At 34.3% G+C, this 51,213-nt stretch carries 51 protein-coding genes; 34 read left to right on the top strand and 17 right to left on the bottom strand.

All coding sequences use genetic code 11. The annotated features are described in order from the left end of the window. Positions 1–220 precede the first annotated feature (220 nt). The 9 genes from tssD (AXA65_RS02470) to AXA65_RS02430 form a co-directional block, all read right to left on the bottom strand. The gene (tssD, locus tag AXA65_RS02470; protein ID WP_063968552.1) at positions 221–628 is read right to left on the bottom strand and encodes a type VI secretion system tube protein TssD; all 408 of its coding nucleotides are present in this window, start codon (positions 626–628) and stop codon (positions 221–223) included. Between the two features lie 142 nt (positions 629–770). Next, a complete protein-coding gene (locus AXA65_RS02465) occupies positions 771–1,226 on the bottom strand; it encodes a hypothetical protein (RefSeq protein WP_131797744.1) in 456 nt (151 codons plus the stop codon). 76 nt (positions 1,227–1,302) lie between these two features. Further along, the gene (locus AXA65_RS02460) at positions 1,303–2,667 is read right to left on the bottom strand and encodes a DUF5458 family protein (RefSeq protein ID WP_063968550.1); all 1,365 of its coding nucleotides are present in this window, start codon (positions 2,665–2,667) and stop codon (positions 1,303–1,305) included. Positions 2,668–2,682: 15 nt separating this feature from the next. Beyond that, positions 2,683–3,129: a type VI secretion system contractile sheath small subunit gene (locus tag AXA65_RS02455; protein WP_063968556.1), complete on the bottom strand. Its 447-nt coding sequence runs from the start codon at positions 3,127–3,129 to the stop codon at positions 2,683–2,685. Between the two features lie 71 nt (positions 3,130–3,200). Then, the gene (gene tssR, locus AXA65_RS02450; RefSeq protein ID WP_063968549.1) at positions 3,201–5,576 is read right to left on the bottom strand and encodes a type VI secretion system protein TssR domain-containing protein; all 2,376 of its coding nucleotides are present in this window, start codon (positions 5,574–5,576) and stop codon (positions 3,201–3,203) included. Between the two features lie 18 nt (positions 5,577–5,594). Beyond that, positions 5,595–6,515 (bottom strand): PKD domain-containing protein, encoded by a 921-nt coding sequence (locus AXA65_RS02445; RefSeq protein ID WP_063968548.1) that lies wholly within the window; start codon positions 6,513–6,515, stop codon positions 5,595–5,597. A gap of 13 nt (positions 6,516–6,528) precedes the next feature. Further along, positions 6,529–7,056 carry a type VI secretion system TssO gene (tssO, locus tag AXA65_RS02440; RefSeq protein ID WP_063968547.1) on the bottom strand — a complete coding sequence of 176 codons (528 nt, stop codon included), beginning with the start codon at positions 7,054–7,056 and terminating at the stop codon, positions 6,529–6,531. 1 nt (position 7,057) lies between these two features. Then, complete coding sequence (gene tssO, locus AXA65_RS02435; RefSeq protein ID WP_063968546.1) at positions 7,058–7,591, bottom strand: type VI secretion system TssO; 534 nt, start codon at positions 7,589–7,591, stop codon at positions 7,058–7,060. Between the two features lie 5 nt (positions 7,592–7,596). Further along, complete coding sequence (locus tag AXA65_RS02430) at positions 7,597–8,268, bottom strand: LuxR C-terminal-related transcriptional regulator (RefSeq protein ID WP_063968545.1); 672 nt, start codon at positions 8,266–8,268, stop codon at positions 7,597–7,599. A gap of 188 nt (positions 8,269–8,456) precedes the next feature. Between AXA65_RS02430 and AXA65_RS19805 the strand changes: the two genes are divergently transcribed. From AXA65_RS19805 to AXA65_RS02290, 29 genes are all read left to right on the top strand, one after another. Next, positions 8,457–8,612, top strand: a complete 156-nt coding sequence (locus AXA65_RS19805) for a hypothetical protein (protein WP_165596554.1) — start codon at positions 8,457–8,459, stop codon at positions 8,610–8,612. A gap of 469 nt (positions 8,613–9,081) precedes the next feature. Then, a complete protein-coding gene (locus AXA65_RS02425) occupies positions 9,082–11,565 on the top strand; it encodes an ATP-dependent Clp protease ATP-binding subunit (protein ID WP_063968544.1) in 2,484 nt (827 codons plus the stop codon). A gap of 52 nt (positions 11,566–11,617) precedes the next feature. After that, the gene (locus tag AXA65_RS02420) at positions 11,618–12,013 is read left to right on the top strand and encodes a hypothetical protein (RefSeq protein ID WP_063968543.1); all 396 of its coding nucleotides are present in this window, start codon (positions 11,618–11,620) and stop codon (positions 12,011–12,013) included. Continuing rightward, positions 12,010–13,080: a hypothetical protein gene (locus AXA65_RS02415; protein WP_131797743.1), complete on the top strand. Its 1,071-nt coding sequence runs from the start codon at positions 12,010–12,012 to the stop codon at positions 13,078–13,080. The genes AXA65_RS02420 and AXA65_RS02415 overlap by 4 nt, the downstream gene beginning before the upstream one ends. Then, complete coding sequence (locus tag AXA65_RS02410; RefSeq protein ID WP_131797742.1) at positions 13,077–13,811, top strand: hypothetical protein; 735 nt, start codon at positions 13,077–13,079, stop codon at positions 13,809–13,811. The genes AXA65_RS02415 and AXA65_RS02410 overlap by 4 nt, the downstream gene beginning before the upstream one ends. 61 nt (positions 13,812–13,872) lie before the next feature. Then, positions 13,873–14,718 (top strand): lytic transglycosylase domain-containing protein, encoded by an 846-nt coding sequence (locus AXA65_RS02405; RefSeq protein ID WP_063968540.1) that lies wholly within the window; start codon positions 13,873–13,875, stop codon positions 14,716–14,718. 15 nt (positions 14,719–14,733) lie between these two features. After that, complete coding sequence (locus tag AXA65_RS02400) at positions 14,734–15,174, top strand: GPW/gp25 family protein (RefSeq protein ID WP_063968539.1); 441 nt, start codon at positions 14,734–14,736, stop codon at positions 15,172–15,174. Positions 15,175–15,185: 11 nt separating this feature from the next. Continuing rightward, positions 15,186–17,063: a type VI secretion system baseplate subunit TssF gene (locus AXA65_RS02395; protein WP_063968538.1), complete on the top strand. Its 1,878-nt coding sequence runs from the start codon at positions 15,186–15,188 to the stop codon at positions 17,061–17,063. Between the two features lie 12 nt (positions 17,064–17,075). Next, on the top strand, positions 17,076–18,023 hold the full coding sequence (locus AXA65_RS02390; protein WP_228391605.1) for a hypothetical protein: 948 nt from the start codon (positions 17,076–17,078) through the stop codon (positions 18,021–18,023). 32 nt (positions 18,024–18,055) lie between these two features. After that, positions 18,056–18,973 carry a TssN family type VI secretion system protein gene (locus AXA65_RS02385; protein ID WP_063968537.1) on the top strand — a complete coding sequence of 306 codons (918 nt, stop codon included), beginning with the start codon at positions 18,056–18,058 and terminating at the stop codon, positions 18,971–18,973. Beyond that, entirely contained in the window at positions 18,970–20,115 is a 1,146-nt protein-coding gene (locus AXA65_RS02380; RefSeq protein ID WP_063968536.1) for a hypothetical protein, read from the top strand. Before AXA65_RS02385 ends, AXA65_RS02380 begins: the two co-directional genes overlap by 4 nt. 186 nt (positions 20,116–20,301) lie before the next feature. After that, positions 20,302–21,345, top strand: a complete 1,044-nt coding sequence (locus tag AXA65_RS02375; RefSeq protein ID WP_063968535.1) for a hypothetical protein — start codon at positions 20,302–20,304, stop codon at positions 21,343–21,345. Beyond that, complete coding sequence (locus AXA65_RS19395; RefSeq protein ID WP_086048042.1) at positions 21,329–22,045, top strand: DUF4280 domain-containing protein; 717 nt, start codon at positions 21,329–21,331, stop codon at positions 22,043–22,045. Before AXA65_RS02375 ends, AXA65_RS19395 begins: the two co-directional genes overlap by 17 nt. Before the next feature lie 13 nt (positions 22,046–22,058). After that, positions 22,059–24,467 (top strand): peptidoglycan DD-metalloendopeptidase family protein, encoded by a 2,409-nt coding sequence (locus AXA65_RS02365; RefSeq protein ID WP_063968534.1) that lies wholly within the window; start codon positions 22,059–22,061, stop codon positions 24,465–24,467. Continuing rightward, positions 24,415–25,095: a hypothetical protein gene (locus AXA65_RS02360; RefSeq protein ID WP_131797741.1), complete on the top strand. Its 681-nt coding sequence runs from the start codon at positions 24,415–24,417 to the stop codon at positions 25,093–25,095. Before AXA65_RS02365 ends, AXA65_RS02360 begins: the two co-directional genes overlap by 53 nt. Continuing rightward, entirely contained in the window at positions 25,096–25,680 is a 585-nt protein-coding gene (locus tag AXA65_RS02355; protein WP_063968532.1) for a hypothetical protein, read from the top strand. A 289-nt stretch (positions 25,681–25,969) separates the two neighbouring features. Continuing rightward, the gene (locus AXA65_RS02350; RefSeq protein WP_063968531.1) at positions 25,970–26,785 is read left to right on the top strand and encodes a hypothetical protein; all 816 of its coding nucleotides are present in this window, start codon (positions 25,970–25,972) and stop codon (positions 26,783–26,785) included. A 148-nt stretch (positions 26,786–26,933) separates the two neighbouring features. Further along, complete coding sequence (locus AXA65_RS02345; RefSeq protein ID WP_165596553.1) at positions 26,934–27,959, top strand: SH3 domain-containing protein; 1,026 nt, start codon at positions 26,934–26,936, stop codon at positions 27,957–27,959. An 88-nt stretch (positions 27,960–28,047) separates the two neighbouring features. Then, the gene (locus AXA65_RS02340) at positions 28,048–29,247 is read left to right on the top strand and encodes a hypothetical protein (protein WP_063968529.1); all 1,200 of its coding nucleotides are present in this window, start codon (positions 28,048–28,050) and stop codon (positions 29,245–29,247) included. 120 nt (positions 29,248–29,367) lie between these two features. Further along, positions 29,368–30,447 carry a hypothetical protein gene (locus tag AXA65_RS02335; protein WP_063968528.1) on the top strand — a complete coding sequence of 360 codons (1,080 nt, stop codon included), beginning with the start codon at positions 29,368–29,370 and terminating at the stop codon, positions 30,445–30,447. A gap of 84 nt (positions 30,448–30,531) precedes the next feature. Further along, positions 30,532–31,032 carry a hypothetical protein gene (locus AXA65_RS02330; RefSeq protein WP_063968527.1) on the top strand — a complete coding sequence of 167 codons (501 nt, stop codon included), beginning with the start codon at positions 30,532–30,534 and terminating at the stop codon, positions 31,030–31,032. Positions 31,033–31,181: 149 nt separating this feature from the next. Beyond that, a complete protein-coding gene (locus AXA65_RS02325; protein ID WP_063968526.1) occupies positions 31,182–31,628 on the top strand; it encodes a hypothetical protein in 447 nt (148 codons plus the stop codon). 15 nt (positions 31,629–31,643) lie between these two features. Then, entirely contained in the window at positions 31,644–32,612 is a 969-nt protein-coding gene (locus AXA65_RS02320) for a tetratricopeptide repeat protein (RefSeq protein ID WP_063968525.1), read from the top strand. Continuing rightward, positions 32,596–33,798 carry an SH3 domain-containing protein gene (locus tag AXA65_RS02315; RefSeq protein WP_063968524.1) on the top strand — a complete coding sequence of 401 codons (1,203 nt, stop codon included), beginning with the start codon at positions 32,596–32,598 and terminating at the stop codon, positions 33,796–33,798. Before AXA65_RS02320 ends, AXA65_RS02315 begins: the two co-directional genes overlap by 17 nt. 129 nt (positions 33,799–33,927) lie before the next feature. Beyond that, positions 33,928–34,569 (top strand): XAC2610-related protein, encoded by a 642-nt coding sequence (locus AXA65_RS02310; RefSeq protein ID WP_063968523.1) that lies wholly within the window; start codon positions 33,928–33,930, stop codon positions 34,567–34,569. A gap of 79 nt (positions 34,570–34,648) precedes the next feature. Beyond that, positions 34,649–35,683, top strand: coding sequence for a hypothetical protein (locus tag AXA65_RS02305; RefSeq protein ID WP_063968522.1), 1,035 nt, complete (start codon positions 34,649–34,651; stop codon positions 35,681–35,683). Between the two features lie 164 nt (positions 35,684–35,847). After that, positions 35,848–36,975, top strand: a complete 1,128-nt coding sequence (locus AXA65_RS02300) for a hypothetical protein (RefSeq protein ID WP_063968521.1) — start codon at positions 35,848–35,850, stop codon at positions 36,973–36,975. A 66-nt stretch (positions 36,976–37,041) separates the two neighbouring features. Then, positions 37,042–37,389: a hypothetical protein gene (locus AXA65_RS02295; protein ID WP_063968520.1), complete on the top strand. Its 348-nt coding sequence runs from the start codon at positions 37,042–37,044 to the stop codon at positions 37,387–37,389. 13 nt (positions 37,390–37,402) lie between these two features. Then, the gene (locus tag AXA65_RS02290) at positions 37,403–38,356 is read left to right on the top strand and encodes a hypothetical protein (protein WP_063968519.1); all 954 of its coding nucleotides are present in this window, start codon (positions 37,403–37,405) and stop codon (positions 38,354–38,356) included. Positions 38,357–38,575: 219 nt separating this feature from the next. Here AXA65_RS02290 and tssD (AXA65_RS02285) read toward each other — a convergent pair whose 3' ends face one another. Continuing rightward, positions 38,576–38,983 (bottom strand): type VI secretion system tube protein TssD, encoded by a 408-nt coding sequence (tssD, locus tag AXA65_RS02285; RefSeq protein ID WP_063968518.1) that lies wholly within the window; start codon positions 38,981–38,983, stop codon positions 38,576–38,578. A 398-nt stretch (positions 38,984–39,381) separates the two neighbouring features. Between tssD (AXA65_RS02285) and AXA65_RS02280 the strand changes: the two genes are divergently transcribed. Beyond that, on the top strand, positions 39,382–39,879 hold the full coding sequence (locus AXA65_RS02280) for a glycosyl hydrolase family 28-related protein (RefSeq protein ID WP_063968517.1): 498 nt from the start codon (positions 39,382–39,384) through the stop codon (positions 39,877–39,879). A gap of 157 nt (positions 39,880–40,036) precedes the next feature. Here the strand turns inward: AXA65_RS02280 and AXA65_RS02275 are convergent, their stop codons facing one another. From AXA65_RS02275 to AXA65_RS02260, 4 genes are all read right to left on the bottom strand, one after another. Further along, positions 40,037–40,948 (bottom strand): hypothetical protein, encoded by a 912-nt coding sequence (locus tag AXA65_RS02275; protein WP_063968516.1) that lies wholly within the window; start codon positions 40,946–40,948, stop codon positions 40,037–40,039. Between the two features lie 88 nt (positions 40,949–41,036). After that, complete coding sequence (locus AXA65_RS02270) at positions 41,037–41,576, bottom strand: helix-turn-helix domain-containing protein (protein ID WP_063968515.1); 540 nt, start codon at positions 41,574–41,576, stop codon at positions 41,037–41,039. Between the two features lie 10 nt (positions 41,577–41,586). Then, complete coding sequence (locus AXA65_RS02265) at positions 41,587–42,144, bottom strand: helix-turn-helix domain-containing protein (RefSeq protein WP_063968514.1); 558 nt, start codon at positions 42,142–42,144, stop codon at positions 41,587–41,589. Positions 42,145–42,225: 81 nt separating this feature from the next. After that, on the bottom strand, positions 42,226–43,674 hold the full coding sequence (locus AXA65_RS02260) for a T9SS type A sorting domain-containing protein (RefSeq protein ID WP_063968513.1): 1,449 nt from the start codon (positions 43,672–43,674) through the stop codon (positions 42,226–42,228). 77 nt (positions 43,675–43,751) lie between these two features. On the opposite strand from AXA65_RS02260, the gene AXA65_RS02255 reads away from it, so the two are divergent. Together AXA65_RS02255 and AXA65_RS02250 are read left to right on the top strand one after the other, a co-directional pair. Then, on the top strand, positions 43,752–44,612 hold the full coding sequence (locus AXA65_RS02255; protein WP_063968512.1) for an aldo/keto reductase family oxidoreductase: 861 nt from the start codon (positions 43,752–43,754) through the stop codon (positions 44,610–44,612). 156 nt (positions 44,613–44,768) lie between these two features. Next, on the top strand, positions 44,769–45,116 hold the full coding sequence (locus tag AXA65_RS02250; RefSeq protein WP_063968511.1) for an RNA recognition motif domain-containing protein: 348 nt from the start codon (positions 44,769–44,771) through the stop codon (positions 45,114–45,116). 135 nt (positions 45,117–45,251) lie between these two features. Here AXA65_RS02250 and AXA65_RS02245 read toward each other — a convergent pair whose 3' ends face one another. Genes AXA65_RS02245 through AXA65_RS02235 form a run of 3 tightly spaced genes read right to left on the bottom strand, consistent with a single transcriptional unit; the run spans position 45,252 to position 48,184 of the window. Beyond that, a complete protein-coding gene (locus AXA65_RS02245; protein ID WP_063968510.1) occupies positions 45,252–47,051 on the bottom strand; it encodes a DUF4153 domain-containing protein in 1,800 nt (599 codons plus the stop codon). A gap of 31 nt (positions 47,052–47,082) precedes the next feature. After that, on the bottom strand, positions 47,083–47,571 hold the full coding sequence (locus AXA65_RS02240; protein ID WP_063968509.1) for a BlaI/MecI/CopY family transcriptional regulator: 489 nt from the start codon (positions 47,569–47,571) through the stop codon (positions 47,083–47,085). 13 nt (positions 47,572–47,584) lie between these two features. Next, the gene (locus tag AXA65_RS02235; RefSeq protein WP_086048040.1) at positions 47,585–48,184 is read right to left on the bottom strand and encodes a phosphatase PAP2 family protein; all 600 of its coding nucleotides are present in this window, start codon (positions 48,182–48,184) and stop codon (positions 47,585–47,587) included. A 203-nt stretch (positions 48,185–48,387) separates the two neighbouring features. On the opposite strand from AXA65_RS02235, the gene pdhA reads away from it, so the two are divergent. Both pdhA and AXA65_RS02225 read left to right on the top strand, forming a co-directional pair. Then, on the top strand, positions 48,388–49,392 hold the full coding sequence (gene pdhA / locus AXA65_RS02230; RefSeq protein WP_063968508.1) for a pyruvate dehydrogenase (acetyl-transferring) E1 component subunit alpha: 1,005 nt from the start codon (positions 48,388–48,390) through the stop codon (positions 49,390–49,392). Positions 49,393–49,408: 16 nt separating this feature from the next. Beyond that, positions 49,409–51,040, top strand: a complete 1,632-nt coding sequence (locus tag AXA65_RS02225) for a pyruvate dehydrogenase complex dihydrolipoamide acetyltransferase (protein ID WP_063968507.1) — start codon at positions 49,409–49,411, stop codon at positions 51,038–51,040. Positions 51,041–51,213 lie beyond the last annotated feature (173 nt).

The raw sequence follows: 51,213 nt of genomic DNA, 5'->3' as shown, positions 1-51,213 counted from the left end.
TGTGGTGATTTTAGTAATTTTAAAAAAAGGCCATTGTAAGACCCATGAAAATGTTTACAATTAGATGTTCATTTTCTTAATTTAGAGATCCACATCAAGAATGATGCAATTGTTGTTCAAAATATGATCATTAAGTAAAAATCCTGATGAAAAACACCAAAAAAATGGATTTTCATCAGGATTGTTCTCAATGATATGGTGTAGAATTGATGATTAAACACTATTTTGCTCCTGGCCAGATCCCGTCGTATGCTGAGTTACCATAATCGATCTTCTCTGCGCTGATAACGAAGCTGATGAACATGTTGTCCTCGTTCAAAGCGTCATAATCAACCTCGTGCTGGATCACATAGCCATTTTCCCACTTCAAAGTGGTCAATGTACCTTCTTCGTGAGATTTGTTGAATGTCACTTCACCACTTGTCGGTTTGTATTTTCCATTGAGCAAGCTTTCCAAGATCCCGGAATCTTCTGTTGCTTCAACGGTGATCTTGATGAGTGCGTTAGAAGGGTCGGATGCTACTCTTCCAGAGACATCGGTGTTTCTTGATACACCATAATTTAGTTTTAGGATCTTTTGTTCTGATCCGCCGTTGAATTTCAGTACGGCCCTTGAATTGTTTGCCATGATTTCTAAATTTTAAATATTAATAAATGATCTGTTGTCTCGCTTTCAATATTCCAAAGATAGAACCATAACCTTATTTTTTCAATAGTAGAATTACTACAATTTTATAGAATATTTCTAGAACTGTGTCTAAATTCTCATTTCAATTTGAAAGAGGTGCGGACGGAAGTGCTTGATATTGTACCTGTAGCTCATTTACTAAAAGCTTATATGATTGCGGACGAATAAGATATATCGATGCAGAATCAGAGTTAGATTTGCTTATTTTCAAATCGTAATCCGAGATGAGCCTGATTGGAAACTGAATCGTATCATTACTCGATTTTATAGTTTCCCCTGACTTGATATGGTATATGAATAAAACTTTATTATTGATCTTGGACTTGCTTACCAATTCGGTACTATTACTTTTGATCACAATAAGGCTCTTCTCTGTGGCTTCTTCTGGTGAAAGCATTTTTTTCTGCTGTTCATTTCTTTCATTTTCAAATAAGTCTACCGAAAAATGGTCAGGTCGCTCGTACTCCTTTTTGCACGAAACTGGTAATGAGATAATGACAATGGCTGTGTAGATGATGTAAAGGCTTGATATTCTCATTTCTCTGGATTTTAATAAAAAAGGGAATCCACACATGAAGTTGTAAATTCCCTTTACTAATTTTTTTAAATTAATATTATTCTTGTTGGTATTCAGCATCCCATTCGTTTCCGTCGTCTCCTTTGTGTCCGTCTAATTTTATAACGAAACTTTTTGTTGGGAAGTAAGGTGTCATTCTAATGTCCAACCAAACGCGGTCTTTGTTGACTTTATCCTGCTCGAACCTCACGATCTTGAATTTCTCGATCAGTTTATCTGGACCTTTGATGCCATCAAGGAAGGTAACAATTTGTCTTCTCAGATCATCTTCATTTCTTGGATTCCAGTTTTCAAAAGCTCTTCTGTTTAGGAAGTCCAATAGAACTTTTGTCACATAATCGAAAACACGAACTACAGAATAGGTTTGTAGACCAATGTTATCGCCTGTGAAAAGCGTCTTAGCCGAAAAAGCCATGATCTTTCCATACTCATTGACCATTGGCACCAATCCCATTTTTTCGAGTTGGGAAATCTCACTTTTCTTCAGGTCAAACTTTACCGCATCCACTTCATTGATGTTACCATGTTTTTTACCAGCTGCAACCTGAGACATCAAGGTTTTGTAGATTTTACCGGCCATAGAAGTTGATGGTGGAAGGTCTACATTTTCCTCTTCGCCTACTTCTTCAGCTCTTCCTCTTCCTACAAGCCAATTTGTAGTCATGATGACATTACTTCTGTGTAGCTCACCGCCAGTCAGATTTGCAGAATGGAATAAGTCTACGACATCATCCGGTTTATCAAGGTTGGCAAAATCGGTTACGAGCATAACTTTGTTCTCGTTACAGATCTTCGCCCATTTCTCAACTACTTTATTAGATCCTAGATATCCTGGGATCGCAAGGATAGAGTAGTTGTCACGCAGATCCAATCTGTCATAGTTTTGCTTGAATTCATCTGCGATGGCATCAATAAATATTGGATTGTCCAGATCTTTCATCTGTTCCAGAGATGCATTCACGATGCTTACGTTGTCCACTTTATCAAGTTCTGTATTTTTGAAGAACTGGGCCATCGTACGGTAAGCGGTCTCAAGTTGACGGATTTCCGAAAGACTATTTTTGAGATTTGTCTTAAGGTTTTTCTCAGCCGAAATTGCTTTGTTCTTGCACGTTTCAGCCATTTCCTCTGCGGTTGCATTATTTTCCAATAATGAGATCCACAGATTCAGTTTCTGGGCAAGGTCTTTTCTTTCGGTCTGCTTGTTGGAATCGTTTAAAAAAATCTCTTTACGAGCCTTTCTTGTAGGATTCATATTGGCGATGCCATCTACAACAGTTTCAATGAAATTGAATCCTCCAACTTTGTTCAGGTCATTTATCGCTGATCCAGAACCTTGTCGGTGGTCTTGCTGTTGTTGTCCGGCTTGCTGGTTTTGCTGTGCTTGTGGTTTATTATCCATAGTTTATGTTTTTTTTTATTTTTCTAATTCTCCTGCAACTTCCTTCAACACTTCTATCAATGCATCTTTCGTCTGCGGATTTTCGAGGATGTTTTTAAGAATCTTATTATTTTTCAATTGTCTCAATATCTTATTATATTGCTCTTGCTCTATGCTCAAAGTTTTTAGATATTCTGAGTTTTGGGTCAGATTTTTCGGTGTGAAATCTCCCAATTGCTGAAACCTGAACTCCTCGTCCACATACGTTCCATCCTCTGTCTCATGTTGTACAGAGATTGATGGTTGAAAATGCTTGAAAACATCATCTACCGATTTGAGACCTTTTACAATTTCTGGAATGAAAGGTTCATCTGCCGTCAGTTGACCTACAATTAGAGATCGGTTCTCTTGGATTTCCTGGATCGCTTCGTTGGCGTCAACTTTTACTTCGTTTCCCCCAACACCATAATTAAACATTGCCATATTATCTATTTTTTGTGATTGATTAATTGATTTTTTACTAAAATATTTTAGAATCTTATTAAAAGAAAACATTACAGAGATTCTACAGGTTGCGTGGTTGGCATGAAGAATCTATTAAGCCAATAAAACTTTTCACCATTTTGATCGATGATCACTTTCGGGTTACTTTTGTTATTTAGCAATCTGTCTGCCAATGTTTTATATTGTTTGAAATAATTTTTAACATTATCGCTCGCAATGACCTTCGGTTTTTTCCATCCGTTGAGCTTGTATTTGGAAAGTGTATCTTCGGATGCATTGTCAAAACCGGTGCTTACTGCTACAGAATAGGCCATAGATTGGTTTTTAAGTTTTGATTTATCAAACTTTGCTTCTCCGGAATAATACTTTTTCAGCGCCTTAACATAGCTATTGATTGCTGAGCCTTGACTGAAGGTAGGACTGAAGCTTTTTGTTTCCTGATAGACTTCCTGATAGAAAGCGCGAAGTTTATCATATTCGGTCTCAGACAATAGGATTCCTTTTTCAACAGCCGGATAACTTTCTTTGAACTCATCAGAGTACGTTCCTTTTGTTACGAAAGGATTGTCATACGTGATCAGCTGTGTTGTAGTTTCTGTGGGTATAAGAGCTGGAGCATCTGCAAATTGGTTTCTGAAATCGGGCTTCAAAGTTGTTTTGGAACTTCCAACTGCCGACTTGAAATAGCTTTTCAAAGATGCATTCACATTGGTATTATAATCGGTGACCTGAACAATCAAGCTGTCCAATGATTTTACAAGAAGGTTGCTAGAGTTGATCTCTCCTTTTTTTGGATAAACTACGAAACCCTGGGACATACTGGCTTTAGGATAATCCAAAGAATAAACGCCGCCTTCTCCCATGACAAGATTGTAATTATTCTTATCAAGGATCATCTTCTGGTCCACAATTCTTGATTTGTCCAATTCGGCTATATTTCTTGCTGTACTAGTCAAAATATTTTCTGATAACAGAACGAAATTGTTATAAAAATCAGACGAGCCAGATGCTGACTGGAAAAATAACATTTTTGCTCTTCCAAGTGTTAGATTGCGCATTGCAGAACTGAGACCTCCATAATTAGAAGCCGTCGATCCAACGACCACCACAATATTGGTCTCATCCGGAACTTTGCTGATCATCTCGCCAGTGATTTCAAGTGCTTCCTGCAATGGTTGAGCGCCGTTGCTACTGCAATTCTGATTGGCACTTTGAACATCTATGAAAGAGTTGATCTCTTCAAAATTGTTGCTTAATGATGATGGAAGGATATCTTCACCACAAGTATTATTCTTGTACAAGACCACGCCATATTTTATATTTCTAAAATATTTCAATTGGTCCAATTTCAACTGGATATCCTGAAAAACAGATTTTGCAAGTGCTGCATTTTGGGTATTGTTCCTGCTGATGTCAACAGTGAAGATAATATTCAGGTTTTTGCTGCGGTTCGTAATTTCCTTGAATCTATCATAATAAACAGGCTGACCCAAAACATTGTAAACGAAATTCTTGCTGTAGTCCAAAGCGTTGGTAAAGAATCTCGCTTTTCTAGTGCTGTCTATAGTTGCGGGAGAAACGGAAACCAGATTTTCTACAGCCGATCTATTGACAGCATCTGTGATTTCAAATTTTGTTTCGGAAACCGAGCCGTCAGGAGATTGTTTTGTAATTGCCTGGCTATTGTCACCTGCATAATTGAAATTGGATGCCACTTTCAGTGCAGTTCTGTCGCCCCAATTTGCAATCATGTTTGAGCTAACCCAACCGTAGATATCCTTAGAGATGCTGTCTATTTTCAGGGAGGGTGATTTTCCAATAAGAAATCTGTGATTGGATTCCGACTGCTTGTATATGTAAACCAATTGACCAACAGGTAATTTTTTATTGATTGGTTTCGTAAGGTCTGGTGAAGAGAAGATAAGAACAGAATCATTTTTAAGATATTTGGATCCGTTCTTCAAAACGTCAGAATTGTTGGGAGACAAAACTGCTTTTACATTAAAACCATTATCACTTCTTTTCAGAGAATTTGACCATAATAATAACTGATCTTTTGGAATCCAACCATATGTTTTGACAGATCTGGAAGGTATTTTTTTCATCAAGGCATCCGGATTGTATTCTGCAACTTTTACCAGATTTTTTGATTCTTTCTGTTTAACAACCAAAAGCGGCTCCAGGAATTTGATCTCTTTTGGTGACTTCTCATCACCTTTGTCCATAAAAACACTATTATTAGCACGGTCGGAAATGACCACCCAAGGTTCAGCCTTCTTCGGAAATCCATCACTCACTCTTACTTGGTCCACGTAACCGTAAAACCGCGAATCCGGAGTTTCCTGAGATGGAATGCGGACTTGACATCCAGATAATATATATACAGCTCCTAAAACATAGATAGCATTAAAAAAGTTTCGTTTCATAATTTATTTTTTTAGTTTTTATTGCTTGCTTTGTTTTACTTCAACTTTGATCACACAGTTTTGGTTGGTATCCAAAGTTGTTTTCACTTCCTGTATAGAATTTTTTTTATCAAATTGCAAACCGGTGCAGTAGTAGTAAAAAGAGTTGTTTTTATCATTTACATTGACGGAGATATTGTCTTTATTACACAGATAAGTACTTAGCAAATAATTATAATGGCTGTTGAAACTATTTCCGTCAGCTATTTGTTGCAGATGGTATTTGAAGTCATCATTGATTTTGCTGTAGATATCTGTCACTGTAGGTGTTGTAACGGCTTCATCATCCAATTCTTCGTAAGCCGGCAGGATCTTGATCATATGTTGGATTGGTTCTTGGTCCACATCGGTATATAAAGTGACAATGTAGTTTCCAGGATTTTTGAAGGCGTAGGTTGCCATTTTTTCTTTCGCATCGATATTGCCTGTTTCACCAAATTTCCATGTGAAGTTCTTAGCATCCGGAGAATCTGCGCGGAAGAATACATTTTCCAGCTGCATCGCCTGTGTAGGAGCATCTATTTTGCTTGGCACTTTTGCAGTATCAACCATTTTGGCAACACCTGCAGAGACCAAAACCGGGAAAGACTTGGTGTATTTGTTATCGATGATGATAGAAACTTGATAATAGCCTGGTTTTTTGAAAAAGTGTGCACCTTTGTTCTTTTCGGAGTTAAATCCATCTCCGAAATCCCATTTTCTACTTTTCCCGAAGTTGGTTTTATCTTCAAAGGTGAGTGTGTCCCCAACATTAAGAGAGTTGGGATAGACAGCCGCTACAATATCGTCGGAACTATGGATGACCTTCCTTTGTAACCACAGAATAATTACTGCTGCTAAAAGCAAAAGACTTATGACTGCAATGATAATGTTCTTCTTGTTTTTTTGGATATAATTCATGAGTGATCAGTTGTTAGTTATTTTTCATAAGTAATGCGTTGTCTTTTTGTAATTTTTGGTTTTTCCGTTCCTTGAAACCGATTGTACAGTCTTCAAATTGCTTGTTGAAGGTCTTGATGTTTTCATTTTTTTTGCCTGCAATGTTCTTGTCCTCTATATACATTTTGTAGAATTGAGCGATCTGCTTGTAAGACTCTTTTCTCGGGTCGGAGATGTTCACGGTTTCGAAGATATTGGCAATATCGTTGATGCTGTATTTGATCTCATTTTCCTGCAGTGGATCATTATTGTCGACCGATATTTTTTCGATCTTGTTGAAGGTGCTGTCTATCAACGGCTGCGCCACTTTTTGTCTCTCATCAAATTTTGCTTTCTCCTGCAAGGTCTGGATGGCCAGAATATCAGAATTGTTGAACGGCGATTCTGTTCTGTACAAAGTGATCACTGAAATAAGCAATACACCAAAGAATAACAACCCCAATAGGTAGAGGAAGTAATATCTTTTTTCTTTGTTGGAAAGCGTAATGTTTACCTGCATCATTTTATTTTAATTTTTTGGCGATTTTACCTCCTGGTTCACTGTTTTTCATTTTTACAGTCATTTTTCCGACTTTTTCCATGCATTCGTTCAAGCTTCGAAGCGCATTCTGTTCTTTTGCGGTAATATTGATAAGCTCATTTTTGAAGACTGTCATTTTTCCGATATTCTTTGTCAATGTTGCGTATTGTTTGAATGATCTTGCGCTGTCTTCGCCCATGATATTTTTGGTGTCCCGCAGATCTTCCAAGATGGAGTTCCGAAGGAAAATGTCGTTTTCAACTTTATTGGAGTTCAGTAGAGACATTTTGTAGTAGATCGTATCCATCTTTATCTTTAGGAGTTCATTTCTGCTGAGAACACTTTTATAATCATTGAGTTCCTTGTGTATCTGTTCTTTCTGTATCTTGGCGCTTTTGAAAAATAAGAATACGGTCAGGAAGCTGAACGTTAGTAAAATACAGAACGAAAAAACGAAGCGTAAGATCCCATTTCTTACGTCATCGTTATTAAGTTTTTTTTGTCCGTGTGAAGCCATTTCTTTTAAATACTAGAGTTATAATATCCGTTTTCCACACAAAATCTCGCTAGGTCCAGTTTACTTTTAAGTCCCAGTTTTTCGGTAAGCCTATTGACATATGTGTCAATTGTTCTGGTGCTGAGATTGATCCTGTCGCCAATTTCCTTATTGCTAAAACCTTCGTAACAAAGTTTGATGATCTGGATCTCCGTCACGTTCAGTTCTTCCTGCTGTTTCTTTTGGCGGTCCATATAATTTTTCACAACATCTTCCTGCGAGGCCCATTCTTTTTTATATTCTTCGTAATCTGAGTTTTTACTGAGAATGCAATTTCTTAGGATATCTTTTATAATGATGCTGTTCTTTTGGCAGTAAAAGGTGTTGGGGATGTCGCTGATCGTTGCAGCCATATCTTCCTGGTAAGTAGTAGAGTAGGTGAGTATCGGGATGTCCTTGTTACTTTGGCGGATATATTTGATAGCTTCGATACCACTCAATATGGGCATGAATAGATTGATGATAAAGATGTCTTCCTGTTTTCTATACAACCTGTTGATTAGCTCGTTTCCATTGTTGCAATCATTGACAATAGAGAACAAGGGATTTTCCAAAAGCATTTTTACGAGAAACTGCTTGAAGTAGAAATCATTTTCCGCAATCGAAAATCTTGTTGCTTTTGTAGAGTTACTGTACATATTAGATATTTGTCAATGTTTGGTCTTATGAAAAATATGTTCGCTGAAATAAAGAATAATTGTAATCAGATACAATCGGATTGACCTTCAAGTTTCAATTTGAGAGATATTTGCAATGCAATATTTTATCAGTATCTGTCTGGACTGAAATTAATGAAAGGTGTAATATCTACTAAAAACGGTGGGACTTGAATCTCGCAAGTTCGCCAGATGAGGCCATAGACCTTGCGTACGAAAAATGGAGTGGAGGTGCCTTTGCTCTGATGCGAGCACAAAGGGTAGTGAAGAAATGGTATAGTAGGTTATTAGATAAAATCATTGAACAGGTTTTAAGAGATTATTAATTTTTCTTTAAATATGATAATTTTATAACTGAAATGATATCGAAAAAATAAAAAGCAAAAATTTTGCCAATAAAAAATGTTTTTTTAAAAATTGTAGGTTTGACCATCAATCACAACTTTATATTTCAATAGCATTAATATTCAATTCACATTATCGCTGGTTGTCTCATTTGGGTTTAAGTATTTGTAATTCAGTGATGTGAATTTATTTTTAATCAGTGAAACTTCGTTGTGGTTCGAGGTTTTTTTATGTTTTTCAAAAGGTTAAATTTTTGTTTAAATATTTTTTTTAACAATTGTTAATTTTAGGAATAATAAGTGTGGCATCATTTTTATTGAGATTTAGGGAACTGAATCGTGTTTCTATTGGTTATCTATCTTTTATTTAGGTAAAACATTAGAAATTTCAAAGGGTATCTGTATTTTATAAGACTAGAACTAATTGACAACACAGAATAAATTCTATTATATGAGTGTATTAATAACCAATGAAACCATTAAAGAAGTCTTTCATATTGCACAATCCTTGGCAAGAGAAAATCACAATTCACAATATGGAGCTTCCCATCTTTTACAAGCACTTTTACACAACGATTTCGGACTGAAGGATTTTCTCATCAATTTAGATAAAGATCCAGGCTACATTCATGAATGGGCAGAAGTTCGAATCGAAGAGATTCCCAAGACAGCTCATCGTACAGATGATGTTTCAAAAGATGATAATATCAATCTTATCTTAGACGAGGCAGATGACATTAGGCTGAAACTTGGTTTGGATGAGATCACGCCGCTTTGTCTACTAGCAGCCATCGCAAAACCGAACATCGCCTACACTGTTCAGGAACTGAAATCTTTCCCACTTCGGGAACACGAGATCCTGAATGTTTTTCGAGGAGAAGACAAGAAAGTTAGTTTTCAGGAGAGTCAATTGACAGGAAATTCCACTCCAAATAAAAATTCATTTCCAGCGATCAAAAGCTATTGTGTAGACAAAACTGCTCAAGCCCGAGACGGAAAGCTTGATGATATCGTTGGCCGCGATAAAGAACTGAGGATGTTGGTCGAGATTCTTTGCCGCCGCACAAAACCCAATGTGATCATCGTAGGAGAACCAGGTGTTGGTAAAACAGCATTGTTGGAAGGTTTTGCTATCGAGATCAACAGAGGGAATGTTCCGGAGATGCTTAAGGAAGCCACTTTGTTGGAATTGGATACAGGCTCATTACTTGCAGGAACATCTTACAAAGGCGAGATTGAAGACCGATTGAAGAAGGTGATCAACGAATGTAAGAATATTAATAAAGCTGTTCTTTTTATAGACGAGATCCATTCTTTACTTGACAGCAAGGGAAGTGCGGGAAATGTAGCCAACCTTCTGAAGCCTGAATTGGCAAGAGGTGAGATCACTGTCATTGGTGCGACCACTCAGGAGGAATATCGCAAGATCATTGAACCAGAACGCGCCTTCGATAGAAGATTTGAAGTTTTGAATGTAGAAGAACCTGATGATATCACCTGCGTCAAAATGATCGATGTTCTTTTGGACGGTTACAAAAATCATCATAAGGTTGAAGTAGACAGAAGTGCTCTTGCGGACTGTGTCAGCCTTGCAAAGCGTTATTCCAAAGGAAAAAAACTACCAGATTCTGCCATCGATTTATTAGACAGGACGATGGCTTCCATCAAAATGCTGGACGAACTTTCCGAAACAGAACTGAAGACATGGAAAGACAATTACGACCAGATCATTGCTGAGAGTGATGAGAATGATCCGCTTTTGGTAGATGAGTTGATCTGGAATTTCAATCTGCTTCAAAATAAATTAAGTCCAATTTTATGGGGTTCTCTTTCTGAGCAACACACTTTGGAAACGTCCATGGAAATTGGTCAGATAAAAAAAATAATCGATTCTACATTTGAAGAATTGATTCAATTGGCATCCATCAAACGAGAAAAAGTTGGTAAATTGGAATTAGCCGCAGTAATGGCCGCTAAAACTGGAATTCCGATTGGAAAAATTCAGGCTAAAGAAAAAGAAAAACTCCTAAATATGGAGGAAATGCTCATCAAAAGAGTAGTAGGACAGGACCACGCTTTGAAAATTCTTTCCGACGCCATTGTAGAAAACCGAAGCGGACTCAACAAACCGGGACAACCAATTGGATCATTTTTCTTATTAGGACCAACGGGAACAGGAAAAACCGAATTAGCAAAATCTATTGCTGAATTATTATTTAATGATGAATCTGCAATGATTCGTTTCGATATGTCAGAGTTTAAAGAAGAACATTCGGCTGCACTACTTTATGGTGCGCCTCCGGGATATGTCGGTTATGAGGAAGGTGGAATGTTGGTTAATAAAATCCGCCAGCAACCTTACTCAGTTGTTCTCTTTGATGAAATAGAGAAAGCACATACTTCCGTGTTCGACGTTTTCTTACAGATTATGGACGAGGGAAAAGTGCACGATAAACTGGGAAAAGAAGGCGATTTCAGCAATTCATTAATATTATTCACTTCAAATATCGGAAGTGAGGAAATCGTGAAACATTTTGAGAAAAATGAAATCCCTACTTCAAAAAATTTAATGAAAATAATGACAGAATCGGGAAGATTCAGACCTGAGTTTTTGGCGAGAATAACTGAGATCATTCCGTTTGCGCCAATCAACGAAAATATGGCGGAAAAGATCTTCAGTATTCAGTTGAAATCATTGAGAAAAGCGTTAACAAGACTTGGAATTGATTTTAATATCAGTGATGAAGCGATAAAAAATCTGGCACTGAATGGCTTCAGCAGCAAATATGGTGCACGTCAGATTTCCGGCGTTATCAGAGCACAATTAGCCAGACCAATATCTAAAAAAATCGTTCGCGAGGAAGTAAAATCGGGACAAACCATCAATGTAGGCTGGAATAGCGAAAATCAGGAACCGTCTTGGGAAATTAAATAAAATTTATTTTTTTTCTGAGATATATTTTAGTAGCGAATAAAAACACAATAATATGAGCAGAACTATAATCATAAAAGGCACTTATACTAAAATTTCCCGGGGTGGTCATAGTATGTATTCTAATGAGAGTATTATTACAACTGCGGGAAAAGAAGTTACTGAAACCGGTGTTGGAAAAGGAGTAAGTTACGGAGAACCTAAAGACCCTCCAATTGCTGAAATAGATATTTTTGCAGATGCAATAGTACATTTCCGTCCCATGAAAGACTGGAAAGGAAAAGACTATGGTTTTGACTGGATGAGAATAGGTGACAGCGGACTGCCCGGAGAAGTAAATATAGAGATATTGTGGGTACATACGACACATACCCCTCTGGAAACAATACAGGAGAATCCAATGCCACACTTTCTACGTTTACAAAATCTGTTTCTATGTATGACAAATTGAAAAAAGAATACTCCAATCCTGTTTATAAAGTTCCGTGGCTGCTGAAAGATAAGAAACCTACAGATTATTTTGCAAGCTGGCTTTGTGTGGAAAAAGACAAAGAAGTTACATTGTCATTACGGGTACAGCTAAAGGACAAGAAAAACCTTCCTAAGGAATTGGTAATTGCTTATGATAAAACATTATGCGAAATATCTACAAAACAGGGCAAAGGAACAGAAAACGAGAAAGCAGACCCTGCAAAAAATACCCATTATGCCAAAATAACAATTGATAAAGATGATGACTACAAGCTGGAAGATGAAGTAAAAATAAAAGTAATCAAAGATATTAATACAGCACAAACCATAAAGGTGCTTTGTGATGATAAAGAAGCAGGGTTTTTGAAATTGTATCCGAATATAGTTAAAAAATTGAATGTGGTTTGTGTAAAAGTTAATGCTAGTATAAGAAACAAAAACGAAAATACTGGAATTATTAAAGGTAAATCAAATTTAGAAATTTATCTTTTGGAATCTTTAATAAAGATTAACATTAGTGAAGAAATAACTTTAAAGATTACTTTAAATAGTGATAAAACACCCAATACAGATTTACGCTTACCGACTGTAACAGATGGAACAAGCATTAATATGTCCGGAAACATTCGCGGGACAAAATTTTCCGATTATATGGATTCAAAACTCAAACAAAAATTTCCAATGCCGGATGGCTCGGGAAAATATGATAAATATTTAAGATTGTATTTTTTCAAAGAAAAGGCTTTTATAGTCGATAAAGGAAACAATGTGCCTATTGCAAGGATCGGTACTCCCATAGGAGGAGAAAGGGGCTTTATGTTCGACGGGATTAGTGATATAGATGTCGCCCACGAAGCGATGCACGCCATTGCTTTGGGGCACGCTTTCGGTAAAAATGAAAACATCAATGCAACTACGCCTTACCTTTATGAATATATGCGTACTGAAAATGTCATGGACTATGCCAACCTGGATCATAAGGAAAAATATGCCACCTGGAAGTGGCAATGGGACAAACTTAGAAATTCTAAATTATTAACGGAATGAAAATAATAAAATTTCTTTTTCATATAATAATTTCATTAGGTTTTTTTCAATGTCAATCACAAAGTAATATAAAAAATAATAAAGTGTTAATAAATAATTCTTTTGAAACGCTCAACTTTTCTAAGCTTAAAAAGGCAGATATTCAACCTACTATGCCTAATAGTGAAATAGTTTATGAAATAGTTTATGAAACTATTTCTAATGGTGACAAAATTGAATTTTCAAACTCATATAACAGAATATATAAAAAGCGAGGCTGGTTCAATATATATAAAGAATATTACGCAAATGGGAATATTAAATCTAAGGGAGTTGAAAACAAAACCTATAATGGTGATTATGGATTACTATACGAATTCAATGAGCAGGGACAACTCACAAAAACCACAGATTTCGAAAAAGACTGGCATACATCTTTTGAAAGTATTACCGAGATAGCCACCAGATACAAGAAAAAATACGATTACAAAGCAGAAACAGCGATAGATGGTGTAATAAATGACAACACCAATTGGGAGCAGGATTATGTTATTATCCGCAGAAAAGAAGAGATTGGAAAACGGTATTGGTATATAGAATTTAATCGGCCACAATACGAAAATCCTTTGAACAAAAAAGTAGAAAGAGTGGTCGTTGTTGTGGATGATGCCACAGGAAAAGAACTTGAAAAGCTGCATTATTTTGATTTTTACAATACTTTTTTCAAAGATCCTTTGAAAGAAACAATTTAAAAACATTGTACATAAGTAAATAAAACCGCAGAAATAAAATTAAAACATATACCAATAACCCATGAGAAAGAAATTTTTGGCAGTTACGTTCTTTGTCATTTCCTGTTCGTTAACTTGTGCGCAAGGTTTAACGGCTTCCGACACTTCCAAAGAGAGCGTAAAAAGGTACCAAAACATTATAAAAAGCAACAAACAATTGGTAGATTTCATTGAATATACTTTTGTGCAGAAAGGAATTCCGAGGCATCTAAAAAATCTTGCAGTCATAGAATCGGGATTGGACCACAACCAGGTTTCTCATGCGGGAGCAAAAGGTTTGTGGCAGTTTATGAGTGGCCATGCCAATGATTATGGTTTGACAGATGCGAACAGAAGTGATATGTACAAAAGCACCAAGACCGCTGCCATTTCCCTGAAAAATCTATACAAGAAATATGGAAATTGGGTGACGGTGGTCGCTGCGTATAATTGTGGTGAAGGTAACATTCAAAAGGCGATGAATAAGGCAGGTTCTAGAGCGTACACAGATTTTGCACCTTATCTGCCTTCAGAAACGCAAAATCATGTCAAAAAATATCTGAATGCCAGCTACGCCACCGGAGAACTGGAGCAGGTGCTGAATGATTACAGGAATTTTGCAGCCAACCGAAAGGCTTTCGTTCCTTTTAAATCTGATTTTTCCGCCTCACAGGAAAATCTGGCTGAGACAAAGCTAAATGGCGCTTTCAGTATCGATGCAATTGCCAGTTGGCTGGAGATCGATAAAGAACAGATCTTGACCTGGAATCCTAAGTTGGAACAAGAACTTAATGAAAAGGGAGAAAGCGATTTTTACTTACCCAAGGATCTAATGGTCAATTTTTTGATGAACAAAAATAAAATACTGACCAGCTCTCTGAAAAACTAATAGTAAACCGCAAACATGGAAAATCAAAACTACAAGATCCCTTTCAATCCTTCCAGTATGATGACCAGCAATGGCCAGATAGAAACCTGCGACATTGCCGAGAGTATCGCACAAAATATCATGCTTCTTATTATCACAAAAAAAGGTGAGAACAGATATGATGAAAACTACGGCAACGATGTCTGGAATGTAGAATTTGACAATGGTGTCACACCCGCAATGTGGGAAAATCTATTTGTCAGCAGTTTACAAAGACAGATTGCAGAACATGAGCCCAGACTTGTGAATGCTATTGTACAGGCACATATCAACTACGTAGAACACAGTTACGAGACCAAAGGCTTCAGCGAGGTGAAGAAAAAGGTGAAAGTTGGCATCAACGCCAAATTGGAATCTACAGGAGAGCGATTCAACTTTTCTACAGAGTTATTTCTAAGTCCAATGTCCATCGATTAAAACAAAAAACCATGAATTTTGATCAACAACAGACTTTTTCCAAAGAAGTCATAAAAGCACGTATGCTTCAAAATGCCACCAAACTTTGGGGACTGAAGAATATTCAATCTCTCGATCCATTTGTGAAGCTTTTGATAGATGCCTTTAGTACAGAAGTTTTTAAAGCTAATAACGAGATACAGACCGTCAATGGCAGGATACTCGAACGTTTGGCAAAGTTGCTGACGCCGACCAATTATACACATCCTACGCCTTCGCATGCCATCGCATTCTGTACGCCTGAAGAAGACACGGAGATTCTGATGGAACACTCTGAATTTTTCTTTAAAAAGCATCTTAATTCTTTTCGCAAGACGCAGTCAGACAAACAGGTGGAGATTCCATTTACGCCGGTAGATAATATCAATCTTGTGAGGGCACAAAATATTTTGATGGTTGCAGGAAGTACGGTCTATCATATCGATGAACAACTTAACAAAATTCCTATACAGCGCATCTCACAGGATGTTTCTGAGTATAGGAATATTACTATTGGTATAGATGTCAGCCATTACAGTTCGGAAATGTTTCCCGAGAAAATAAGTCTTTTTTGTTCCAATCCAACTTATGAAAAAGTAGATTTTGTGTATCGACTTCTGCCTCACATCAAGGTTTTTCACAATAATATTCCATTGCAGGTCTCATCTGGTATTAGTTATAATGAAGCTGCTGAATCGGAAGGTTATGAAGGTATTTTTGAAGAGCAATCGATCCGGCACAAGATCAAGCAGGATGTCAAAAATCTGTATCACCATAAATTCATAGAGGTCAGTGGGATCTACCCATCTCTTTTCAAAAAATTGTCTTCTGGTCTTCCAGAAAATATAGATGATGGAAGTTCGGCATTTGATCAATTCAGAAATAAAAAAATACTTTGGCTCAAGATGGAATTTCCGCCACAGTTTACCTCGGAGATCCTCGAGAATTTCTCTTTTGTGCTAAATGCTTTTCCTGTCTACAATCGTGGCTGGAAAAAAACAGAATACAATCTGGATATCATGGGAAATAACATTCCTATGGAAACCAATGAAGAAGAATTTTTCCTGTATGTCGAAGAAGTGGTAGATGGTTTAGGAAAAAGATATACAGAAATACCATTCACTCCAAATGATGAGATTGAAAAGGGCCTTTTCACAGTGAGAAAAGGTGGTATGGAGCGTTTTACCCAACGTAATGCAACAGACCTGATGTCACATGTCATGGAGCTGTTGAGAGATGAAGTTGCGGCTTTTGCCATCATCAATAGGGACAAAGTGAAAGATGTCTTGGGCGAGATCTCGGATAAAATGAAAGGCCTGATGAAAAAAGTAGACCAGGCAAACAAGGAACTGAAGGAAGACGTCAACTATGTTATCATTGAACCTTTGGAGAATTCGGTCCATACGTATGCTTCATTCTGGATCTCGCATGCTTCATTGGCAAATAGCCTTCGACCTGGCACAGATCTCAATTCTCAGAAGAAACTTCAGGTCATTACCTTAATTACGGAAACTACAGGTGGTGCGGAAGAGAAAAAACAGTCCGATACCATCCTTGCTTACAAATATGCTCTCACCAGCAGAGATAAGATCATTTCCGCAGAAGATGTGAAAAACTATTGCAAAATGATGCTGAACAGTGAACTGAAAAAAATTACGGTCAGACGTGGTACTATGATCAGTGATAAGCCTAGAGAAGGTTTTATCAGAACTGTCGATGTAGAGATCACACCACAGAATTACACTTTCTACGGAAGAAAATATTGGGATAATCTATCCGATGTTCTAAAGAATAATATCAAAGCAAAAGCAATCGATGGCGTAGAATATCGGGTAATGATAGTGGAAGATGCAATGCATTTGGAAGTTTAAATCAATAATGGAATGATAAAAGAAAATCCGCATATCTCAGAACTGAAATACAATAAGCTAGGCACCGATTTTAAAATAGAATCTGTTGCAGCCAACCTGTTGAAATATTACAACAACAGTTCCAGCATCTACGTGAAGAGAATTGGTATCAATGACAGACCTTACCTCAAGGATATCAAGAATATCTATTCCACTTATTATGGGTTGGACAACGAGACCATTATCATGGAGACCTATCGGGAGAGCATCTATGATTATCTGCCAGAGGGATTATTTCATCCGCCATCTTTGGGCGCTGCTTCTAGTAGAGGTGTAGAAAGTGTGGTGAAGGAGATCAGGAAGCAAAAAGAAGTAGAGGAGAACGCTAGAAATTTTTTCCAACCTTTTGAACAAGAGTTTTTTTATACGGAAGTTTCTGCGTTGCTGAAAGAAATGGAGTTTGATATCGCTGATCAGTCCGATACACTTGTCAATACCTTTGCCGAACTTTGGCCACTCCTGAAAAAAGTGGACTCGGAAACCGCAAAGACTTTTTTTTATATCCTGCCTTTCCTGCATGAGGTGAGAGGGAACAAACGCTGGATAGAAAGATTTTTAACCGCCTTTTTGAATGTAAAAGTACAGATAGATTTCGTGCCAAATACAATCGATGAACACGATGATGAATCTGGCATTTGTTCTTTGGGAAATGCAAAGTTGGGCATTACACTCATCCCAAGTGGTAATCATATGGATGGAGAAAGAAATTGGCAGGTCAGCATTGGGGCGATCCCCTATGGTCAGATACACAAATATGTTCCGGGGACGCCGTTCCGTGATCTGCTTCAAAGTATCTATGATTATCTCATCCCGATCACGGTGAAGATCGAGGAAAAATTTATTACAAAAAAGAGCGACAATTCTTTTATTATAAATGCATCAGAAAATACAAATCGCTTGGGATATTCGACATATATTTAATATATTTAACAAAACAAAACTAAAAACGAAATATGGAAATAGGTTCTGTAAAAGGAATTTTCTTGAGATATCTTCTGATGCCAATCATTGCAGGGATTTTAGTATTTATTCTGGCACTCATTCGCAAAAGTAAACCTGCTATCAAGATAAAGCACATCATTTTCTATGTTCTGATATCAGGCTTTTGTCTCTGTTTACCGGGATTTCTAGGCTTCTCTGGTAATCTTTTCAATCCATATTGGTATCTTTTCGCACAGTTGGTGTACCTCGGATTAGGCATAGCGCATGTCAATCTGCTGCATTATTATTTCAGAAAGCATATCGATAAGCTATGGATGAGCATTCTTTTTGAGGCGATCTTAAGTCTCACATGCATTCTCATTGGTGGTTTCCTGTTTACTTTGATCTTCAAATGGATGAGTAAAGATCTGGGGAATCCGTATATGGCTGCGACTAGCATCGTTATTTTCGTCGTTCCGTTGATTTTCTATTATTGCTATGTTCAATTCATTAGTATTCCTTTTGATATCTACAAAACCTGGAAGTTCGATCCGGACCAGAAACCGCACAATTTCCAAGGAGTCGATTTTGATAAATTGATGGTGCTAAATGTAGAACTGAGCAAGAATTCTGAAGACCAACAGAGATTTATCGTGAAAGCAAAGACACTTCCGACAGGTATTACTTTTGGAGATTGGTTCTACAGAGTGGTGGACGACTACAACCACAAAAACCCGAATGCAACTATCAAACTGATGGATTCTGGAAACGAACCATATTATTGGATCTTCTATATCAAGAGGTCATTCTTTAGCATTAGAAAATACATTGATTTTGAACAAGACATAATAACCAATAAAATCACCGAGAACCAGATCGTGATCTGTAAAAGGGTCATCAGACATCAGGAGGAAGGTAATATTGCTAACCAAATAAGCTCAACATTATGATACAGCCAATAAAACATTACGCCGTAAATTGGGTAGACGGCATGAAGATATCCAAGGATCATCTTGTACAACAGGAGGACTTTATGATAGATTCTATAAGGGATTCCAATTCTATACAGATCAATTCCTTTAATTTCGGACTGCTTCCCATCACAGAAAAATTTGGCGATAAAACCATCTATGAGTTACAAAGCACAGCGACAAATGATGCCCAACTCATTATCAAAAAATGTACAGCCGTTACTCTTGCAGGCTACCGAATTGAATTATTTGATTACAAGGTCAATATCAGGAATCTTGCGAAAAATATGTCTCAGAATCAGGAAGAAGTAGATGGGGAATTCTATATCCTGGCGTCGGTCAATCCTTTTGACCACGTTTCTTTTGGTGATATAGATGCCGATGAGATTCCGCCAAGACATCCGTTTACAAAACCAAATTACCGCATCGAGCTGGTAGATGTTTCTGTTCTCAATAGCAGCTATTCAGGCGGAAATTATCTGGTGCTTGGAAAAGTAGCGATGAAATCCGGAATGGCGCAGATAGATGCCAACTTTATCCCGCCCTGCAGCTCCGTAGAAAGTCATCCAAAGCTGGTAGAGTATTACAATAGCTATTCCAATTCTTTGAGTAATCTGAGACAATACGCATTCAAGATCATTCAAAAAACGGCGCATAAAAATCAAAATACGACACTTGCGGAAAATGTGAAAACACTCTGCAAGACCATTGTGAAAAATATTGGAGAAAACTATTTTCAGTTCAAAAATATTGTGACAGAGCAACCACCAATTTTTCTTATCAATATTTTCTCAAAACTGGCACTTCAACTATACAATGATACCCAACTTATGGTTCAGGCTGAACTAGAGGAGATGCTGAACTACAGTTTGGAATGGAGCGAGATCACGCCACATTCTCTACTCAATCAGTTGACGCTTTCTGCCGAGATCACCTACGATCATCACAATACGGGAGAATATTTTTTCAATATCAATCAGATGTTGAAAAGTCTGGAATTGATCTTCGGTAAATTGAGTGAACTGGATTACATTGGTCAAAGAAAAGAGAATATCATCGTCAATGAACAGGAAGTAAGATCCAACAACGACCCGAAAAAAGGTTGGAGTGTCATTGACTAACGCTCACTATTTTCACTTTATAAAAATCATGATCCCAAGACATTACGTCTTTGGGATTTTTTGTTTAATAGACCCATATCGTAGAATTACTACACTTTTTGAAATAGTCTTTTAGAACAATAGATCATCATGATTAATTTTTTAAATTTATAAAGCACAATTTTATTTTTTCAAAAATACAAGACCATGGATGAAAATATTCTGATATATGAGGTGAAGCCTGGAGAAACTCTCGACCTTATCGGAGCAAAGATTGGAATGACAGGCGACCAGTTGAAGGATTTCCATAACAGCCATTGCGAAAAGATGGAAAAGTTATGGTTCAACAATCTCGTTGGCGTGAAGCAGATCATCATCCCAAAAGCATATCAAAGTCCCGAACAACTAAGTCTTGCAAGGAAAATAGAACTTCCATCATCAAGTGTCACACGGGATTTCTATTCAAATTCCTATGCTGTGAAGGAGACATTTGTCAATACGTCGCAGGATGATCTGGAACTGGATTATAAAGTTGAGGTCAATTTCAGGTCAAAAAAGGAAACCAATATTGCTGATGAGATCATAGATGTAAGTTGTACAGATTTCAAAAAGAATGGAACAAAACCTGATGACAAAATGAGTTTGATCTCACTTGCATGCATCGAGGCAATCTATCCAATGTCTTTCATCGTTCCTTTTCAGGGCAAGATCTCCGGTATTTTTGAATTTGAAAAGCTTAAAGATAAGTTCCGAAATGAAAGACCAGATCTGGAAGAGTTCTTTATCGGCGAGGTCTATCGATCATATCTTGATAAATTCCAAGAAAGTTTGGAGAATCGAGATCATATTCTGAAACAGTTTTCGTCCTCCTTACTTTATCAAGTCCTTTTCCCAAAAATGGAGTGGTTTCACAAGTTTGATAGTTGGACAGAAGGATTTTATTTCCTACAAAATTCGTTTTTGCTAAAGTGTTCTATGCGTGCAGAGTACAATCATGAAGGAACTGAAGTTGTAGAGACTTTGCTTACTGGAAATATCAAAGATGCTTTCAGCCTTCAGGAAATTCTACGCGGAATATCGTTTGATCAGGAATCTGAGGAATTAGCAGATGGCGAAATCGAAATACGATATTTAACGGACAAAAAGACAAAGAAAATGCTTGAGGCAGAGGCTTCCGTAACTTTCAGGAATGAGGATGAGCTTTACAGAAAACAAACTTTAAAAATAACACACGATGAAAAAATATCCTGACCACAATAATTTGTCTCAAGAAGAAGATGAATTTGTTCAACCTGATCTGGAAAGATTGGAAAATAATGACGAATCTGATCCTACGAATGACTTCGAAGATGAATCGATAGACGAAGGACAGGACACGATGGAAGAAGAGACTTCACAGCCGGAGGGAAATGAAGAATCAACTGACGAAAACGAAAGTGAAACAGAGCAAGATAAGCAAAGTGAGAGCAGCTCTAGCGAACATGATGGTAAATACTTCGTTGTTCAAAAAGGAATGGCGTGTTGTGACAAAGGCGCAAAGTTTCCGAACTTCAAAGTGACCAGCCATCAAAAACATTTTTGGAATGACGAAAAAGGTGAAGTTGATTATTTAGCTGTTACGGAAGATGATCTTATCTTCAATCCGCCTGCAATGCCTTTTGGGACGTGCAGTGTAAAAAACGGAAATCCCTGTGCTTACGCACCTGCCGGCAAATGGACAAAGACTTACGACAAGGTAAAAGTGATGGGCAAAAGTGCCGTGACAGAAATATCAGAATTGATGTGCGCAACAGGTGGGAAAATCACAGTCATGAAACACGGCCAGCAAAGCGAAGCTGGAAAAAGTAATGTGAATAATGCAAATTCTCAGGAACAGCAGGCATATAATCCTATTGTGGATTTTGAAGAGTTTCAGGAAGAAATGAATCCGGATAGTTTTGAGGTAGAATAAAAAAAGACAAATTATGAATGTAATAAAAGGAAATACAAGCCCAAAAGCAGAAGAAAAAAATTTCTATGAAATTAGTTCAATGTTTGAATTTGGAACTTCTCTATTTGCAAAACAGCCGGTAGAAAAATATATCTGGACATTATTTAAAAAAGATAAAACACTTGGCTGGAAACAAGTTTCAAATAATATAAAATATGGTGAAAAAGTACCTTATATTTTTGGCGAAAAAGTAGTAGGGATTCCATATAAAATCGAGGTGCACAAGGAAGGGAAAAACTTAATGAATGTGACTGAAAAAAAGTTAATTGCAAATTTAATAGTAACTCCTAGAAGTTTTAAAGAACCAGTAATTGGCAGGGTAATATTGTTGAATCGTGGAAACGCCAATATCAATAAAGCAAAATTCAATGAAAGCTTGAGTGCTGAAGCACGGACAGCCAATCTGTTTGGAAAAGAAATTACATTCTACCTTTGGGAAGAAGGAGCTTCAGAATCTGAAAAATATAAGAAACCAAAAACGGCAAGAGTTGATAAAAATGGAATAGCAAAAGTGCAGTTTAGTTTAATGGATTATGCTACGCAACCAACTCTTGTGAGCTTTTTCACAAGAAATTCAAATGCCACAAAGAAATTTTTTGTTACTGCTCAATATGAAAACAAAACTATTTCTAACAAGGAATCTGTAGAAGTAAGCAATTCATCAACACCAACAACTACTACTCCCAAAACCACAACACAACCTGAATCTACTGTTTATTCTATCATCCAAAATACTACTGATGTTGTCGCAGATGGGCTTGGTAAGATTGGTGATTTTATTGTGGACCAGGTGAAATCTACTACACAGGTAAATCCACAACCCAGCGGACAAAAACAAGAAGATAGAGAATGTCCTAGATGTAAAAAAGTAACTATTGAAGAACTTCAAAAAATATTTACAGCTGTTAAAAATCCTAGTGATTTGGAAGAGATTGTAAAACATTTCAACAATGGAGCAAAATATTTCGGAATTGACACTTGTTTAAAGAAAGCGCACTTTTTTGCGCAAGTACTAAAAGAAACGGGAAGTTCTTTAACAATTAAAAGCCCTGAAAGTATGAATTACTCCACCGATGCTCTTAAAAATGGCTATTGGTATAGTGAAGGCACGAATTGGGTAAAAGGTAATTTGAATACCAAAAAAGGTGGATATTTTGCAAATGGCAGCAAAAAGAAATCTTGTAATTTATCTTATTTTAGAAGTAATCCGGATGTTGCTGAAAAATATGGTCGAAAAGATTTAAATAGTTATCGAGATAAAGGAGTTCAAGCTGCAAATGAAGATATGCTTGCTAATTATGCTTATTCTAACAAATACGGCAATGGCAGTGTAGAATCTGGCGATGGAAGTAAATATAGAGGCAAAGGTCTAATTCAATTAACTTGGAAAGAGAATTATGAAAAAGTAAATAATGAAATTAAACATTTTGATCCAAGTGTAGATATTGTTTCGTCTCCTAAGGATATTCTTACCGACAAAAAATATGCTGTTTATTCTGCAATGGGATTTTGGAAATGGAAAAAGATCAGCGACGTCATTAAAAAAGATAAATCTCCTGAAATTGTAGATAAAGTCACTTATCTCATTAATAAAGAAGATGACGAAGAATCTAAGAAAAAAAGAAAATCTAATTTTCAGAATATTACAAGTAAGGTTTTCAGAATAGATGAATGTGAACCAGGTGTGGTTCAACCGAAAACAACAAAACCATCGGGAAAATGGCATAATCCTGTTGATAACCCACGGAGAACTAAATATAATTCATCAGGAAATATAAAACCTGTAAATGGAGCTTATGGAGATGTTAGAGACAGCTATACCAAATACCATTCTGGTCTAGATTTATTTGCATTACCATATATTAAAGATGAATTTGAAGGAACTCCAGTTTATGCTTGCCTGGATGGCGATGTTGTGGAATCAACCCCAGGAAATTCTGCGGGACAAACTATTAGAATCAAAATTGAAAATGTAAAAGACTTATTAGAACAAGAAAAAAAGGTTAATTATCAATTAGAATTTACAAAAGGCGAAGAAAAAGGGATTGACATAAAAGAAACTGATGATGTTTACCTTATTTATATGCACTTGAGTAAAAGAGTAGTACAAAGCGGAAAAGTTACAGCAGGCACACTTATCGGATACTCTGGAGTTTCTGGAAGTATTGCAAGCAATATTCCAAGTCCTCATCTACATTTAGAAATAGCGACTGTACAAAATGCTTATGGTACAAAAAAGGCAAAAAGAACTAACCCAGCTAGATTTATAAAATTAAATTCTTATGATACGAAAGATCAAGATGATGCTGTCAACTACAAATATAAACAAGATGGTACAAAAACAAAATGGAATCCTCAAAAAGCTGATCAACGAGGTTTATAAATTTAGATTTATTGTGATATTTTCGGTTTGCATTTTTTGTAAAGGACAAGAGATGGATATTATTAACAAACCTTTTTCATTAGAAAAATATTCTGAAAAGATTTGCAATGATGGTTCATTTACTGTTTTGCAGTCAAAAAAAATTAAGGAAATTTTTAATGAAAATTCTAAATATTTTATTCAAAAGGGATGGCAAAAAATTGGTCAAAGTGATTATATAGTTACTGAATTAATCGCAAGTAATGAAACTGATTTATCCAAAATAGAATCTAAAAGAAGCACAAAATATTTGTTTATCACTGGAAATAAAATATTAAAAGACACTTTGAAAATTAAAAAGAAATTTGACTATTCTATTTGTCAATTAGACAAGGAGAACAGAAAAATTGGTCTAGCAGTAGGCAAATATAAAATGAGTGCAGGTAATGAATTTTTTGAAATTCATCATTTGTATCAAATAGATACTGAAGGAAAAATTAAAAAAATTAAATTGAGTACTACTGTTTTTGACTGTCCGGCTCCCAGTGATTATGTAAAAGATGAAGAACCAGATTCGTATACATTTGGAGTTGTGGGAGGAAAAAAACTTAACAGATACTGGTATGAAAACTCTTTAAATAATCAATAAATGAAACACTTAATAACTATAATTTCTAGTGCACTTATTTTTTTTGGTTGTGAACAAAATTCAAATAATCATTTTAAAAATGAAAGTAAGAATTTGCAATCAAAAATAATAGTCAGTGATTTAGTAAAGCCGAACAAAACTAAAATTAATCCTGACACACTAAAAGTTCAAGAAAAATTTGCTGATAAATGGGCATTTAATAAAGAAACAATTTTTCTTTTTCTTTCAGAAGAATCAGATAACTTTTACAAATATGGAAAACTTAAAATTGGAACTATTGAATCCGGAAAATTTATCCGAATACCGAAGGAAGATTCACCTTATATGGGTTTCGAGAAAATGGTTATTAAATTCCCTTATTTTACCATTGAACAATCTTATAGAGAAGGAGAACACACCAACTATGAATATATTACATTTAAGAAAGAAGCCCAATCAATTTATTTGTACAAGTATGCGATTGATTACACCAATATCCATAATCTTGAAGAGGACGTTTTAGGTCTTCGTCTTGACCAAAAAACAATAGGAAAAGTTAAAATAGAAGATGTTACTTCCGAGTTTCTGGCTTCGCTAAGAGATTAAAGAATATTACAAACTTAATAATAACACCAATCAAAGCCAAAACAGAGATTTATCAGAATTTCCTAAGAGAGTTTAAGACCAGATTCAATAAGAGAAATGAGAACTTTTTAACAAAAATAGCAGAAGAAAATTTACCTGCCATATCAGATTCGTCTACGAAGACTTTAAAACAATCAATTTTGAAAACGCTAATTCGGATGATTTAAAAAAGCTGAATCATTAACTCAGACTATAAATAGCCAGTTTTGAATAGATAATGCTCTGCTTCCACTTTTATAATTATACTAAGATGAAAAAACTATTGATCATTCTATTTTTAATCGGTTTGATGACAACGTTTGGATTGACTGTAAATTCATGCTCAAAAACAGATAAACCAGATTATAAAAATCAGGTAGTTACTTCGAAAATTGATTCTTCATCAAATGAAAAAACGGTTTATTTTCACTTGCCTCCACTTCAAAAATTGGCAGATAGGTCGCCGATAATAAGGGCGGAATCTTTTGGAAATGAAAATGAAGAAATTAGATATCTTGTAGGAGATATCTTAATACTGTCTGTTGATACGAAAATAGCTTATTTGAGTCTTTTACCAAAAACTACCGAAGATGATAATTTTTATATAAACTTAGTTGTTCAAGACAAAAATGATAATGTTCCCACAGTTGCGAAAGAATGGTTGATCAATAATGACAATGGAAAGTCAATTGTCCTGGCAGAGTTTTATGAAAGTTTCAAAGATGAAATTTTAGTAATTTTAGAGAAAGAAAAAACGAAACCTTTAGATCAAAAGCTTTCTTTGCTACCATATGATCAAATAAAAGAAACGTCTTTAAAAAGAATTTTTGAAACCACTGAACATGATTTACAGGAACTAGTAGAAATTCAAATTGATCTTAATGATCACAAAACAATTTTTCTTGATCGAACTTCAAAAAACCAATTATGTTCGGAATGTAAATCCATAATAATCTATAATGGAGATCTTCTTGGAGAAATCTCTATGGATAAACAAAAAACAGGAATACTGATTTTAGGCTTTTTGGAGCGAATTGATCTCTCACCAAGCGCTTTGCATGTTAGACTTGTCTCATTGGAAAAATAAATTTGCTGCTACATTGTAGAAAGAAACCAAAAAAACTCAACCTCCTTTGATCAACATGACATTCTACAAAAAAATATCATTCTTAACGACCATCATATTATCTGTAATGGTGTTTCATTCCTGTCACTCGCAAGAAAAAGAAAATCCAATGGATAAAAAAGAAATAGAAATAACAGAAAATTATTTCAAAAAACATCATTTTAACAATAATGAAGAAAACTTCAATAATGTCAATGAAAATTTGTTGGGCATTCAACCAGACGTTTTACAAAAAGGTTACAATGATATAATAATTTTTAACGAGCCAACCAATTATCAAATTTCAAAAGAGGGCAAATACATCAAAATTGGTAACGATATCTTGCCTGACCTGGATAGTATTCAAAGTAATATAGAGGATAATATAAGGCAACCTTATTTTGATGAGCTTTTGTCATTAAATAAAATTATTTATCAAAATGACCTCACTTCAATTTTGAATATTGCTTCTAAACATCCGGATCTTGCAATCGACCTAGTAGTGATGTTTAACTATGAAAAAAATGAATCGTTATTACAAGCCGCTATCAGAAATATTCAAAACTGGGAAGATATCGAGCAAAGTAATAGATTATCATTTGTTTTCTTTAATAATAATTTTAAAATTAGAGAAAGACTCTTAAAAGGACTACAGCAAAAAAACGATTTTATTTATGCATTAACTTTTTATTTAGCCGATCATAAAGAAAAAATAACGAAAACAAACAGTGTTCCTTCCGATCTTATAGAAAAGGCTACTGCCTATATTTTGCAACTAGGTCTTGAAAACAAGAATCACATCGATATGCAAATAGATAAATCTTACACTTTACTTAACAACATATACGTTTCGCATCCCGAATTAAAAGAAATCTTTCTAAAAAACAAATATTATGGCTACGCAGATCTTGAAAAATATTCAATTAGCTACGAACTAATAAAAGAGGATAGTCAAGAAAAAAAATATTCTACTATTAAAGACGCAGATGGTTTTACGAACTTGAGAAAAGAAAAAAATTCGTTATCACAAATCTTACAAACAATAAGATCAGGAGAAAAAGTAGAAATTTTAGATAGTTCCGGAGATTGGTGGTTGGTTGTTACCAAACAAGATAGAAAAGGATATGTACATCAAAGCCGGATAAAATCAAATTAAAACAACATCAGACGAAAGGATATTTCATTACAAGAACTGACACTTTAGAAGATGTAGACTCCTCTTCAACAACTAGAAGTTAAATATTATGAAAAAAGCATTAATAATATCATTGATAGTATTTCAATTACTTTCTTGTCAAAAAAATGACAAAAAATCAGCAAAAATTGCATCCAACAATATAACTATGGAAGTACCTAATTGTTTGTATCCTCAACTTAAAGCAGGTTACTCTGCTGAAAAAAGTGAAACAGATTATCCTAATTATGAATATAAAATATCGGATTTAGACTGTTCAATTCCTCTATTAGATAGGGAATTACAAAAAAAATCGTTTAAATTTTTATCCCCAGAAGATTTTTCGACCAAGGTTTATGAAATTTTCCACAGGAAAATAGATTATGGTAAGACTACAAAATACCTCTATATTGATGGTAATAACGCATGTAATAAAGAAATTATCTATAATAAAAATTCTGATGATGAAATGGTTCCTCAATCTTATTATTTAGTAAAAAACAAAAGTTTTATTACCGAATTATTATCTATCCCTGAAATTATTGATTATCAAAAAGAATTTCCAGAATCCATAAAGTATGAAGAAGAACAGGTCAATAAAAATCAAGGTGATGTGAAAATCACAAAATGGAATGAAGATAAAAATCTTGCACAAATCAGGAATAATAATATAGAGAAACTTGTTAGTCGGAATTTGTTTTTATTTAATGATAAAAATGAGCAATTAACCTGGCTTTTATCTAATGATGAAAGTTTCCTAGAGATGCTTTGTAAAGTCTATGGTTATGATAATAATGATAAAATAAACCAACATTTCATAAAAAAAATTATAGTAAATAACAGTATTGATCAAAATATCAATTTCTTTGTCAACGAGAGTTGTGGTAAAAAGCTTGTTATTCATAAGAATTTTATTAATTCATTCAACAATACACTCAAGATCTCCAAAAAATCCAATGATGCTATAATATTAAAAAACATTGCTTCGCGGGTAATGAGTAGTCCTGAGTATGAAAAATTTTCGAGAGAAGATAAGGTGATGTTAGTTAGCTACTTAGCAAACGTTTTTGATCCTCTTTTTAAGACCTACCATAATGATAACACAGATTGGGGAACTCTTACAATCTTAGCAGATGCTAAAGAATTTTATGATGCAGAATGGAACGAAATCACTTCTATAATTGTTAAAAATAATTATTATAACCTTCCTAATCTTAAAATGTCATTAGACTATGCAAACCAATTTGACTCTGTGGGTGCTCCTGATTGATGCAAGTAGAATCTGAATTAATAAATTTTATAAAAAATTACATACATCCTTCTACTATTGTTTTTTATTAAGATGCGAATAAAAAACAGAGCAAATATTTTCTCCAACTGCAGAATAAAGATGAAGAATCAAAAAAAAACCATATTTACAAGTCTAAAAAGTAGTGTATTACTACTATTTTTAATAACTTTTATAAGTTGTAGTTCTCAAGATAAAAAATATATCGATTCTGAGACTATAATTGATAAAAGTCAAAATAATAGTTTGTATCCATCTAAAGTATTAGATGGATTATTCGAAATTAAAAATGGTACCTATAAAGACATCGGAGGTACTAATTATGAAAAATATTCATTACTGGAAATAGGTATTGTTAATAATAAAAAAAACAAATCTATTTTATCGAAAAATATGAGAAGATACCTTCTATTATTTGATAGAAATATACTAAAAGATACTCTCAAAATAGACGAAGGCTTTGATTATTCAATATACCATGACAACAAAAATGATAAAGACAGGATATATGTAGGGAAATATAGCTCACAAACTGAATATTTTCAAGTGTTACAAGTTTATAAAATCAGTCAAAATATCAAGATAGAAAAATACAACTTGAGTATTGATACTTTTTGTCCGATTCCGAACGACTACATAAGTGATGATGATTCAAATTATAAATTTGGTATTGCCAAACAAGCTGCCAAAATCGAAGCAAATGATTACTTATTATTCCAAAAAGAACTACTCTATCAATTCATACTTAATGATATCAACGAAAGGAATATTTTATCGGTCAATGCTAGAAGTAAAATTGAAACAGTAGTTCACAATTATTATAATGCTAAAGATTTCAATACAAAGGAATTTCATCAAAGAATGTTAAAAGGAGCTACAACCAATAAAAAATATGTTGAATTATTACCCATATGGTTAAATTCGATTCAAACTTTAGATTTGGATGATGTAATTCCTCATGATGATGTTCCAAATTGGAGGTATCCATATGACGAAATTAATTCCTTTAAACCCGTCCTTTTATTTTACACTGATTTAGCAGATACTGACAAAACCTATAGTATTCCTTTTTATCATATGGCATTATACACCTCTTTAGTTTCATGGAAAAAGCGAAAATCTTTTTTTGAAGAAATAAAGCAAGTCAAAATAAAAATAAAAAGTGAAGTTATTCAAGATTGATAAAATTAATATTTCCATTAAAAAATAATATTTAGAGTTCGAAAATTGACGCAGAAAACATAATGACAGAAAAATTTGATAAAAATGGAAATACAGTTAAATAAAATTTTTAAAATATTGTGGCTTTTGCTGTTTTTTATAACGTGTAAAGGACAAGATGATAAACCAACAAAACAACAGGAAAAAAAACATACCAAGGAAAACAAAATTGATTTTCTTGATAAAAAATATTTTTCTCTATATTCCTTAGATGCTAATAATAAAATACCAACGATGTCTTATTATGACAAAAAAATTGGACAATTTACATTATATTATTTAGGGAAAAATAAAGAATTACAACAGTTATGGGATAACTTTGATTCTAAAAACAATCTAACTTATGAAGAGGCCCCTGATGAAAATTATTATAATAATTTAAATAAATTAATACGCCAAAAACTGAATATAAGTAATTATGATATTTTTTCAGAATATATTACTCCTCAGTATTTGAAGATAGAGAAAGATGAATTATTGTATTCCTATCCCTTAATAAAAAAAATTATAAATATCAAAACGAAAATCATGAGTGCTTACTTATAAAAGAAGAAAAAATAGTTTCGAACACCAACATTATAACTTTAAATTATCTGAATAAATTAAATAATACACAAAATTTAATTGACCAGGACGACTATGAAACAACTGTTGATACAGATAAAAAATACCAAACAATCTTACTATATAAGTATTTGAAAAATGGAATTAATAAAAATAATATAAAAGACATTTCAACTGTAGAGAAGATTGAAACAGTAATTGGAAATTATATTCTTCAAAAAGATTTTTATAAGCCCTCTTTTTTTGAAAGAGAATCTAAAATAATAGATAATTCTATAAGCGAAGAACAATTAAAAATTTGGTTGACCTGTAATGAGAAAGTAAATTTTATTGATGTAGTGAACGAAAATATCTTGTTTGATGATTGGAACTATCCGTACAAAAAAATTACATCAATGAAAGATATAGTTGATCTTTACGAATATAAAAACGAGGAATATGGTCATACATACAAAGTTGATGCACTTCCACAGCAAATGGCTTTCTACATGTACTTTTTGCCATGGAAACAGAGAGAAAAAGTTTACAAAGAAATAGATGCTTTAAAAAAACAATTACAAAAAAATAAGAACGATTAATTTAATTTTAAGAGTATGAATAATTTTTTTGCATTAATACTAAGTTTAACTCTAATAAGCTGTTCTGGTAAAGATCAAAATAATGATGTTGCTTCACAACAAGTGGTAACTCAACAGAAAGGGTATAAAAAAATAAGTAACAAAAGCAGTATTAAAAGTAATGACGCTTCTATCGCACCGAATGAAAAAGATGAAATTAAAAAACTGCAAAAACAAACTCCTTACGAACACAGTACAATAACAACTCAAAACATCTTTATTGATTTAAATTTGGACGGTAATAAGGAGAACTTTGAAGTTAATTTTAATGACGGAACTATAAAGGGAAATAAAAATTGGGAGAGAGAAATTTTTCTTGATAAAAAGTCTCTAATTATTCAGAAACAATTGGAGGACAATAATCCTCACGATCTTATTAATTATAAATACTATTTCAATGAATTGAACAATTCTGTCATTTTGGAGAAAGTTGAATTTAAAAAAGAAACGTATGTTGAAAACTATGATATATGCAAATTAAACTACACCTATCTTCCTAAAGACAACATCTACTTTTCCCAAGTAGATTTTTTTAACCTGCAGTTTTTATATGCATTGGTGAGAGATATCAACCTCAAAGAAGCAACTGAAATTACAACGAGAACAAATCAAAAATATAATTGCACGTCACCGCTAAGCACGAAAGAATTAGATTTTCTTATAGAAAAAAGTGTATTGGACAATAATTCTGTTAATAGTTACAATAACCTTGCATATTATCTGGAACAAAATAAACAGTATCGGGAATCAGTTTTCTTGCTTAAAAATATTTTAGGAAAATATCCCATTCGCGTAGTAGCATGGATCAATTATGGTGATTCTTTATGGGGAATGAATAATAAAATAGCGGCTAAAGAGGCTTATAAGAAATACATATCTTTAATGAAAAGCCAAAACAAAGATTCATCAAAAATTCCTAAGAGAGTTTATGACCGGATTCAATAAGAGAAATGAGAACTTTTTAACAAAAATAGCAGTAGAAAATTTACCTGCATCTATTAAAATGAAGTATTTATTTATATTTAGACTTGCGACAACTTTATTTATTACATCTTGTAACGGACAGGATTCTTTAAAAACTGCACCCTACAACATATCAAAAGAAGGAGATGGAATAACGTTTAATTACGACACGCTCTCTGTCGAATATATTGCCCTAGCAAACAAAAGTTTAATAGATAGGTCATACAAATTCCCCACAGATAAAACCTTTGAAACTAGAATTAAGGACATATTTGAGTTTGACATTACTCAATATAAAAATAAAATTGTTGTATTGAAGCCTTCCATGTTTCCGAACATTGCCCTAAAAGAAAAAAAATTCATACTCATAGAAGATCCAGATTTTGATAACAAAGAGAAAATAAACGCAGATCTCCTATTTTATTATAACAATTATCTTTTCAATAATGATAGAATTGCATACAACTATTTAAAACTAAACCAATCCATATTACTAAAAGACCTGGTGCGATTATTCGGTTACAATAAGGATAAAGAATTAGTGAAATTTGCGTTTGACGGATTCGATTTTAATAATGAGATCTCCTTTCATGACTTGATTTTTTCTTACAATATTTCTGATAAAAAATTTTACATCAGAAAAGGGATTTTTGATGATATCGAAAACATCATTTTTGGAGGTGAAACAGAAGATTTCTCTTATGCAAAGGATGGTGTTGGTTACAATAGAGTAAGTAATATCATTGATAAAATATCCGAAAATAAAACGCAATACTTTCAACCAGAGGAAACAATCGCCTATCTGTATGATAAACAATTGAGAATTGGTGTAACTGGTAATATTGAGGAAACGCTTAATAAAAATAGCAGTTATAAAGATTTCTTAGAAAAGAATAATTTTTATGGGTTTGAAAGATTAAGAGACTATGCTGAAACAATTCACCAACCCTCATATGAAATCGTTAATAAAGTTATGAGTTTCAAAATTTACGATAGCGATGGATTTTCAAATTTACGAAAGGAAAAAGGCGCTACTTCAGAAATCGTACAAAAAATAAAATCTGGTGAGAGTGTCGATGTTTTAGATAATTCTGGAGATTGGTTCCTTGTGAAAACAAAAGAAGGAAAGGAAGGATATGTGCATAAAAGCCGGATAAAATCAAATTAAAATAACATCAGTCGAAAGGATATTATCATTACGGGAACTGACACTTTAGTAAAAGTAGGAACAACTGCTAGCAACAAATGGATTAAAACTTAACCAAATCAAAAGTTAGAATTATTTAAATCTACTCATATGAAAAAGAAATATATAATTGTAAGCGTAACTTTCGCTTGTTTGTTAAGTTGTCAGAAGGCTGAAAAGCTAGCTGTACCAAAACCAAAAATAAGTATTGAAAAAAAAATAATTTCAAATAAAAAACAGAATAGTCCAGCTTTTACTTTTAAAATTTTAAAAAAAGATGGCGATGATAGACCAATAGAAATTAAAATAGAAATTACCCGAAATAATAAAATTTCTCAGACCATAACTTACAAACCTAATTTTTGGCAAGTTGCCGAAGAACCTTTTGAAGTAAGTCAGATCAGCTACTTTCAAAACAATACACCAATAAAGGAAGGTGTTGAGAATTTTCATGACTTCATTATAGGTGACTACAATTTTGATGGTCTAGAGGATTTTGCCATACTCTATGATTCTGGAGGAAATGGAGGCCCATCTTATGCGTACTATTTTCAAAATAATAATGAAGAGTTTTATTTGGATCAAGATTTTCTATTAAATCAAGGAAGTTTTCCAAAAAAAATTGATCATATCAATCATACATTAACAACAATTGTACCTGTCGGTTGTTGCAAAACATCCACAACAATTTTTCAATTAGACAAAAATAATGGGTGGAATGTAATTTCCGAAAAAGAAGAAGATATGAAGTAAGAGCTTAAACTTTTGGTGATATCTGAAGTTGCTTAAATATTGGAAAATTTAGTATATCAAAAATTAAAATTATAAAAGAATGAAACATAAGGGTCACTTAATTAGTTTTATATGGATTTTTTTATTGATATCATCATGTAATAAAATATCACATATTGAGAAAGATAAGCTAACTAAAAAAACATTTTATTTTATGGAGATAGGACGGAAAGATATATCTGAAGTGCAATTTCCCGATTATTGGAATATTCAAGCTTATAATGATATCGAAGCTCCACCAATAACTAAAGAAGCTCATTATTTCGAAGAAAAACTAAATGATTTAGATTATTTTGATTCAGTTAAAGGTCGATTGATAAAGACTAAAATTTATAATAATTTATTAACTAAAAAAAACCAAAAAATTGATTCATTGTTTGTTTTGGATTCTATTTCAAATAAAGACATCACTTTTGTTTATATCAAATCCTATAAAACCGAGAATGGTAATTATGAAATTCCTCCTACATTCCAAGATATTGATCTGCTTATTTTTTCAAAATCAAAGTTTAAAGAGAAAGTCAATATATATTCTTACCTAAATTATCCATATGCTGTCGGAATGAGACTTGGTTATCTAAATAATCAAGGAGATTTATATGTAAAGGAATTTGAAACAGATGAAGAAAAGACAACATTTGTGAAAGAAGAGCATATACAAATTTCTGAGGATGGAAATGTTAAATTAGTTTCGTCTGTTAAAAAACCTAAAATAAAAAACCTTGAAGAAATAATAGAAAACACAAAATATTCAATCGATTGGAAAGGTCATTATACAATAACAACCAAGGCAATCAGCCGATATGATAATCTAGAAATTGATTTACTTTACTCAATCACTGTTAAGTCCAATGATACCGCTATTTTAAGTATTGGAGCTGATAGCGTTCAGGATTACGGATGTGAGGGAAGTTTTAAATTAACAAATGAGAATGATATTTTACATGCTAAAGGAGGTAAATGCGACCCAGTTTACGAATTTGACTTTTTTCTTAAAAAAGAAAATGGAAAATATTATATAAAAAGCAAACAATTCTTAAATCCTGATTGGCAGATACTTAACAAAGATTTATAATTTTAGGAGGAACAAAGCAAGAAAAACTTTTTCAAGATTTAAATAAAAAATTCTTCAAATTTTAAAGTTTTATGAATCAAATGCATCTGCAATGATAGGTGAAAAAAACATAATTTTTGAAAACAAGGTGCTGAGCTTTTAGTAACAGAAAAATTTTAAACGAAATGAAAATATATATTATAGCATTCTTTTTATTATTCATAGGATGTGATTCTTCTGGACAAAAAAAAATGGTACAGATTGATAATAGATCTAAACTTCAAATAGATTCTTTAAAAGATGATTACCAAAGAGTCAACAAAAGTGATACAAAAGAAAATGAAAAAAAATATATTGCGAATTTCCCCAATGATTTTTCTCAGTTTCAAGAAACATTTGGATATGATGACAAGCTTGGAAAAGGGAAACCGCTGTACAACGAATCTTACGATTACATTAAGATGTTTTTTCAATGCTTAAAAAATAATCCTAAATTCATTAAGAAAGCTCTAGATATTTCCATTAATGCAAAATGGGATGTTGATGCTGAAAATTTCTTTCAAATGGAACTAGAAACCATGATCTCCAAAAACCCCAGCTTAATATGTGAGCAATTAAACAATTACTCTGATGAACAACAAAAAAGTATTTGGCACTTTATTGCTAATGGGGTAAAGAAAAAAACTGAAATTCCGCAATATTTGTTTAAGATCAAAAATTGTAATCCTAAAGCCTATTCAATCGCTATTGCAAATTTTTCCTCTCAAAGACTTCGAGATTATGATTCGCAGAATCTAAATTTGGACTCCTTATTAAAAGAACTTGCAGATAACTCCTACAAATTGATCTTTGAAAAAAAATGCGACCTCAATGGAGACGGTTTGCAAGATATTATATTGGTCGTCAGTATCAAAAAAGAGTTCACCCAAAACGATATAATAACATTAGATTCTCCTATTTATGTTTTGCTAAATAATGGAGACAAAACATATAAATCGTTAAGGAATAGGGATTTAATCTACACGTTTATGCCTAATACTCCTGCAGAAGGATTCAAGGACGTAGTTGTAAAAAATAATTACTTCACTATTGAACAGCAAGAAGGTGCTGGCTGGTTGTTTATCGACACATACACTACTTTTAAGTACGACATAACTAAAAAAGAAATTATTCTAAGCAAATATGGCAGATCTTTCACAGATAGAAGAGATCCCGATAAATCGATTCGTGACGAAATCTATACCAGCAAAGACTTTAAAACAATCAATTTTGAAAACGCTAATTCGGATGATTTAAAAAAGCTGAATCATTAACTCAGACTATAAATAGCCAGTTTAGAATAGATAATGCTCTGCTTCCACTTTTATAATGATACTAAGATGAAAAAACTATTGATCTTTCTATTTTTAATCGGAGTATTGACAACGTTCGGATTGACTGTAAATTCATGCTCAAAAACAGATAAACCAGATCATAAAAATCAGGTTGCCATTTCGAAAATTGATTCTTCATCACATGAAAAAGCGACTTATTTTCAAATGCCTTCACTTCAAAAATTAGCAGATCGATCTCCGATACTTAAGGCGGAAGCTTTTGGAAATGAAAATGAAGAAATCAGATATATTGTAGGCGATATTTTAATACTGTTAAGTGCTTCAGAAAATGATAATGAATTAAACTTGAAGTTTTGGCATCAGACTATACAATCCACAACAAAATCTTGTTAGATTTATGAATTTTATGGTAAAAGATACTTACAAAAATAAAGATGTTATGAACAATATATTGAAAGACTGTGTCAAAAATGTAGTCCTTGTTTCTTTACTGTTAATATTTGGTGTAAATGTCTATGAATGCAAAAAACAAGGTCAAAACATCAATGACAAAATAACAATCTCAGACGATTATTTAGAGCTCAACCTTGAAAAAATTAAAATTAATGAGAACGAAAAGAATATAATTTATGAACTGGGATCTTCAGTATTAAAAAATGTATTTATAAATTTAGATCTAGAAAAGGAATCAGCAATTTTAAAAATAGAAGATCAAGAAATTTTGATCGGTCTTAATTTTACTTATGACATTAATATTGAAGATGCTATTCAAGAAATTAAAATTCTTAAAAATAAAAATGGTAACATTATTTTTCTATTCCCAACAGCTACAGAAGAATATTTGACCTTTCAAATCCTAAAATACGATCAGCAAAACAAGATCTTTTCTGATGATCATTTTTATTTTGAAACACACGATGATATCAGAAACCTATATCTAAACTCCAAAGCAAGTTTATTCGAAAAAAACAATTCATATCTTCTCAAAATTGGAACTTTTCAATTCAAAGGAGCCTTCCAAATGATAAATACTTTTAAAAATGAAAAATGGGATGGTGTATATTATTATAATCCTTATAAAAGATGCGATTCTATAGGAAACTACTATATAGACATCAAGTCCGGTCATTCAGATTTTGGTTTTAGTGGAAACAGTTCATTCAGCTTTGATATAACCTATAAAGAGATCAATGATTCTTTACACTTATACAGAGCAGACGATTCCAAAGAAATAGGGAAAATATTTGAAGATAAGAATCAATTTTGGATTGAAAGTAACTTAGTGGAAAACAAAGAAGAAGCTACTAAAACAAATATTTTTCCACTTAAATATGCCAAATCTGCAGATGATATAGAATAGGTTTTTATTGTTTTGATGAAATATAAGAGTGGTATGCGAGAGTCTTTCATTTTGAAGAAGCAAAAATAGCTTCGTTCAATGGAAAATTAAATAAAGCATATCAGCAGTTATAAAAATGTCTTTGTAAAATAAATGTTAATCAGAACAAAAAAAATCCTGATGATACCACTGGAAAAGTGTTTCATCAGGATTAGACCTTTATTTTTTTAAGACTGGTGATTATTTTGCACCTGGCCAGATTCCATCATAAGCAGAATTACCATAATCGATTTTCTCTGCACTGATCACGAAGCTGACGAACATATTGTCCTCGTTCAAAGCATCATAATCTACTTCATGCTGGATCACATAACCGTTATCCCATTTCAAAGTCGTCAATGTACCTTCTTCGTGAGACTTGTTGAACGTTACTTCACCGCTTGTTGGCTTGTATTTCCCGTTCAGTAAGCTTTCCAAGATCCCGGAATCTTCTGTTGCTTCCACAGTGATCTTGATCAATGCGTTAGAAGGGTCAGATGCCACTCTTCCTGATACGTCGGTGTTTCTAGATACACCATAATTTAGCTTAAGAATTTTTTGTTCTGTTCCGCCGTTGAATTTTAATACGGCTCTTGAATTGTTTGCCATGATTTCTAAATTTTAAATATTAATAAATGATTTGTTTCTTACTTTTAATATACCAAAGATAGAACCACTGTTTTACATTCTGTGTAGTAGAATTACTACACTTTGTAGAGTTTTTGATTTTCGAATTAATTGATCGTCAATATTTTATTGAATGACAATCAAAATTAGACTTTAAAGATGTGTGATGATAAAGTGGATTTTATTGGATTACTGAGTTTTTAATATTGGTTTTAAAATTCAATTTGGTCAGATGATTTCGGATGTATTCACTTACCTGATATGATGAGAAGTCTTAAACTCATTCAACATGCAAGTGCAGGATACCGCAAGAATTCAAAATGTATATTTTTATAAAGTTGAAAATAAAGCCCTTTATTAGCTTTATTAAAAATCCAATTATGAAATTTAAAAACAACTTTATATTATCTCTATTTGCTCTTTTTATATTTTCATCAACTGTAAAAAGTCAAGACGTTTGGCCGGACGGAACCAAAATCGACAAATGGTTTAAAGAAAACAAACCAACAGACATCAACAAATTAGGCAAAAAATACATTCTTACTGCCAATGGAATGAAGAACGACAGCACGATTCTTCAGACAAAAGAACTTCAGGCAATCATTGATTTGGCGGCTAAAAATGGTGGTGGAGTTGTGGTGGTACCGAAAGGAACATTCCTTATCAGTTCAGTTTTCTTCAAGCAGGGAACGCATTTGCATCTGGAAAATGGAGCAAAACTTAAAGGAAGCGACGATATCAATGATTTTTTCAAGTTTGGCTATTTTGTTGTTTTTGATGTCCCGGAAATACCAAAGCGTATCTATCACTTCTCCGACAGTCATTTTCATCCCGTATTTTTTATCCAGATCCCACATCAGATTTACGGTCTTTGTTGATGCTTCGTAATGCGGTCTTCTTCTCATTCCCCAAGTGAAAGGATTAAGATAGAGTAGCATTGGAAGAAAGATTAAAACAATAAAGATGATGGTCAATAGTTTTTTCATTTTTTGATAATAAATTCAAAACTACGAATTATCTAAAATTTAAGTTATTTTAATTGATCCCAATCTTATTATGAACACAATCTATAAAAATGCTATTGTTAAGAAAGATCTTGTTGCCGAGCATTCCAGACATTCCGGAGAATTTCATCAATGAAAATTGAGCGTTCGAAAAACCTTCCACGTAAGTCACTTCTTTAACTGGAATTTCTATGCCTTTAAATCCGATTTTCTCATTACAATTAGCGGTGTAAGTTGTCAGAATATTATTCCAACTTCTAGATTTCTCAATCTTTACTTTGGAATTTTTAGATTTTAATTTTTGCCATTCCTCTTTGTAGGTTAGTAATTCGAAAGCGCTGGTCCCGGAGTCGTAGAGGAATTTACGTTCTTCGCCTTTCAAAATTCCGGGAATAATGATCTTTCTCTTTTTGAATTTGAAATCGATATAATTACTTTTGACATTTTCCGGAACCTTACAAACATTTAGAACAACCTTATTTTCTTTAAAATTAATCAGTGTTTTTCTATCTTCTAGGATATCCGCACCAAGCGTTCCGATGATCTTTATCGAATCATTTTTGTCGCCTTTTTCAGTTTTGAAGAGCTTGAATTGATCTGACGAAATTTCGGTTTTTCCAATAGAGAATAAAGTGTTTGCGCGATTACTATTGGAACTGATCTCTCGGATACCTTTTATCGAATTAGAATAAAACATCGTGTAAGGTGATCCAGTGTCAAATTGAAGATAATAAGTTTCCTGATTTCCTTTGAAATGGATAGGCAAGAGCAAAACATTTTTCTCATTTCCAAGCCAGTTGATCGGGATGTTTCCGCTTTCGTTTTTTACTGTTAAATAATTTTTTTCCGGCGTAAATTTCTGGTCAAAGTAAATGTAACCGCTGGCTAAAATTAAAATCAAAGCAGTTAAAAATCCAATCGCGATTTTCTTGAATAATTTCATTGTCAAAATTTTTCTGCAAGATTCGGATTTTGAAATGTTATTCTTGCTGAAAATGATATGACAATCTTACGTCAGTTTATGACTTTGCTTATAAGAAGTTGGTTTTCAGTTTGATACTAAGCTCATGACGTTTGTTCAGACTGATTCCATTTTTGAATATGATGAACATTTTTACAACAATAAATAAGATCAATGGAATTAAGAAAAGTGGAAATTTAATAGAAATTGCTTTTTGAATGAACGGCGAAATGATCATTAAGATAGAAACTACAGCTGCCAACACGATCTGAAGAGAAATGATATTTTTCCCCAACTCTCTATTGACGGGATCTTTCGTTTTATAAGTCAAGATGGCTGGAAAAATAATGCCGCCGAATGGAATGATCAATCCAGACAATGCTGAAAGATTAATGAGTTTCGCTCTGTTAAGATCTATAGATTCCTCAGTGCTTGAAAATAAATCTTCCGGATCCAAGTCCAGCGCTTTTGCAATAGCTTTTAAAGTAAAACCTTTTGGGATGTTTCCTGACTCAATTCTTTGGATGGTGCGCAACGAAAGTCCAGATTTCTCCGCCAACTCGGTCTGAGTTAGATTTTTGGCTTCGCGAAGGGTTTTGAGGTTGGCCATTATTGACAAATTAAATTTTATCCAAAGCAATTCTCTTCTCCTTAGACCTTAAAAATTGGGTAGGAGAGAAACCTGTTATTTTCTTGAATTGATTGGATAGATGCTGCACACTTTTATATCCAAGCTTCAAAGAAATTTCTGTCAGATTGAATTCCTTATAAAGCAAAAGTTCTTTCACCTTTTCTATTTTTTGAAGGATGAAATATTGCTCCAGCGTCACATTCTCATTTTGTGAAAATAGTTTGGAAATGGCGCTGTAATCTTTGTTTAATGCTAAACTTAAGTATTCTGTCAAGACAAAATCTTCTGCAATGTCTTCCTCCGCAATTTTTTGGATGATCAGGTTTTTGATCTTCTCAATTTGTTTTTTGGATGAGTCTTCCAGGATTTCAAAACCAGTAGACTTTAATTGAGAATTCAGGTTTTGCAGAACTTGAGTGGAAATTTCATTCTTAGTTTCAACTTCACCAAGGTCGATGTCGGAGATTTCAATCTCAAGCTTATCAAAAATAGCCTGAACAGCATAGATACAACGGTTGCAAACCATATTTTTGATAGAGATCTTCATAGTTCAAATTTAGTCAAAATCCGGATATGAAAAAAGCACCACAATTTGTGATGCTTTTGTAAGAATTGATATCGAATTTAATTATTTGATGATCAATTTGGTATTTGATTTTTTACCTTCAGACTGTTGTGTGATGATGTAAACGCCAGACTGTAGGTTGGTATTGATCTCGTTTTTACCTTTGTTCACGATAGCAGAATGAACTACTTTTCCGCTTAGGTCTTGGATCACGATGTTTCCTGCGTTTTCAGTTTCCAGGAAGAAATGGTTTTTGCTCGGGTTCGGATAGATTTTCATCGTTGATTTTGAAACATCTGAAACAGCCAATGACTCTGCGCAGTTGTAAGGTTTGAAAGTAACTGTATTTGGATTCAAACTTCCGATGACAGATTGTACCATTGTGTCATTAGAAAGTTCATCTTCTCGCCAGCAATTTCCGATCGCGTTTACGAGATTAGGTGTATTGTTGAAGAAAGCAACCGTATTTCCTGAATTTCCGTTGTTTTTAAAGATATTGTTCCCAGGGTCTTCCACTATTCCAAGGTCTATTATAGCATTGCTCAATACGGTGATTCCCCACAGGTTTCCACGGATCTGGTTGTTTCTGACAATCACTTTTTGAGTTCCTGTCAGAGATATTCCGCTTCCTCCAAGGTTTGGATTGTTCTCCGTATTATTATTTTCGATAATGTTATTGATGATGATTCCACTGCTTCCTCCGCCTTGATGCGTAATTCCGTAGCGGTTATCTTTCACTGTATTGCCCTGAATTCGGAATCTGTTGGTGCCGCCCAAAAGTCCTGAAACCGAAATTCCACCGGCTCTCAAAATTGCTCTGTTTCCAGTGACGACGTTGTTTAATACTCTGGTGGAATCTACACCACCAGGTCCCATATTGATCTGAGGGTAGTTGCCGTTGTCTGTATTGTTACCATAGAAATAGTTGTTGATTATATCAATAGAGACTGTTCCTGAAGCCCCTGAATTGATACCAGCCCTTGAGTTTTCCAAAAATTGTGAATTCTTGACAACGTGTCCAGTTCCCTGAAACAGAGCTAATGCTGCACTGCTAGCAAGATTGGTAGAGCCAGAGTTGTTATTTTTATAAAGAATACAATTATCCATCAGGAAAGGTGTCGCGGTAAGTACACGTACGCCACCGCCGTATTCTATTCTGGTATTTTTCATCTCGGCCAAAGATCCTTCCTCGAATCGGATTCCTCTGTAAGGTGCAGCAATATCACTAGCTGTAATTGTGAAGTTGCCCGCTGTTGTCTTATATTCCCCATAAACAAATATCGCAACACCAGAATTGACTTTCAACGTCGTATCTTCACTTATCGTGAGTTTGTCGGTCGCAGAAAGCGTAAGGTCGGCGGTCAAGGTATAACCTGTTCCATTGTTTACCAAAACGGTTGGCGCCGCGGCGGACAAGCTGGCTAAAGTATAGCTTGTACCGTTACCCGGAGATGAGAACTGAGCGTTTGCAAATGCACAGAACGACACCAATAAAAGAGTCATTTTTCTCATAAATATAAATTTTTTGAATTTCAAATTTATCAATGTATTTTGTCTTTAACATAATATATTTGTAAAAAATTACTAAAATGTATTCAGAATTAATAGCAGGAACGATGCGTTGGGGCGTTTGGGGCGCTGATCTTTCCGAGAGAAAAGTACAGGAATTGATAGAGGCTTGTCTTGATGAAGGGATCACTACCTTCGATCACGCCGATATTTACGGAGGTCATACGACGGAAGAACTTTTCGGGAATGCCTGGAAAGAAATGAATATGGATAGAAGCCAGGTCCAATTCATTTCAAAATGTGGAATTGTGATGAATTCTGAGAAAAAACCATCACCGCTTAAATATTACAACTACGATTCTTATTATATTTTGAATTGTGTTGATGAAAGTCTCACTAATTTAAAAACAGATTACCTAGATCTTCTGCTGTTACACCGTCCTTCGCCTTTGTTGGATCCGGAAAAAGCGGCCAAGGTTTTTGAAACTTTAAAGTCCCAAGGCAAAGTGAAAGAATTTGGTGTGAGTAATTTTTCCGTTTCTCAATTCGAATTATTGAATCAATATTTTCCATTAACAACAAATCAAATCGAAGTTTCTGTCAATCATCTGGATTCTTTTTATAATGGAACTTTAGATCAGTTGATGGTGAAAGGTCTGAGACCAATGGCGTGGTCTGTGATGGGAAATTACTTCTCGGAAAAAACCGATCAGAATATCGTTATTTCAAATGTTCTGAAAGAACTCTGCGAGAAATATAATATGGAGGAAAACCAACTTCTTTTAGCATTCATTTTGAAACATCCCGCCAATATAATTCCTGTGATCGGCACTTCGAAAGCCGCAACAATCAGACAGTTGAAAAATTCATTAATGATTGATTTTGAAGCAATAGACTGGTTCAAAATCCTTGAAGCAAGCCGCGGAATAGAGGTGGATTAACTATTTTTAAATTCTTTTGAAAATTAATTGGAAAGTTTCTAATTATTCGAAAATAATTGTAAATTGCACCAAATTATATTTGAAATCAATAATCTTCTTTTGTTGTTTTTCCTTATATAATATTAAAAAACAACAGTTAACTTAATTTTTTTTAAAATGAACATTTTTGTTTCAAACATCAATTACGCAACTAAAGATTATCAGTTGCAAGAATTATTCGAAGAATTTGGAGAAGTAACTTCTGCAAAAATTATTACTGACAGAGACACTGGGAGATCAAAAGGATTTGGTTTCGTAGAAATGGGAGACGAAGAAGGAAAACAAGCATTAGATGCTTTAAATCAGAAAGAATTTAACGGTAAAATACTAAATGTTACCGAGGCTAGACCAAGAGAAGAGAAACCAAGAAGATCTTTCGATAACAACCGTGGAGGTGGTAACAGCCGTGGAGGTGGTTACGGTGGTGGAGAAAACCGTGGAGGCGGTGGAGGCGGCCGTTGGTAATATCCCTTAACAGAACGAACAAGAAAGCGATCTATTTTTAGATCGCTTTTTTTTATGCTTTTATAATTCAAATACTTTTATATCAGCTTAATCTGAACCGTCAGCTTGATCCAGAGAAGAAACATTCCTAGAATTCTATTTTTTCTTGATCAACAAATAAGCATCATCAAAACTGAGCGTTGTTGAGGAATTTTCCTTGTTTTTTTCTATGATCAGATTTCCAAGCGTTATTTTGAGATGATACTTTTCCAAGTCAGCTTCCATCGCCATTTCCGGCAGGTTTATTTTTCCGATCTTACCCTTGTATTTGGTCTTTAGATCTTTGATCAATGCTGAAAAATCGGCTTCTTCGTTAGCGTTTAACATCACTTTGAATTGAGGTTCCTCATCTGTGATCCTGTCGAAGATCTCAAAAGTATCCTGTCCAATCGTTTTTTTTCTGTGATTGTATCGGTTGAAGTAGAATACATAGTCGTAATCGCCAATTGCGATAATTTCTTGGGCAGAGATCAATTCCAATCTTTCATATTCCGAAGTTGATCTGTCGGTCTTTTTGATATTAGAAAATTGTTCTTTTACACTGTAATAGACCGAATATGAATTGTCTGCATCATCGATTTTTTTTGCTAATTCTTTTTGTTTTTTAGGGTCAATTAATTTTAATAGAGATCCAGACTCATTTCGGTCGGTCAAAAATTCAAACTTGTTCGCAATTTCCGTCGCTGTGCTGTCAACAATCCTTCTTGTGAAATCGATTTTTTGACTTTTATCGAGTAACTTATTTTTAGTAAGGATTTGAAGTAATTGATTTTTCTGACTCCGTTGCGCCACAGAAAATGTGTTGAGAAAAGGAAAGACCAATGCAAACAATCCGAAAGCAAAAAGACTTTTCGGAATGAATTTGATACTCGCATTTTTATTAATGATAAAATAGAAAACAACGGTCGCCAACCAAACTGAAAGTAACACGACAAAGTATCTTGGTTCCGTGTAGCCATATTCCAAGATCCTGGTAAAAATGGCGGTAAAAAGTAATATTAATAACGGAATTAATGTAAAATAGAAGATCTTCGAAAACATCTTGACCCAAGATTTCGCCGAATTTTCTTTCAAAGGATGAACCAGCAATATTGCCAAAATCCCGACAACCGAGTAGGCGAGAACGAGATACGAAACCCAACCTCTTGGTAATTCCCAATTGATGAGGATCTTCGCTGAATAAAAATATAAAATAACGACGTATATAATAAGAAGTGGAATCAGAATATACTGCGTGAAGAATTTCAAAACAACAGGATAACTGCCTTCTTTTTCCAAGTATTCCAGACCTTTTTCATTGAAAAGTAAAAAAATAAAACTACTTCCAAATATGGCTAAAAGGTAGAAAACCTTGAGGTAAATCCTATCATTAAAATTAAAATCAAAAAGCTGGTCAACGGCAACGATCGCCAATTCGACTCCGCCGGTCAAAACGCCTGTGAAAACTGCAGTCAGGAAAATATTGATGAAGAGATTTTTGTTGTATTGCCAAAAATCCATCTCGGTCTTCTTCCTGAAAAAGGCAGCAAATGAAACAAAAAGATGCGATAAAACGAAAGCCGGAACAAGCATAAATGCATAGACTTCCGTGAAATCTTTTTGTAGTCTAGGCAAGAGAAAGTAGAATCCAATTAAGAAAAGGATTCCGCCAAGTTCCAGCAAGATCTGTTTCCCAATTCTCTGCGAAAGGATCTTCAAACCAAACATCAACGAAATTCCCAGGGAGAAAACCAAGGTCAATTTGGTCAAATTGAAAACTTTTTCACTGGAGCGAAAATCATCTTCTGCGATGAACATCAGGCAAATCGAAGCTGCCAAAGCCATCAGTAGTACTAATGGAAACTGACGAATGGCATAGACCGCTTTCCCGAATATCTCGCTTATTTTTTGGTTCATGGTATTTATGTTTTTTTATAAAGAACTAAAGTTACTTGTTCTTCTTTTTACCTTTTTTCTTTTCCTTTTTGTCTTTCTTCTTAGATTTTTTCTCACCAGTGATTTCTTTGATAAACTCCTGGATGTGATTTTCTTCTTCGATGTTTTCTTTCAGTGAGGTTTTCTTGCTGTTTCCTTCCGTGAATGGTTCAAAATCTTTTGTTTCAAGGTATTTTTCATCAACCAAAACTTTCAAAAGTTCAGCTCCTGAGTTGTCGAAATAATTTTCCAAAAATCGTTTCAAGACAAAATTTTTATAATCATCAAAACCGATAGATGGTGAGTACAGATATATTCTGCCTTGCTTTTCTGTCGCTAAATAATGCTTCTCGACCAGAATTTTAAGGAAGGTTGAAACAGTATTTTGATGGGGTTTTGGTTCCGGATAGATGTCCATCAATTCACGAAAGTAGATTTGACCTTTGTGCCAGATCAACTGCATTATTTCTTCCTCGGAAGGTGTTAACGTTTGTAACATCATAAAAATAATATTTTTAGAAAATAATGGCTTTTACCATTATAAGATAAATTAAAGATACAAAAATCGCAATGGCGCCACCGGAAAAAACTTCTTTTGGTGTATGTCGTTTCAGAATTACACGGGTAATTCCGATTAATATCGATAACAAAAACCAAAAAATTCCAATTACGGGTTCAATAGTAAAAAACAAAGCCGCAACATAGATATTGAGACTCGTATGCATCGAACTTTTGATGAAAAAATTACTGATCTGCATTAATATCAATAGAATACAAAGCATAAAGATCGCCCAGTCCATTTCCTTGTGAAGGTAAAAATCGACTGCTAAAAAAATGATGGTTGCAATAATAATGAAGATGTAGAGCGAATGACGCTGTTTCCGGTTCGAAACATCCATATTCGTGTAGGTCCCGTTTTTTACATTTCTGTATATCCAGAGCGCGACTGGAATGATTAATAAAAGCAAAATCGGTAAAAACTTTGCAGATGCCTGTTCCCAAGTGTAATTCTTGTAACTGTAGTAAAAAAAGTAGATGACCAGAGAAACCAGCGGGTTGAAGAAATTCGAAATGACTTTCGACAGGTTGAGAATAATTGGGTTTTTGATTTCCATTCAGAAAAATTTCGACTTCAATATACAAATTTTATCAATTTTCACAAACTTCTGGGTTTAATTAAATTTAATCGTAATGCAATCGATTGCAACTTTGGACGTTAATTTATTGTCATGATTTTCTAATTGAAAAAAATATGATAATATGCATACAATAAGGAAAGATTTTTTTTCTTATTTTTGCTACATATTTCGAAATTACAATGAAAGAATTTTCAAAAGAAGTCTACCTTAAATGGTATGAAGAAATGACGATGTGGAGAAGGTTTGAAGACAAATGCCGTTCTCTTTATCTTAAACAGAAAATCAGAGGTTTCTTACACCTTTATAACGGTCAGGAAGCTATTCCAGCAGGTTTTACCCACGCAATGGACCTTTCCAAAGACAGTATGATCACTGCATACAGATGTCACATCCACCCAATGGCGATGGGCGTTGACCCAAAAAGAATCATGGCAGAACTTTGTGGAAAAGCTACAGGAACATCTCAAGGTATGGGAGGTTCTATGCACATTTTCAGCAAAGAACACCGTTTCTATGGTGGTCATGGTATCGTTGGTGGTCAGATCCCTTTAGGAGCAGGTATTGCTTTTGGAGACAAATATTTTGACAGAAAAGCGGTTAACATCTGTTTTATGGGAGATGGTGCTGTACGTCAAGGTGCGCTTCACGAGACTTTCAATATGGCAATGAACTGGAAACTTCCTGTGGTATTCGTTTGTGAGAACAACGGTTACGCAATGGGAACTTCTGTGAAAAGAACTGCCAACCACGAAGATATTTATAAATTAGGATTAGGTTACGAGATGCCTTGTCTTCCTGTAGATGCGATGGATCCAGAGAAAGTGGCGGAAGCTGCTTACGAAGCGATCGAAAGAGCAAGAAGAGGAGACGGACCAACTTTCATCGAGGCTAGAACTTACCGTTACAGAGGTCACTCTATGTCAGATGCTGAACCTTACAGATCCAAAGACGAAGTGGCACAATACAAATTGGAAGATCCGATCGAGATTGTGAAACACAGAATTTTTGAGAACAAATGGGCGACTCAAGAAGAATTGGACGCTTTGGAAGAAAAATCAAGAGCTTTCGTAGAGGAGTGTGTTGAGTTTATGGAAGAATCTCCATATCCAGACGCTTCTAAACTTTACGATTATGTATATTCCACTCCGGATTATCCATTCATCAACAAATTAGAGAATAATTAATTTTATAAAAAAAATTATGGCAGAAGTAATTACGATGCCCCGTTTGTCGGATACGATGACGGAAGGCAAAGTTTCAAAATGGCACAAAAAAGTTGGTGACACTGTAAAAGAAGGTGATATTCTTGCAGAGATCGAAACAGATAAAGCAGTTCAGGATTTTGAATCGGAGATCAACGGAACACTTCTATTCGTAGGCGTAGAAGAAGGTGCTGCGGCGCCAGTGGATTCTATTTTGGCAATCATCGGTAAAGAAGGAGAAGATATTTCTTCTTTGACCAATGGCGGAGGTGCAAAACCAGAAGCTGCTGCTGAAAGCAAATCTGAAGAAGAATCCAAAACGCAAGGCGAATCTACATCTGTAGAAACGGCTGACGAAGGTTCATCTTCTGATATTCCTGAAGGTGTAGAGGTGATCACAATGCCTCGTCTTTCTGATACAATGACCGAAGGTAAAGTTGCCAAATGGCAAAAGAACGTAGGTGATACCGTAAAAGAAGGTGACATCCTTGCTGAAATCGAAACTGATAAAGCTGTTCAGGATTTCGAATCTGAAGTGAACGGAACTTTATTATACCAAGGTGTTGCTGAAGGCGACGCTGCGGAAGTTGATAAGATCTTAGCAATCATCGGACCTGCAGGAACAGATGTTTCTGGTGTGGTTTCCGGTGGTGGTAAAAAAACAGCTGCTCCAAAAGCAGAAGCAAAAACCGAAACTAAGTCTGAAGATAAAAAAGAAGAAGCGCCAGTAGCTGCATCTTCTACAGGCGAAAGAATCGCAATCTCTCCTTTGGCTAAGAAAATTGCTGAAGATAAAGGAGTCGATTTCTCAGCTATCAAAGGTTCTGGGGAGAACGGAAGAATCGTGAAAAAAGATGTTGAAAATTATCAGCCGTCTGCAAAACCAGCAGCTGCAGCTTCAGCTCCGAAAGCGGTTTTTGCTCAGCCAAGTGTAGCTTTCACACCAGGAGAAGATTCTGAAACTGTGAATTCTCAAATGAGAAACATCATCGCTAAGAGATTGGGTGAAAGTAAATTCACTGCGCCACATTATTATCTGACTGTTGAGATCAACATGGATAAGGCGATCGAAGCGAGAAAAGAAATGAACGCTGTGCCAGACACCAAAGTATCTTTCAACGATATGGTGATCAAAGCGGTTGCAGTAGCTCTTAGAAAACATCCACAGGTTAATTCTTCTTGGGCAGGTGACAAGATCATCCACCACGGGAATATCAACGTTGGGGTAGCAGTAGCTGTTCCAGACGGATTGGTAGTTCCAGTATTGAAGAATACAGACTTTATGTCTTACAACGATATCTCTGCATCTGTGAAAGACATGGCTGGAAGAGCGAAAACAAAAGCGCTTAAAGCCAACGAAATGGAAGGTTCTACTTTCTCTGTTTCAAATCTTGGAATGTTCGGGATTGAAACGTTTACATCGATCATCAATCAACCGAATTCTGCGATCTTATCTGTAGGAGCAATCGTTGAGAAACCGATTGTGAAAAACGGACAGATCGTTGTTGGAAACACCATGAAATTATCATTGGCTTGTGACCACAGAGTAATTGATGGCGCAACAGGAGCTCAGTTCTTGCAAACGCTGAGAACTTACCTGGAAAGTCCATTGACGCTTTTATTAGGATAAAAACTTGTTCGAAATATTTTATAAAACCTTTCAATTCTGTTGAAAGGTTTTTTTTGTTTCTGAATTTGAATTTTTAGAGATTTGTATTTAGGCTGTAATTTGAATCAAATTAAAACAAACAGATTGTTTATGTAAAACCACAACTTGTATTTGGTTTAATCAGGTTGTTTAGA

The sequence above is a fragment of the Chryseobacterium sp. FP211-J200 genome (genome assembly GCF_001643375.1).
Lineage (GTDB): Bacteria > Bacteroidota > Bacteroidia > Flavobacteriales > Weeksellaceae > Epilithonimonas > Epilithonimonas ginsengisoli.
The sequence above is the reverse complement of the archived record's forward strand: the minus strand, read 5'-3'. Positions and strand labels throughout refer to the sequence as shown.

Bases quoted from the DNA above. Each gene is read 5' to 3' on its own strand.
- tssD (WP_063968552.1), bottom strand. From the start codon at position 628: ATGGCAAACAATTCAAGGGCCGTACTGAAATTCAACGGCGGATCAGAA.
- AXA65_RS02465 (WP_131797744.1), bottom strand. From the start codon at position 1,226: ATGAGAATATCAAGCCTTTACATCATCTACACAGCCATTGTCATTATC.
- AXA65_RS02460 (WP_063968550.1), bottom strand. From the start codon at position 2,667: ATGGATAATAAACCACAAGCACAGCAAAACCAGCAAGCCGGACAACAA.
- AXA65_RS02455 (WP_063968556.1), bottom strand. From the start codon at position 3,129: ATGGCAATGTTTAATTATGGTGTTGGGGGAAACGAAGTAAAAGTTGAC.
- tssR (WP_063968549.1), bottom strand. From the start codon at position 5,576: ATGAAACGAAACTTTTTTAATGCTATCTATGTTTTAGGAGCTGTATAT.
- AXA65_RS02445 (WP_063968548.1), bottom strand. From the start codon at position 6,515: ATGAATTATATCCAAAAAAACAAGAAGAACATTATCATTGCAGTCATA.
- tssO (WP_063968547.1), bottom strand. From the start codon at position 7,056: ATGATGCAGGTAAACATTACGCTTTCCAACAAAGAAAAAAGATATTAC.
- tssO (WP_063968546.1), bottom strand. From the start codon at position 7,591: ATGGCTTCACACGGACAAAAAAAACTTAATAACGATGACGTAAGAAAT.
- AXA65_RS02430 (WP_063968545.1), bottom strand. From the start codon at position 8,268: ATGTACAGTAACTCTACAAAAGCAACAAGATTTTCGATTGCGGAAAAT.
- AXA65_RS02425 (WP_063968544.1), top strand. From the start codon at position 9,082: ATGAGTGTATTAATAACCAATGAAACCATTAAAGAAGTCTTTCATATT.
- AXA65_RS02420 (WP_063968543.1), top strand. From the start codon at position 11,618: ATGAGCAGAACTATAATCATAAAAGGCACTTATACTAAAATTTCCCGG.
- AXA65_RS02410 (WP_131797742.1), top strand. From the start codon at position 13,077: ATGAAAATAATAAAATTTCTTTTTCATATAATAATTTCATTAGGTTTT.
- AXA65_RS02405 (WP_063968540.1), top strand. From the start codon at position 13,873: ATGAGAAAGAAATTTTTGGCAGTTACGTTCTTTGTCATTTCCTGTTCG.
- AXA65_RS02400 (WP_063968539.1), top strand. From the start codon at position 14,734: ATGGAAAATCAAAACTACAAGATCCCTTTCAATCCTTCCAGTATGATG.
- AXA65_RS02395 (WP_063968538.1), top strand. From the start codon at position 15,186: ATGAATTTTGATCAACAACAGACTTTTTCCAAAGAAGTCATAAAAGCA.
- AXA65_RS02390 (WP_228391605.1), top strand. From the start codon at position 17,076: ATGATAAAAGAAAATCCGCATATCTCAGAACTGAAATACAATAAGCTA.
- AXA65_RS02385 (WP_063968537.1), top strand. From the start codon at position 18,056: ATGGAAATAGGTTCTGTAAAAGGAATTTTCTTGAGATATCTTCTGATG.
- AXA65_RS02380 (WP_063968536.1), top strand. From the start codon at position 18,970: ATGATACAGCCAATAAAACATTACGCCGTAAATTGGGTAGACGGCATG.
- AXA65_RS02375 (WP_063968535.1), top strand. From the start codon at position 20,302: ATGGATGAAAATATTCTGATATATGAGGTGAAGCCTGGAGAAACTCTC.
- AXA65_RS19395 (WP_086048042.1), top strand. From the start codon at position 21,329: ATGAAAAAATATCCTGACCACAATAATTTGTCTCAAGAAGAAGATGAA.
- AXA65_RS02365 (WP_063968534.1), top strand. From the start codon at position 22,059: ATGAATGTAATAAAAGGAAATACAAGCCCAAAAGCAGAAGAAAAAAAT.
- AXA65_RS02360 (WP_131797741.1), top strand. From the start codon at position 24,415: ATGGTACAAAAACAAAATGGAATCCTCAAAAAGCTGATCAACGAGGTT.
- AXA65_RS02355 (WP_063968532.1), top strand. From the start codon at position 25,096: ATGAAACACTTAATAACTATAATTTCTAGTGCACTTATTTTTTTTGGT.
- AXA65_RS02350 (WP_063968531.1), top strand. From the start codon at position 25,970: ATGAAAAAACTATTGATCATTCTATTTTTAATCGGTTTGATGACAACG.
- AXA65_RS02345 (WP_165596553.1), top strand. From the start codon at position 26,934: ATGGATAAAAAAGAAATAGAAATAACAGAAAATTATTTCAAAAAACAT.
- AXA65_RS02340 (WP_063968529.1), top strand. From the start codon at position 28,048: ATGAAAAAAGCATTAATAATATCATTGATAGTATTTCAATTACTTTCT.
- AXA65_RS02335 (WP_063968528.1), top strand. From the start codon at position 29,368: ATGAAGAATCAAAAAAAAACCATATTTACAAGTCTAAAAAGTAGTGTA.
- AXA65_RS02330 (WP_063968527.1), top strand. From the start codon at position 30,532: ATGGAAATACAGTTAAATAAAATTTTTAAAATATTGTGGCTTTTGCTG.
- AXA65_RS02320 (WP_063968525.1), top strand. From the start codon at position 31,644: ATGAATAATTTTTTTGCATTAATACTAAGTTTAACTCTAATAAGCTGT.
- AXA65_RS02315 (WP_063968524.1), top strand. From the start codon at position 32,596: ATGACCGGATTCAATAAGAGAAATGAGAACTTTTTAACAAAAATAGCA.
- AXA65_RS02310 (WP_063968523.1), top strand. From the start codon at position 33,928: ATGAAAAAGAAATATATAATTGTAAGCGTAACTTTCGCTTGTTTGTTA.
- AXA65_RS02305 (WP_063968522.1), top strand. From the start codon at position 34,649: ATGAAACATAAGGGTCACTTAATTAGTTTTATATGGATTTTTTTATTG.
- AXA65_RS02300 (WP_063968521.1), top strand. From the start codon at position 35,848: ATGAAAATATATATTATAGCATTCTTTTTATTATTCATAGGATGTGAT.
- AXA65_RS02295 (WP_063968520.1), top strand. From the start codon at position 37,042: ATGAAAAAACTATTGATCTTTCTATTTTTAATCGGAGTATTGACAACG.
- AXA65_RS02290 (WP_063968519.1), top strand. From the start codon at position 37,403: ATGGTAAAAGATACTTACAAAAATAAAGATGTTATGAACAATATATTG.
- tssD (WP_063968518.1), bottom strand. From the start codon at position 38,983: ATGGCAAACAATTCAAGAGCCGTATTAAAATTCAACGGCGGAACAGAA.
- AXA65_RS02280 (WP_063968517.1), top strand. From the start codon at position 39,382: ATGAAATTTAAAAACAACTTTATATTATCTCTATTTGCTCTTTTTATA.
- AXA65_RS02275 (WP_063968516.1), bottom strand. From the start codon at position 40,948: ATGAAATTATTCAAGAAAATCGCGATTGGATTTTTAACTGCTTTGATT.
- AXA65_RS02270 (WP_063968515.1), bottom strand. From the start codon at position 41,576: ATGGCCAACCTCAAAACCCTTCGCGAAGCCAAAAATCTAACTCAGACC.
- AXA65_RS02265 (WP_063968514.1), bottom strand. From the start codon at position 42,144: ATGAAGATCTCTATCAAAAATATGGTTTGCAACCGTTGTATCTATGCT.
- AXA65_RS02260 (WP_063968513.1), bottom strand. From the start codon at position 43,674: ATGAGAAAAATGACTCTTTTATTGGTGTCGTTCTGTGCATTTGCAAAC.
- AXA65_RS02255 (WP_063968512.1), top strand. From the start codon at position 43,752: ATGTATTCAGAATTAATAGCAGGAACGATGCGTTGGGGCGTTTGGGGC.
- AXA65_RS02250 (WP_063968511.1), top strand. From the start codon at position 44,769: ATGAACATTTTTGTTTCAAACATCAATTACGCAACTAAAGATTATCAG.
- AXA65_RS02245 (WP_063968510.1), bottom strand. From the start codon at position 47,051: ATGAACCAAAAAATAAGCGAGATATTCGGGAAAGCGGTCTATGCCATT.
- AXA65_RS02240 (WP_063968509.1), bottom strand. From the start codon at position 47,571: ATGATGTTACAAACGTTAACACCTTCCGAGGAAGAAATAATGCAGTTG.
- AXA65_RS02235 (WP_086048040.1), bottom strand. From the start codon at position 48,184: ATGGAAATCAAAAACCCAATTATTCTCAACCTGTCGAAAGTCATTTCG.
- pdhA (WP_063968508.1), top strand. From the start codon at position 48,388: ATGAAAGAATTTTCAAAAGAAGTCTACCTTAAATGGTATGAAGAAATG.
- AXA65_RS02225 (WP_063968507.1), top strand. From the start codon at position 49,409: ATGGCAGAAGTAATTACGATGCCCCGTTTGTCGGATACGATGACGGAA.